Annotated in this window: 49 protein-coding genes and 1 pseudogene (1 of these 50 only partly in view); 19 read left to right on the plus strand and 31 right to left on the minus strand. The window is 32.7% G+C overall.

The features are described from left to right. Positions 1–170: 170 nt before the first annotated feature. Positions 171–281 (plus strand): annotated as a pseudogene (locus tag WFZ86_RS14010) (fasciclin domain-containing protein); the annotation flags it as partial. A 131-nt stretch (positions 282–412) separates the two neighbouring features. On the opposite strand, the gene WFZ86_RS14015 reads toward WFZ86_RS14010, so the two are convergent. The 3 genes from WFZ86_RS14015 to WFZ86_RS14025 form a co-directional block, all read right to left on the minus strand. Further along, positions 413–1,057, minus strand: coding sequence for a response regulator (locus tag WFZ86_RS14015; RefSeq protein ID WP_342692511.1), 645 nt, complete (start codon positions 1,055–1,057; stop codon positions 413–415). Continuing rightward, positions 1,041–1,709: a sensor histidine kinase gene (locus WFZ86_RS14020; protein ID WP_315175953.1), complete on the minus strand. Its 669-nt coding sequence runs from the start codon at positions 1,707–1,709 to the stop codon at positions 1,041–1,043. Before WFZ86_RS14020 ends, WFZ86_RS14015 begins: the two co-directional genes overlap by 17 nt. A 749-nt stretch (positions 1,710–2,458) precedes the next feature. After that, entirely contained in the window at positions 2,459–2,887 is a 429-nt protein-coding gene (locus WFZ86_RS14025; RefSeq protein ID WP_342692512.1) for a hypothetical protein, read from the minus strand. Between the two features lie 272 nt (positions 2,888–3,159). On the opposite strand from WFZ86_RS14025, the gene WFZ86_RS14030 reads away from it, so the two are divergent. The 13 genes from WFZ86_RS14030 to WFZ86_RS14090 all read left to right on the plus strand — a co-directional run bounded on the left by WFZ86_RS14030 (position 3,160) and on the right by WFZ86_RS14090 (position 14,290). Next, positions 3,160–4,038, plus strand: coding sequence for a hypothetical protein (locus WFZ86_RS14030; RefSeq protein ID WP_342692513.1), 879 nt, complete (start codon positions 3,160–3,162; stop codon positions 4,036–4,038). Between the two features lie 18 nt (positions 4,039–4,056). Further along, entirely contained in the window at positions 4,057–4,455 is a 399-nt protein-coding gene (locus WFZ86_RS14035; protein ID WP_342692514.1) for a hypothetical protein, read from the plus strand. A 29-nt stretch (positions 4,456–4,484) separates the two neighbouring features. Continuing rightward, complete coding sequence (locus WFZ86_RS14040; protein ID WP_342692515.1) at positions 4,485–5,195, plus strand: hypothetical protein; 711 nt, start codon at positions 4,485–4,487, stop codon at positions 5,193–5,195. Positions 5,196–5,264: 69 nt separating this feature from the next. After that, complete coding sequence (locus tag WFZ86_RS14045; RefSeq protein WP_342692516.1) at positions 5,265–5,786, plus strand: hypothetical protein; 522 nt, start codon at positions 5,265–5,267, stop codon at positions 5,784–5,786. Between the two features lie 6 nt (positions 5,787–5,792). Then, the gene (locus tag WFZ86_RS14050; RefSeq protein ID WP_342692517.1) at positions 5,793–6,287 is read left to right on the plus strand and encodes a hypothetical protein; all 495 of its coding nucleotides are present in this window, start codon (positions 5,793–5,795) and stop codon (positions 6,285–6,287) included. Between the two features lie 3 nt (positions 6,288–6,290). Then, a complete protein-coding gene (locus tag WFZ86_RS14055; protein ID WP_342692518.1) occupies positions 6,291–7,967 on the plus strand; it encodes a S8 family serine peptidase in 1,677 nt (558 codons plus the stop codon). Positions 7,968–7,978: 11 nt separating this feature from the next. Further along, on the plus strand, positions 7,979–9,799 hold the full coding sequence (locus WFZ86_RS14060; protein WP_342692519.1) for a DUF2272 domain-containing protein: 1,821 nt from the start codon (positions 7,979–7,981) through the stop codon (positions 9,797–9,799). 15 nt (positions 9,800–9,814) lie between these two features. After that, the gene (locus WFZ86_RS14065; protein WP_342692520.1) at positions 9,815–10,102 is read left to right on the plus strand and encodes a hypothetical protein; all 288 of its coding nucleotides are present in this window, start codon (positions 9,815–9,817) and stop codon (positions 10,100–10,102) included. Between the two features lie 404 nt (positions 10,103–10,506). Next, entirely contained in the window at positions 10,507–11,109 is a 603-nt protein-coding gene (locus WFZ86_RS14070) for a DUF2589 domain-containing protein (protein WP_342692521.1), read from the plus strand. Between the two features lie 61 nt (positions 11,110–11,170). Beyond that, positions 11,171–11,875, plus strand: a complete 705-nt coding sequence (locus WFZ86_RS14075; RefSeq protein WP_342692522.1) for a hypothetical protein — start codon at positions 11,171–11,173, stop codon at positions 11,873–11,875. 2 nt (positions 11,876–11,877) lie between these two features. After that, a complete protein-coding gene (locus tag WFZ86_RS14080) occupies positions 11,878–12,429 on the plus strand; it encodes a hypothetical protein (RefSeq protein ID WP_342692523.1) in 552 nt (183 codons plus the stop codon). Positions 12,430–12,750: 321 nt separating this feature from the next. Then, on the plus strand, positions 12,751–12,966 hold the full coding sequence (locus tag WFZ86_RS14085) for a hypothetical protein (RefSeq protein WP_342692524.1): 216 nt from the start codon (positions 12,751–12,753) through the stop codon (positions 12,964–12,966). Positions 12,967–13,087: 121 nt separating this feature from the next. Then, positions 13,088–14,290, plus strand: coding sequence for an IS256 family transposase (locus tag WFZ86_RS14090; RefSeq protein WP_342692525.1), 1,203 nt, complete (start codon positions 13,088–13,090; stop codon positions 14,288–14,290). 57 nt (positions 14,291–14,347) lie between these two features. Here the strand turns inward: WFZ86_RS14090 and WFZ86_RS14095 are convergent, their stop codons facing one another. From WFZ86_RS14095 to WFZ86_RS14215, 25 genes are all read right to left on the minus strand, one after another. Continuing rightward, positions 14,348–14,521 (minus strand): hypothetical protein, encoded by a 174-nt coding sequence (locus WFZ86_RS14095; protein ID WP_342692526.1) that lies wholly within the window; start codon positions 14,519–14,521, stop codon positions 14,348–14,350. 164 nt (positions 14,522–14,685) lie between these two features. Further along, on the minus strand, positions 14,686–18,399 hold the full coding sequence (locus tag WFZ86_RS14100) for an eCIS core domain-containing protein (RefSeq protein ID WP_342692527.1): 3,714 nt from the start codon (positions 18,397–18,399) through the stop codon (positions 14,686–14,688). A gap of 23 nt (positions 18,400–18,422) precedes the next feature. After that, the gene (locus WFZ86_RS14105; protein WP_342692528.1) at positions 18,423–19,748 is read right to left on the minus strand and encodes a hypothetical protein; all 1,326 of its coding nucleotides are present in this window, start codon (positions 19,746–19,748) and stop codon (positions 18,423–18,425) included. Further along, positions 19,748–20,572 carry a glycoside hydrolase family 25 protein gene (locus WFZ86_RS14110; protein WP_342692529.1) on the minus strand — a complete coding sequence of 275 codons (825 nt, stop codon included), beginning with the start codon at positions 20,570–20,572 and terminating at the stop codon, positions 19,748–19,750. The genes WFZ86_RS14105 and WFZ86_RS14110 overlap by 1 nt, the downstream gene beginning before the upstream one ends. Before the next feature lie 3 nt (positions 20,573–20,575). Next, positions 20,576–21,931 carry an ATP-binding protein gene (locus WFZ86_RS14115; RefSeq protein ID WP_342692530.1) on the minus strand — a complete coding sequence of 452 codons (1,356 nt, stop codon included), beginning with the start codon at positions 21,929–21,931 and terminating at the stop codon, positions 20,576–20,578. After that, the gene (locus tag WFZ86_RS14120; RefSeq protein ID WP_342692531.1) at positions 21,921–22,838 is read right to left on the minus strand and encodes a hypothetical protein; all 918 of its coding nucleotides are present in this window, start codon (positions 22,836–22,838) and stop codon (positions 21,921–21,923) included. The genes WFZ86_RS14115 and WFZ86_RS14120 overlap by 11 nt, the downstream gene beginning before the upstream one ends. A gap of 97 nt (positions 22,839–22,935) precedes the next feature. Then, positions 22,936–23,745 carry a hypothetical protein gene (locus tag WFZ86_RS14125; protein ID WP_110305371.1) on the minus strand — a complete coding sequence of 270 codons (810 nt, stop codon included), beginning with the start codon at positions 23,743–23,745 and terminating at the stop codon, positions 22,936–22,938. Positions 23,746–23,757: 12 nt separating this feature from the next. Further along, complete coding sequence (locus WFZ86_RS14130; RefSeq protein ID WP_342692532.1) at positions 23,758–25,758, minus strand: hypothetical protein; 2,001 nt, start codon at positions 25,756–25,758, stop codon at positions 23,758–23,760. A gap of 30 nt (positions 25,759–25,788) precedes the next feature. Further along, complete coding sequence (locus WFZ86_RS14135; RefSeq protein WP_342692533.1) at positions 25,789–29,634, minus strand: contractile injection system tape measure protein; 3,846 nt, start codon at positions 29,632–29,634, stop codon at positions 25,789–25,791. Between the two features lie 4 nt (positions 29,635–29,638). Further along, positions 29,639–32,371: a hypothetical protein gene (locus WFZ86_RS14140; protein WP_342692534.1), complete on the minus strand. Its 2,733-nt coding sequence runs from the start codon at positions 32,369–32,371 to the stop codon at positions 29,639–29,641. Further along, positions 32,358–36,242, minus strand: a complete 3,885-nt coding sequence (locus tag WFZ86_RS14145) for a hypothetical protein (RefSeq protein ID WP_342692535.1) — start codon at positions 36,240–36,242, stop codon at positions 32,358–32,360. Before WFZ86_RS14145 ends, WFZ86_RS14140 begins: the two co-directional genes overlap by 14 nt. Then, entirely contained in the window at positions 36,243–36,683 is a 441-nt protein-coding gene (locus WFZ86_RS14150) for a GPW/gp25 family protein (RefSeq protein WP_110305366.1), read from the minus strand. After that, on the minus strand, positions 36,676–36,978 hold the full coding sequence (locus WFZ86_RS14155) for a PAAR domain-containing protein (RefSeq protein WP_110305365.1): 303 nt from the start codon (positions 36,976–36,978) through the stop codon (positions 36,676–36,678). The genes WFZ86_RS14150 and WFZ86_RS14155 overlap by 8 nt, the downstream gene beginning before the upstream one ends. 39 nt (positions 36,979–37,017) lie before the next feature. Next, complete coding sequence (vgrG, locus tag WFZ86_RS14160) at positions 37,018–38,817, minus strand: type VI secretion system tip protein VgrG (RefSeq protein ID WP_342692536.1); 1,800 nt, start codon at positions 38,815–38,817, stop codon at positions 37,018–37,020. Then, positions 38,818–39,495 (minus strand): CIS tube protein, encoded by a 678-nt coding sequence (locus WFZ86_RS14165; protein ID WP_342692537.1) that lies wholly within the window; start codon positions 39,493–39,495, stop codon positions 38,818–38,820. It lies immediately after the preceding gene. An 11-nt stretch (positions 39,496–39,506) separates the two neighbouring features. After that, the gene (locus WFZ86_RS14170) at positions 39,507–39,677 is read right to left on the minus strand and encodes a DUF5908 family protein (RefSeq protein ID WP_165834858.1); all 171 of its coding nucleotides are present in this window, start codon (positions 39,675–39,677) and stop codon (positions 39,507–39,509) included. Positions 39,678–39,680: 3 nt separating this feature from the next. Continuing rightward, positions 39,681–40,145, minus strand: a complete 465-nt coding sequence (locus WFZ86_RS14175; RefSeq protein WP_110305363.1) for a phage tail protein — start codon at positions 40,143–40,145, stop codon at positions 39,681–39,683. Continuing rightward, positions 40,135–40,602, minus strand: coding sequence for a phage tail protein (locus tag WFZ86_RS14180; RefSeq protein WP_110305362.1), 468 nt, complete (start codon positions 40,600–40,602; stop codon positions 40,135–40,137). The genes WFZ86_RS14175 and WFZ86_RS14180 overlap by 11 nt, the downstream gene beginning before the upstream one ends. A 51-nt stretch (positions 40,603–40,653) precedes the next feature. After that, positions 40,654–42,231 (minus strand): phage tail sheath family protein, encoded by a 1,578-nt coding sequence (locus tag WFZ86_RS14185; RefSeq protein ID WP_165834856.1) that lies wholly within the window; start codon positions 42,229–42,231, stop codon positions 40,654–40,656. A 32-nt stretch (positions 42,232–42,263) separates the two neighbouring features. Next, the gene (locus tag WFZ86_RS14190; RefSeq protein ID WP_342692538.1) at positions 42,264–43,079 is read right to left on the minus strand and encodes a hypothetical protein; all 816 of its coding nucleotides are present in this window, start codon (positions 43,077–43,079) and stop codon (positions 42,264–42,266) included. A gap of 11 nt (positions 43,080–43,090) precedes the next feature. Next, on the minus strand, positions 43,091–43,651 hold the full coding sequence (locus WFZ86_RS14195; protein ID WP_342692539.1) for a Pvc16 family protein: 561 nt from the start codon (positions 43,649–43,651) through the stop codon (positions 43,091–43,093). 505 nt (positions 43,652–44,156) lie between these two features. Then, positions 44,157–45,026 (minus strand): helix-turn-helix transcriptional regulator, encoded by an 870-nt coding sequence (locus WFZ86_RS14200; protein ID WP_342692540.1) that lies wholly within the window; start codon positions 45,024–45,026, stop codon positions 44,157–44,159. A gap of 400 nt (positions 45,027–45,426) precedes the next feature. Next, positions 45,427–47,256 (minus strand): M56 family metallopeptidase, encoded by a 1,830-nt coding sequence (locus WFZ86_RS14205; RefSeq protein WP_342692541.1) that lies wholly within the window; start codon positions 47,254–47,256, stop codon positions 45,427–45,429. 5 nt (positions 47,257–47,261) lie between these two features. Next, positions 47,262–47,618, minus strand: a complete 357-nt coding sequence (locus WFZ86_RS14210; protein WP_024982158.1) for a BlaI/MecI/CopY family transcriptional regulator — start codon at positions 47,616–47,618, stop codon at positions 47,262–47,264. 134 nt (positions 47,619–47,752) lie between these two features. Continuing rightward, positions 47,753–48,970 (minus strand): MFS transporter, encoded by a 1,218-nt coding sequence (locus tag WFZ86_RS14215; RefSeq protein ID WP_315144071.1) that lies wholly within the window; start codon positions 48,968–48,970, stop codon positions 47,753–47,755. 93 nt (positions 48,971–49,063) lie between these two features. Between WFZ86_RS14215 and WFZ86_RS14220 the strand changes: the two genes are divergently transcribed. The 5 genes from WFZ86_RS14220 to WFZ86_RS14240 all read left to right on the plus strand — a co-directional run bounded on the left by WFZ86_RS14220 (position 49,064) and on the right by WFZ86_RS14240 (position 53,206). After that, positions 49,064–49,666: a DUF1684 domain-containing protein gene (locus WFZ86_RS14220; RefSeq protein ID WP_342692542.1), complete on the plus strand. Its 603-nt coding sequence runs from the start codon at positions 49,064–49,066 to the stop codon at positions 49,664–49,666. Then, entirely contained in the window at positions 49,667–50,323 is a 657-nt protein-coding gene (locus tag WFZ86_RS14225; protein WP_342692543.1) for a TatD family hydrolase, read from the plus strand. Positions 50,324–50,832: 509 nt separating this feature from the next. Next, on the plus strand, positions 50,833–51,546 hold the full coding sequence (locus tag WFZ86_RS14230; protein WP_342692544.1) for a tRNA threonylcarbamoyladenosine dehydratase: 714 nt from the start codon (positions 50,833–50,835) through the stop codon (positions 51,544–51,546). Positions 51,547–51,636: 90 nt separating this feature from the next. Then, entirely contained in the window at positions 51,637–52,296 is a 660-nt protein-coding gene (locus WFZ86_RS14235; protein ID WP_342692545.1) for an HAD family hydrolase, read from the plus strand. 64 nt (positions 52,297–52,360) lie between these two features. Next, positions 52,361–53,206 carry a DUF2911 domain-containing protein gene (locus tag WFZ86_RS14240; RefSeq protein WP_342692546.1) on the plus strand — a complete coding sequence of 282 codons (846 nt, stop codon included), beginning with the start codon at positions 52,361–52,363 and terminating at the stop codon, positions 53,204–53,206. Positions 53,207–53,291: 85 nt separating this feature from the next. On the opposite strand, the gene WFZ86_RS14245 is transcribed toward WFZ86_RS14240, so the two are convergent. The 3 genes from WFZ86_RS14245 to WFZ86_RS14255 all read right to left on the minus strand — a co-directional run. Beyond that, positions 53,292–53,693, minus strand: coding sequence for a putative quinol monooxygenase (locus WFZ86_RS14245; protein WP_342692547.1), 402 nt, complete (start codon positions 53,691–53,693; stop codon positions 53,292–53,294). 56 nt (positions 53,694–53,749) lie between these two features. Next, positions 53,750–55,477 (minus strand): sodium:solute symporter family protein, encoded by a 1,728-nt coding sequence (locus WFZ86_RS14250; protein WP_315144091.1) that lies wholly within the window; start codon positions 55,475–55,477, stop codon positions 53,750–53,752. A gap of 120 nt (positions 55,478–55,597) precedes the next feature. After that, a protein-coding gene (locus WFZ86_RS14255) for a PIG-L family deacetylase (RefSeq protein ID WP_342692548.1) crosses the window boundary here: on the minus strand, positions 55,598–57,671 show its 3' portion. The gene runs 458 nt beyond the window's last position; the window shows 2,074 of its 2,532 coding nt (coding positions 459–2,532); its start codon lies off the right edge, out of view — the gene reads right to left on this strand; its stop codon occupies positions 55,598–55,600.

Below are 57,671 nucleotides of genomic sequence, written 5' to 3' on the forward strand. Positions count from 1 at the left end.
ATTTTTCTTTTTTTTCAAAAAACGATTCTTTTAAAAGCCATGTTCCACTTTACTCCTTAAATGTCTATATAACTTAAAATATAGATATTATGAAAACTAGAAATTTTTTATTGATTGCATTTTTACAGTTGTGCTTTCAGTTACATCTTTTGCTCAAAAAGCGATAATGGTTGGGTTTATCGGATGAAAATAGAATTAAATCAAAAGTAACCATAGCTGATGTAAATCAGTCAAATGATGTTATACACGTTGTTGATACTGTAGTGTTGCCCAAACAATAATCTTTAGTTTTTTATAGTTAGTTGTTTTGTTTAGTTGTACTTTATTCAAATAAAGTGCAAAAAAATCCCAATTCGTTTTAAATGAATTGAGATTTTGTATTTAAACTTTTCGCTAAAATTTTTGATTTCTTCTATATGAAAACGATTTTATTTTTTATGGCATACAATACTAATCCAATTCTAGTTTTAATTTCTAATTTTTCAAATAGGGATTCTCTGTAGCCATCGATTGTTTTTGGGCTTAAGCACATTTCGTCGGCAATTTCCTTGTATGTTTTTTCGCTACAAGCAAGTTTAAGAAAAATAAGCTCTTTTTCTTTTAAGATGATTTTTTTGCTGTCGCTGTCAATTCGGTTAATCAAAATAGATGAAACTAACTCGGTAAAATAATAGCCTTTTTCGATTACAGCAATAATTGCTTCTTGAAAAATTTTAGGACTGGTATCTTTTAATAAGTATCCTTTGGCTCCATTGGTAATCATTTTTATTATGGTTTCATCGTCATTGTTTACTGAGAGCGCTATAACATTCAGTTTGGGTTGGTTTTCCTTTATCCATTTAATGGTGCTTAATCCATCTAAAATAGGCATATTGACATCCAAAAGAACCAAATCGACTATCGTGTCTGGGTTTTCTTGAAGATGGTTAATAAATTCTTTACCATTTTCGAAGCTGTTTACTACTTCAAAATCATTAAAACTATTTATTAAGAGTTTTAATGACTGGGAAAAGAGTAGATGATCATCTACAATAATTATTTTATTGGTAGTCTTCATGGTTTGGGATTAAAGGGTAAATTAATTTAATTGAGGTACCATTACAGCTAGAATTTATTGCTATTGACGCTCCAATAAGTTGAGCTCTTAGTTTCATGTTATGCAATCCAGATCCGGTAGATAACTCATTGGTATTATAGCCAATTCCGAAATCGGTTAAGGTTAATAGGAAATGATCTTTTGAGGTATGAATTGTGATTTCAAAGGTTTCACTATGCGAATGTTTCAAACTATTGTGAATGGCTTCTTGAAAAATTCGGTAAATAAACAATTCGTGTTCAAAATTTATTTGTGGTGAAATACCATCCCAATTCAAGATGCACTTGATTTTTTTTAATTTTTTAATTTTATCTAAATCTAATTGTATCGCTTCAATAAAATTACATTGTAAAGTATTTTCTTTATTAATTATTCTTGACAAAATTCTAATTTCATCTAATGCGTTGGCAATAATTTCTTTTAAATCATTAAGCTCTTTGGGTTTGACAATCTTTTTTTCATCATGTAGAAATAAGTTGAGTTGCATTATGGCAACCGACAAAATTTGGCCAATATTGTCATGGAGTTCTTTGCTGATTTCTGACAAGGTTTGATCTTTGATTTCTATCCTTGTTTTTACTAGTTCGGATTGAAAATAATGTTTGGACTTCATTTGTTCAATCAAAAAAGAATTTTTTTTCTTTGAAAAATAGAAGAACAAAGTCAGTAGTATTACAACTAATGTAAAGAAAACTATACTTAGTGAAATAATTAATAGTTGTATCTCTTTTCGCTCCATAAAAATCCGATGATAAAACAGCTGTTCATTAATAGATTCAATATAAACAGCACAAGACTAAATATTGATTCATCATTTTTTATTAAAAACCATTTTATAGCCAGCATAAAAGGTAGGAAAGGGACATGAAAAAGTAAAATTCCAAGAATGAACCAAAAGTAAATTGATTTCTTGAAATTGAGTATTTTTTCGGAGTTAAAGATTTCTACGAAATAACAACACGATAAGAGCAAAACAAAAACTACTCCAAGCGCAAAACTATTGGTAAACACCGTGTCGTTTTGATATTGAAAATAGTAAAGATTAAAAAAGTAGAATAAATAAAAGATGATTAAGAAGCTAATAGCTATTCTTTTGCATGCTGAATTTTGTATGAGTGCATGCAGTAATATGATGTAGGCACTAAAACTTGCGAGCATATAGAAATTAAAGACAGAAAAATTGATTAATCCTGTCCATGAAGTAAAATATTTGCCTACAAATTCTGTTAAAAACGAAAATATAATGATATACAATAAAGATTTAGCTTTATTATTGGGCAATTTATGATAGAAACGAAATCCTATTATACTTGATAATAAAGCTAAATAAATAATATAAAATCTTAAATCTTTAAACATTTATTAAATATAAGTGATTGGAGGAGGGTTACCAATTGAACCATAATTTAATGGAGCAATATTTAAGGAATCATCATTTGCAGTGGATTTTTCCATTTTGGCTATCTCAGTTGTTTTTTTAATTTTCTTTTTCCCAGTTGGAGCTAAAAATATAGTGGTCAGCCCTGCTTTTTCAGCATATGCTTTATCTTCAGGATATGCCCCAAAATGAAAGCGTATTCCATCAATTTCACCTTTTTGCTTTTTTGCTTCAGCTTTTATGTAAGCAATATAGTTCTCTAATTCCACAATAGAAAACCAAATCGCATTGGCATCTTCTTTTTTTATGGCTTCCTTGATCAAAGGATATCTGGTTTTATTATAATTTTCATTTAGCAATTTAGCAAATTCCTTTGTAATTAGTTGTCTTGGTTTTACTTGTTTTTGTTCCATAATGTTTTTTAATTAAGGTTAATTTTTTTTAAAAGGCAACGGGACAAAACTATTTTAATTAATCAGATATGACAAGGGGAAATACACCCTTTTTTATCAGTTATTTCTATTTTTTTTCATAGAGAAAAAACCGCTATCAAAAAGGGTTAAATCACTCTTTTACAAAATGATATAAAAATTCAATTTTACCAAATCAAATTAGTGCACAAATTGATAGGTGAAATCTGAAAAACCTAAAAAGAGTAAGAAACAATTATTTACAACTAGAAATTATGAGTTTATATCACGAAGTTTTTCAAGGGGAATCGTTTAGTGAACAAGATTACTTTGAAGCAGTTAGATATGTTTTAGGACCTGAATATTCAAATTTAGGCGAAAGCGAGTTAGAAAATGTCCTTTTATCAAGAGTAGATCAAATGTCAGAAAGCGAAGCTGAAGGATTTTGGTCAAGCTTAGGGAATGTGGCCAGTAGTATAGGTTCTGGAGTCTTGCGTGGTGTTTCTACCATTGCTCCAATGGCGGGTACTGCAATTGGAACTTATTTTGGAGCACCACAAATAGGAGGTGCGCTCGGAGGTTTGGTTAGTAATCTAGCAGGTTCTGGGGCTACTGCTTTGTCAAATTACAATCAACAAAATCAACAAAATCAGCAAAGACAACAACAGCCACAGCCACAAAGAAGATATTCACCACCACCACAGCGACAACATCAAAATCCGCCATCGCAATTTAGACAAACGGTTAATAATACTGGTCGTTATTTAGCGAATGCTGGAAGAGCTGCTTTGCCAGCAATCAATCAATACATTCAGGACAATCCAGTGCAATTGAATCCACAAGCGAGACAAGATATTGGTAGAATTCAAAATCTGTATGGTCAATTGGGTGGTATCATCAATAATCCACAATTTCAAGCAGGACAAGCGCAACAAAGTTTAGGAACAGCTAGTCCAAATGCACCAATTGAAAGCCACTCGTTTGCAGAATTGATTGAAAACGTGAATTATTTGACTGAAAACATTTTGTATGAATACTACAATGGTGGATTTATACCAAGTGAGGATTATTTTGTAAACGAATATGGTCAGTTAGTGGGTAGTAATGGACCAAGCAGAATCAATCGAGTACAAACATCGATTGCAAGTTTGTAAACATAAAAAAAAGATAGTATGGAAGCGTATATACAAATGTTGAAAGAGCAAAATCCAGAAATGGCAAAATATTTTGAGATGATGCAACCTATGATGGAAAAAAAAGAAACTATAGAAGAAACTCCTTTTATTGATTTAGAATTGGAAGAAAAAATTAAAAAAATGAAAAGGATAAATCAAAAGTTATTCGCCATTATAGAAGAATTAAAAGCGCAACTAAATTTTGAATTATCTCAAAACGACGACATCGCAAAAGCCATTGGTGCTTGCACTGAATGTTTTGGAGAAAATATAGATTGTACAGAATGTTTTGGTACTGGAAAACCAGGAAACAATGTGCCCGATTTTATTCTGTTCAACAAGTATGTACAACCAGCTATACTAAAATACAATAAACATTATTTCAATAAAAATTAAATACATATTAACAATTAAAAATTAAAGTTATGAGCTATTACGAAAGTTATTTAGACGAAGATTTATTAAATGAAGATTTATTAAACGAAGATTTGCTAGAAAGTTATGGGGAAAGTTTTGATGAAGCAAGACCAAACAGAAGACCATTGGCTAGAAGAATAAATCCATCAGTGAGTCCAGGCGTTAGACAACGTTCAAATTTCGGAAACAATTTGAGTGGAAATTCAGCAGATTATGCTACAAAAAGCGACTTAAAAAAATCATTAGATACCATTTCTAAAGAGGTAAACGAACTTAAAACTACCACTATTGCTACCAATAAAGCTTTAGTTTCATTAGATGCAAAACACACACAATTAGCAAAAATTGACCTTCAAAAGAACGACAATCAAACTAAAGTGTTGAAAAATATGCAGATGATGAATATGATGGGTTCATTATTAAATCAACCAAAATTGAAAGTTGAAAATCTGGAAATTATTCCAGCTGTAACAGCCGATACAGACTCCAATAGAATTGCTTCTCCAGCAAAAATTGGAATAGTTCCAGGTAAAAACCCAATTGAAGTTGATATGACTATGTCAATAATTATGTCAATGATGACTACAGCTGGAGATTCTGGTTCAGGAAAATCATCAGACAGCATGAATACTTTTTTACCAATGATGTTACTTATGAATAAAGACAATTCAAGCAACAATATCTTACCATTGGTACTTATGATGACTATGAACAAATAAAAAAATACTTGGGCAGTAAAATAATGCTGCCCAATTATTTCATTTTTTAACAATTAAAACATAGAAACTATGAATCCACTTAATCTAATAATGAGTTATTTTATAGCAAATAGCAGAGCTGAACATTATGGAATAAAAGACCCTCAAGAAATTCAAAAAACGGGACTTATTGCAGGAATGATATCCACAAATCCAATAATCAGTTATTTGCTAATTGAAAATAAAGCAAAAGAATTGGAAGTAATTCCTACTAGAAATCCTGCTACAACTGAAACAGGTCCTCAAGGCAATACATTGCCAGGAGGTTCAACAACTCCAACTAATACAACAGATCCTGTTTTGATAAAATTGGATGAGCTTGATAAAAAACTTGGGGAGAATCAAAAAGCGATTGGTGAGCTTACCAAAAAAGTCGAAACCATTGAGAAATCTTCACAGGAAAATAAAACCGCAATAGAAAGTATTAATGCCAAAATTGCTGAATTGCCAAAAGTTATAGAAAGACTATATGAACTAGAGAAAAAAGTAGAGGCAATTAGTAATGTAAAACCTGCAACTGTAACTGAGGTAAAACCCATAACTAAAAAATAAAGCACAATGGAAACTATAACCACAACTAAAGCTGATGATATATTAAAAGCACTAAATGAAATTAATAAAAAAATAGATCAATTTGAAGCAAATAATATCAAAAACATATCAAAACTTATAGATGATAAATTTCAAAAGAATTTTCTAAAAGCTGGAAGTGTTGAAACTCAAAAGCTTAGTGATGAACTAGATTTTGAGTTAAAAAATATTCAATTACAAAATGAAATCGAAAAGTTTAGAGAAAATAAAATTGATGTTCAAAAGTTACTTCTAAATAAAAATATCAAGAATCTATCTAAAATAGATCAAGAAATTTTAACTAAACTTGATAAAATATCTGGTGATGGTCGGCTTTTAGATAGATTTTTAAAATCTCAAGAAAAGGATAAAAACATCTCGTTTTATAATTTAGTATTAAATTCATTATTATCAAGTTCAATTTTTAATATTGAGCGTAAGCTGATAGAATTAGCTAAAATTCCAGAACCTGTAATACCATAAACAATGGATCCGCGACTAAAAATAATACTTTACGGAAACCAAGAAGAAGAACTTTCACTATTAATGCGGTTGTCAAATTCAAAACTGTATCCTAAAAACTGCAAAGTGATTTCGCAATTTGGAGATATAATAAGTTGTAGGATAAAAAGAAAATTTTTAAACCAAGTTTATGACAGTCCAGAAGTGAAAAGTTTAAAAGCACCTAGAGTTATTCCGTCAGACGATTTTATTTATGAAAAAGTCAGACGTTACAAATACAAATCAAAAATAGCAATCAACGAGAATCAAACATCAAAAGTGGTTTTTGGAATAGTCGATTTTGGGTTCGATTTCACCCATCCAGATTTTATAAATAATGGAAAAACAAGATTTGAAAAAATTTGGGTGCAGTCCGAAAAAAATGATGGTAACAAGTTTGGCTATGGTAAGTTTATTGACAAAAATCAATTAAATGATGCCTTAGACGATGATTTTCCATTCAAAAAAATAGGCTATCATCCCGGAAAATCTGATTTGTTTGGTACAGGATCACACGGAACGCATGTGTTAGGCATTGCTTGCGGAAACGGAAGTGTAGCCAACAAAAGTTTCGCACCAAATTGCTCCATAATTGCTGTTGATATGGGCTCAAATCTGGTTAATGGTTCAAATTTATCACTTGGAGATTCAGTAAAACTAATTGAAGGATTGGATTTTATTTTAACTGAAGCAGGTAACCGACCAGTTGTAATTAATATGAGTCTTGGTGGTCACGGAGATGCACACACTGGGCAAACTCTAGTAGAACAAGCTATAGATAATCTCTTAACTTCAAGAAATAGTACCGCAATAGTGCAAAGTACAGGCAATTACCATCAGGCAAAAGCACACACTTATGGCGATATAAAAAACAACAAAAGAATTAAAATTCCCTGGTTATTCAAAAAAAAAGACAGAACACCAAACGAAATGGAAATTTGGTATGAAGGAGATGATATTTTAAGTGTGGATATTTATGATGATAATAAGAAATTATTATTGTCTTCTACTTCATTTCAAGATGAAATAATAGTTAAAGACAATCAAGAAGTTGGCATTTGTTTGCACAGAAGTAATGAACCCAATACGCACAAAAACCAAATAAATATTTTGGTAAATGGGAAACTAAACTCAAAATATTGGACCATTGAACTCATTGGGAAAAAAGTAAGTAAAGGCAGATACCATTGTTATATTGAAAGAGACGATAGCGGGCAATCGATTTTTTTACCACAAATAGTAAATAAAACGCACACCACCAACTCTATTTGCAATTCTAAATATAGTATAGTAGTTGGTGCTTATGATCAAACAGATAATAACAAAACTATATTACCATTCAGTAGTTCTGGACCTACAGTCGATGGTAGAATGAAACCAGAAGTTTTGGCTCCAGGATCTAAAATAAAATCATCTTGTTCTTCATCAAGTAGGGAGATTCGAGCTTCTAACAAGTTATGTTCAAAAAGCGGAAGTAGTATGGCGGCTCCTTATGTAGCTTCATTAGTTATTAAAATTCTTGAAAAAGAACCAAATTTAAATATAAAACAAATTCGAGAAAAACTATTTAAGGCGTGTGATCCAGCAGTTTTTCCTAATAATAATTTGGAAATTTTTAGAGCAGGAAATGGTTATGTAAATCCAAATAAAATAATCAAATAAAACACATCGTTATGGAAAATTATATCACAAATTATAGAAGAAATAGACCCAGTAATAATTTATTTGAATCTTTAAATTATTTTAATCAAAACGAACAAGTAGTCGCAACAAGACCTACAAATATAAAGGATTGGTGTGCTATTAGAAATCAAATCGCTTATATTTTAGGACAAGCTGAATTAAATTGGATTGATCCTTATGATGTGAGAAATCCAGGCAGATCAATAGGAGAAGCAGAAACAAACCTTGATGGAAGCTTTAAAATGATTGATCAACTCCAAGAATATTGGAGAGGTGTAAGAGGCACAAGAGCAAATCCACCAAGTTATCAAAATGTAAATCCTAGAAACACTGCTTTGGCATCGGCTAGAGGTCAAAATGCTTGGAGTGCGGCTTTTGTTTCTTGGGCTATGAGAACTGCTGGAGTTGAAGAATCTGATGGGTTTGTATTTAGTATGCGGCATATTACTTATGTGGTTCAAGCTTTGAGTAACTCAAGAAAAAGCGATGCTTCAAAGCCAGTTTGGCTAGTTGATAACACAAATGCTGTAGAAGTGGGCGATATTCTATGCTTTAATAGAGTAAATGATAACGGCGTAATGAGCAATCATACCTTAAATGGATTGGCTAGACTTTATCTTGATGCAAACAATAATGTTCGTGATTTAGAAAGTGTAGGAGGTGTATCCCATTGTGATGTAGTGAAAGAAATAATAGTTGAAAATAATAGAAAATTTGCAGTAGTAGTTGGCGGAAATAAAAGAAGTAATGGTACTGTAGCTTCAGTTCGAATTCGTTTGAATAATAACAATACCATTTTAAATCCAGCTGCTGTAACAAATCCAGGTAGTTGTTTTGGAATTATTAAATTAGGGTCAAGTTGTGCTCCAAGAATAACAGAATCAATTACTGAAGGCGAAGACGAATCGCTCCATCAACCTTTTTTTACAAATGCTTTTCTTTTTAGAAGAAATGCAAACAACCCAAATACTTTAAATGTGATTTTTGAAGGCGATTCTTGGCTTGATTATCCAATTCCTCGTGTGCTTGATTTGTACGACACTATTTCGGATAGAAACCAAAGCTTGAATCTAAATAGTTTGCACTTGGCAAAATTTGGAGAAACTACTAGTGATATGTTTAATGATAAAGCAAACTTTGTTCAATACATCAGTAACTATAGAATCGATAGAATATATTTTAGTGGTGGAGGTAATGATGTTTTTCCACAACTTGGGACAATATTAAATCCTGGAATCACTAGCTTTAGTGCTAATTTTTTTACAGATCAATCTAAGCTAAACGATTTGAGAAACACAGCTTCTGGAGATGAATTGTTTAGAAAATGCATTTTATATAAAAGATATTTAAACACTCGGGTATTTGAAAATGCACTTTTCAATACAGCTAACCTGAACAGAATTTTCAATACAATTGCAACAAATTATTTAGGATTTGGAAGTATTGTCAATTCAAATTCAACGCCAAATACTATATTTTATATGCATACCTATGATTATCCGTTGTATAAATTAGGTGTAAGACCATCGTTAGTTAATGTAAGTTTGCCACTCGGACCTTGGATAAAACCAGTATTTGATCGTTTACAAATAAACGATGAAATTTTAAAATGCTATATTATAATCAGACTTCTTGATAAATTTCATTATTTATTAAACTGTATAAAAGCAATATTTATTCAAAGAAGATATCAATTTCAAACTCAAATTATCGATTTTCGAGGCTTGCTAAATGGCTCACAATATTGGAGAGACGAAATACATCCCAACTCAGCTGGAGCTTCAAGATTATCAACTAGAGTTAATTTTTAATCTTAAAACACTGTTATGAAATTTAGAAATACACAAAATGACCTAACGGTAACGGCAATATGTGGCACAACTTGCTGCCTATTGTCGTTTGATATGGATGTTAATAAAACAAAAGGATTACTTGGTTTTGCTATCGAAAGAGAAGACAAAACAGAGCGTGAAAAATATTTTCTAAAAGGATTTAAGTATTTTGAAGAAACAGGATCTAGAACAGATAACGGTCAATTATTTACCTCATTCGAGCAGCCAATACAATCTTTTTTATGGGAAGATTTTACTGTAAAAGAAAAACATATCAATTAAAATATATTTTGATTGACAAACAAGATAAAAACACCACACTTATAAATACAGATTTTTATAATGTTAACACCCAATTAATTATTAAGAACAATTGTTTAAAAAAATTATAAATTGATAATTAATTGTTTTGGTTTTCCTTGTTTTTGTTCCATCATGTTTTTTTGTTAAGGTTAATTTTAAAAAAAGGTAATTGGATAAAACTATTTTAAATCGTTGATATCACAAGGGGAAATATCCCCTTTTTTTTGGGGTAAATTCAAAACTAAAATAGGGTGTGTTTACTCTTTTGTACAAACTTGTTATGATTCAACTTTGTATCGAACCATTTGGTGCACAAAATGGAGAGGTGGAATCTGAAAAACCTTAATAAGAGAGTAAGAAATAAATTTTAAATAATAATAAATATGTCAAATTTAGTCGCAGAATTAAATAGTTTAGATTTTAGTGTTTACATCGGTGGACCATTACAAGCAGCTGTTCAAGCGCAAAATGCAGCCTCTATGGCACAAGTTAATTTTATACAATCGGTTGGTTTTGAAGATGGAGCTTCTGCTACTGATCCAAAAAAGTTACGTTATGTAGATTTCAACTACAAAAAATCGGTTCCTAATCCAAATTATGATCCAGATCCTTTAAAAGCAAATGTACCAGGAAATACAAAATTTGATGAAAAAGAAGTCGAGATTAAAGTTCCGTTCTTAACCATGTTATCTATTCCAAGTATTAGAATTGAAGAAATGACCATTGATTTTAATGCGAAGCTTACTTCTACAGAAACCAAAAGTGTTTCTAGTGAGTTTGCTGCAAGTGCTGAGCTTGGTATTAATTACAAGATTGTCAATTTCAAAGCTTCTGCTTCATACAAGAGAACTTCGGTTACTGGTTCCAATGTAGAGAAAACCTATAACCTTGGAGTTCACGTTCGCGCTGTAAATGATGAAATTCCAGCTGGATTAGATCGAATCTTAACTATGCTAGAAGACAGCATTACGAGTGTAAACGAGTAATAATATTAAAATAGATTGGCTGTCTTGTTGGGTAGCCAATCTATTTAAAAAAAAAATAACTATGATAAAATTGAATGATTACCTAGGAAGTATTGTGGCTAGTTTTACCAATGCTAAAATAATGTCTGACCTTCAAACTGTAAAATTAGCTGAAGAATATGCAAAACATGATTATTTGAAATATTTTTCAATTCCAAGAATGCGAATTGACGATGTTGAAATGACGATTCCCATTGCCTTAGATGAAATTGAAAACATCTCAAAACCTCCAGTAATTGGTTTTGATAGTATCAAGATTAATACTTTGGTTTATAGTTTTCTATTAGAAAAACTTGGAGTCTTAAAAATCACAAAAGAGCCTTCCAGATTGTTACAAACGGAAACAGCGAAACAAGTTGGTGTTTTAGAAAAACAAATTAAACTAACCAACAGTCACGATCCTGTTTCGGGTTTTTCAAAAGAAATCGTAGTGTATTATTTAAAGACAATTGAAAAATATGCTTTGATAAATAAAGAGGCATTAGCCAAAATAAACATTGATTTGATTATTAAAGATTTAATTACAGTTTTAACGCGAGAAATTACAATTACTAAAGAGGTGGAGGCTTTAGCCAATCTTAATATAGTTGTTGAAGCTAATAAATTAAGAGAACTTAAGTCTGAAAATTTAATCTTCATTAAATTGAAAATTTCTGAGAATGGTATGGAGTGGAGTAGATCCGAAAATGCTAATGGAGAAATTGAATCAAAATTATTACCGGAATAGCGATGAAAAAATCAACATTGAATCTAGTTAGTGTTCTAAAAAATAATTTGTTAGAATTCCCAAAAATAACTAGAAGTTTAGAAAATAAAGATCCGTTTTTTGTAGAGAAATTATCGGCATGGATTCAAAAGAATGAAGAAATATTTAGTACTTATACGATTAGTGAAGTTTCGGAATTATCGGGATTGTATAGCAAATTGTTGATCCCAAGGTTTTCTGATACTAAAAATATTTCTTTTAAGAAAGCGCAATTAAAAGCTGCTTCGGAGATATTGTACGATTTACAAAGCTTGGTATTGACCGTTTTGAAACCCTTTGAATTGAAAGTGGAAGAGTGTAGAGAACTGGTAAAGCAAATCTTATTGATCATTAGTCAGGCACAAGTGGTAAAGTACGATGCCAATCTACCATTTGAAAATTTTGTCGATACTATTTGGAAATTTACAATGTCGAATGAACAATTGAAGGCAGGAGCGATAAAGTTGAAAACGATGCTAATTATGTCCGATATTCAAATGCTTATTGCAGAGGAAATTAATCTTGAAGATTTTTGATGGTAAAAATTAATACTATCCTAAATGATGTGTAAGCTTGACAATAATAAGGGGAGAACTTTTAATTAAAGTTGAACCCTTTTTTCAAATATATCGGGTTGTTATTTTGGATTACTTGCTTAATTTTATGAATGATTAAGGCTTTTTAAAATTAAAAGACTAACTATACAAGATTTATGGTAGTTTTTGGTCTAAAGAAGCGAAGTAAAATTAAACAAATGATTCATTTAAAAAGTTTCATTTGGATTTGCTAAGAAATCTTTTAGCTCAACTCGACACTTATTTTTTAATCAACTAACTTTTGATAAAGACCTCGCTTATATGCTAGACAACTTATACATACAAAAATTCCACGCAGATAAGATTGAAAAATATGGTTCAGAAAGTGCCCAAAGTCTGGCTTGGTTTTCTGCGGACGACCAACTGAAACGTTTTGAAATATTAACGCAAATAGGAGATTTAAATGATAAATCAATTCTAGATATTGGCAGCGGAAATGGTGATTTGTGTTATTATTTTCTTACTGTTCCGTCCTGAAAAAAGGGTAGTGTCTCACTAACTGTGTAAGTTGAAAAGTTATTCTGAAAATTTGAGCTAATTCAAAAAGCTCAAAAATTTTCGGAAATAACTTTTTAACCTTTTATATATTTACATAGTTATGATTGACAAAGACGACTTATTAAACAACAAAGATTTCTACAAATCCTTCAAGAGTGCAGAAGATTTAACTACATTCTTTCAAACGATGCATAAGCGAGCAGTGGAACACATGCTCGAAGCTGAACTTGATGCTCATCTAGACAATGAGAAACATGATAAAACTACTACGGGAAATTATCGCAACGGACATGGAACTAAGAAAATAAAGACCTCTTTTGGTCAACATGAAATCAAGGTTCCTCGTGATCGAGATTCCACCTTTAATCCAATGCTTGTTCCCAAAAGAGAAAACATCGCTCAAGGAGTTGAGAACGTTATCATTTCTCTTTATGCCAAAGGAATGAGCGTTAGTGATATTGAAGAACAAATTAGAGAAGTATATGATTTTGAAGTGTCCTCTTCAACCATATCTCGAATTACCAGTGCTATTACCAATGAAGTTGTGACTTGGCAAAACAGACCTCTAGAAGATCTCTATTTAATTGTTTGGATGGATGGTATTGTTTTCAAGGTTAGTGAAAACTCAAAAGTGATCAACAAAACTATTTATCTAGCCGTAGGACTCAACCGAGACGGCAAAAAAGAAGTGCTTGGAATGTGGCTGGGCAAGAACGAAACTAGTAGTTTTTGGATGAGCGTTTTAACTGATTTAAAGGCTCGTGGTGTTGAAGATATACTCATAACTGCCACTGATAATTTAAATGGATTTACTCAAACAATCCGAAGTGTTTTTCCTGAATCTCAAACACAAATCTGCGTGGTTCATCAAATTAGAAACGCGTGTAAATATGTGGTTTGGAAAGATAGAAAACAATTTACTGCCGATATGAAACATATTTATAACGCTCCAACAAAACAAGCAGCAGAACTCGCTTTAAATGATTTTGCCGGTAAATGGCAAAGTAAATACTCTTATGCCATCAAATCCTGGCGAGATAATTGGGATGAACTGACCGTGTTTTTTGACTTTCCAATCGAGATTAGAAAAATAATCTATACTACAAATCTAATTGAGAATCTTAACGGGAAGATTAGAAAATACACCAAGAACAAAATGTCTTTCCCAACAGATGAAGCAGTCCTAAAATCGGTATATTTGGCTCTAAGAGAAGCAACAAAAAAATGGTCAATGCCTATTCGAAATTGGGGAGTGGTTTTAAACCAATTTACCCTTATATTTGAAAAAAGGCTCCGATTATAAAAACCGAAGCCTTGACTTTTCAACTTACACACTTTTTGAGATAGTGTCGAAAAAAGTTTACACTTTTTTCAGGACGGAACAGTTTTCTATTCCTGATTTTAAATTGTCAGGTAAGCCTGTATTGTTGGCTTTTTTTTGCAAAATTTTGGAAGGACGATTGTTTTGTAATGTTTTAGATTTAGACTGAGCTATTTTACCTTCAATGCTGTTTGCTACAGATTCTGATTGCATGTTTCTTGTTTTATATCTTGTAGATGTTCAATAGTTCTTTATTTTAATCATCTTTATTTTTAAGGACTTATGTACAATTTTTGACTGTTGCTAAAACAGAAACATTTCCATAATAGCTTTTAAATTGAGAATTACAGGTAATTTCTATTCATTTGGTTTTCATTTCATTCGAGATTCTTTTTTATAACCAGTTGCCAATGTACACCAACATGATTGGCATATATTGTCGGATGCGGCTCACCATTTCCTAGTTTCGGCAGTTGAACAACTTGCTCCATACCATCTACGGAGCTGCTGCTGACAATACTTTTTTTGGCTTCTGTTTTTTTTGAAGGAAAATCCTTTTGTGTTCTCTGAGCCTTTTCGACTAATTGACTCATTTTGGGTCCCAGCCCGGGTTCGTCTCCAAAAACTGCGGCAGCGATAAGAGTTTCCAGAGCTGTATCATCTATATGTTGCGCAATAACTGTTCTTAATTCTATTGTTCTCTTAGAATTATGATTTTTAACAGTTGACTCTATTTGTTTTTGCAGAATTGACCAGGCAGTATCCAGAGTATGAATCAGACAGTCACCACTTCCCGAGTTTTTAATGATGTGATAACCCTCCGGATCGACTTCACCTTCTAGTACGGCAAGGCAAATTCCAAGCTGACTGGCAAGAGTATGTCCTTCACCTTCTGTAAGATAAGCATTGCTTGAAGCGACATCTTCTAAGTAAGCTTCTTTGAATAACGGAAATGAGTCCGGATTAATTGCAAGATCATTTATATCGTCATAATACCACAAATCCGGACTTTCCTTTTGTCCTTCTTTATTTTTCTCTTTTACATGACTTATTTTTTTCGTTTTTTTGACTTTCTTTTTAGGTTCGTTTTCTGAATCACTTGATGAATCATCAGATCCATTGTTATGTTTTCGTTTGATTCCTGAAATGTTTTGTTCATCTTTTTTGTTTAAAATTCTTTTCCATGAATAGGAGTTAAGGTTTTCTTTGAAATATCTTCTTATTTGGTTAGAAATAGTACTTCTTGGGAATTTTTCCTGAAGACCTTGGAAGAATCCTTTTATTATTTCATGACCATTTTTCTTATCGGCTTTGTGGGCCCAGTGAATCAAGCCATGCGGATTCATATTTTGTCCTCCTTCTTGTTGTTTTATTCCTGATACTCTTGTAACCAGTAAAGTTGAATCTTCACAATTTTTCCATTTTAGATAAACGTTTTCCTGTTCTTCAGATGTAGAAGATGTTAAATCTACTACCCAGACTTTTTTACCGCTATTAGTTAATTTTGAAAGTTCACTTTTAAAACTGATTTCTTTTTCAGTAGGTTGTGTAATATTTGGGTTAAGATCAAGTATTATGATATCTTTTGGAGCATAATCATAATCTGAAATTTCAGAATCATACATCATTTTCAAAAGATCATGATCTTCATAATATACAGAACTGTCTTTTGGGATCATTCCTTTTACAGCTGATTTTTTTTTAGTAATTTCAGTAGTAAGGTTTTTTATTCTAATTTCAAGTTCTTTTATTTGGTTATCTATTAATTCCAATTCTTCATCGTCGCTTGAAGTTTGACTATTTGCCTTTTTGTTTTTTTGCTTCTTTTTTAGCTCTGTTTGTTTCTTTTTTAGCTCTGTTTGTTTCTTTTTTAGCTCTGTTTGTTTCTTTTTTAGCTCTGTTTGTTTCTTTTTTAGCTCTGTTTGTTTCTTTTTTAGCTCTTTTCGTTTCTCATTTAAACCTCCATCATCTTTTGTAAGTAATACTGACAATGCTGCCATTCCAGATGGGACTACAACCTTACCAGTATTAATTTTTATTTTTTTTATCTCATCTTCATCTTCATATTCACTTTCACTTACGGGATCGTCATCAAAATCAATTTTATTTTTTTTATCTTTTAAAGTCTTTAATATATGCGAAAAAATAGCGAGTCTCTCTTTTTGTAAATCATCTCCCAATTCATCTTTTTCTTCCATTTTTTTATCATAATTTTTATCTAAATTTGGGCTAGATAAAATTCCGTTAGTTATATTTTTTTCAAGTTCTTCTGTAGTATTTTGATCAAAAATATCTTTCGCCATTTGACTTAACGTAGTGTCTTCTTGTTCTCCAAAAAACATAATGTTATCATGGTTACGTTCTAGAACTCTTCCAACAATACTCATGCCTTTTGCTCCCTTTTCGACTTGAGTAAAAACAAGATGTTTGAGTAAGGTTTTCTTTTCATTATAGCTTTCTAGTAACTCGGATGCTTTAATTGTATTTTCTTTTCCTCCATCCCAATATTTATATAAATCGTCAGTTTCTTTGACTTTATCTTTAAATTCAAACTTAGTTTTATCATCCATCAAATCATGTAACTCTTTATCAATTACTCCTAAAGCCTCTACAATAATTTTCGTGATATTTTTATTAATTCCAGGACTGAGTCTGATACTTAAATTGTCTCCTAGGTCAGCAAGTGTTGGGGTTTTAAATCCAAAACTACTTTTTTCTACCAATCGAGGTAAAGTTCCACCACTTTTTTGATTATAAAGACTTATCAATCTGGCAGAGAGAAGTTTTGTCATCCCTTTTGCTTGATCAGATCTAATGTTTTTTCCTTTGAAGCTTTCTCTTTCCTGATTGTCAATTATAAATTTCCTTAATAAAGGAAAATGAATAATAAGAGGCGGATAATTCCCATCATGAATTAATTCAATATTTTCATAAGTGCTTTTAAATTGTTTCTTTATAGCTCCTGATATTTCTCTTTGAGTAGTAATATATTGATCAATATTTTCTATTTCTTCGTCCATGTTATCCGAGAATTCTTCTTCAATTTCTACGTCCTTGTTGTCCGATAATTCTTCTTCAATTTCTTTAATTACACCTTCCAAAATTTCTAGATTGATTCCTTTAAAAAGATCAGGCAGAAGACCCAGTTTATTTTCTTCGGATCCAAATTTGTCACCAATGAGCTGAATTAGTTTGTTCTTATCACTTCTTATATAGCGAGGGTTTATACCCTCTCCAATAGCATTAAATATGCCCTGCTTTAAGACCCTTCTTAATTTTTTAGATTCATTAGATTCAGGATTATACTTGGCTTTAATTTCATTTTGATTATCATCAAAATCACTAGATTCATCATCGGAACTTGAAAATTTTTCACTGTCTTCAGAATCGTCCATTTTTTCAGAGTCATAAATATTATATCGCTCATCATCTGGAGATATTCCATATTGTTTAAATTGATTAGAGTTTTGATCGTACATATCATAAGTTCCATCTGTATTTTTTTTGGCTCTATATACTTTTAAATTCGAATCCAAAACAAGCTTTCCATCTCCGTCAGGGCCAATTTTGCCCTGAATTACATTGTTTACAGAAAATGTTTTAATTAATGAATTTTGGCCTTGTGCATTTGTCTTTTGAGTTATGTTTTTAGAATAAGATTCTTGTAAAGCCTTTTCTCCCATAATATCTGCTTCCTTCTCCAAGCCTTTATCATCATTCACGTTGACTTTGCCTTTCATTTGCATAGTAGGTTTTACTCTGCCTTGCTTTTGTTGTACCACATGCCAAGCCTCATGAGGTAAATGTTTTTCTTGTCCAGAGGCAATATGTATTTGGCTTCCTTGAGCGTAAGCATGAGCGTTTAACTGAGCTGGCTTGTCGGAATTATAATGCACTTTTACATCATCCATAGAATGACCAGATAGGTTTTCTATTCCTGATTTTAAATTGTCAGGTAAACCAGTGTTGTTTGCTTTTTTTTGGATAATGGTGGATGGGCGATTGTCTTGTAATGCTATACCTTTATTTTGAATGGCGTTTTCATTCAAATGATTGGTTGGTGAATTGGTTTTTTTTATAATTGATTCCATAATTTACTTGTAGAATATTGTTGTTATAAATGTCTGCTGTTCCAAATTTCCATTATCTCTTCCTCTCCCATTCCAGTTTCAAGTGATACAATTTCTGAAGAACCAGTTTGTTCCATCCGCGCAATGATGTATTGACGTTGTTCTTCTTCCTGGTCGTTTTGCATGGCCGCATAAGCATCCATCTGCCTTTCTTGCTCTTGAATATGTGCTATTGCTTGGTCAATTTGATGTTGAATATTTTGTGAAGCTTCAACCAATCGTTGCAATACTAAAGGTGTTTCAGCATCGTTCCCTAAATAATGTGGTACACTTTCAAATGCTCTTATTAATGGTGTTCTATAGTCGATTTCTAAATTAAGGGCTTCTACGGTAGCACTAAACTGGGCAATGTATTGGCTTACTCTTTCTCGTTCTGTGATGTAATCTCGACCATAGGTGCGATGCCTGTTAAAGCATGCCGTTCGTATCCCTGCAAAATAGCGAAAACCTCTGTTATTGGCATTTTGAAAAGTCATTCGCCTTTGATCGTTAGCAAACTCATCATCAAGCCTTGCTTTAGCATCATTCATGAGTGTACCATGATTTGCTGCAACATTCGGCACACTGTACTTTACGGGAAGATTAGCATGAACCATAGCTGCCAAATACGCCTGACAACTACGTTCTGTAAGTACTCGTTGTTGTCGTGCAGGTTCCGCATTTCCTGGGGCACATGGTTTTCGTTCAGTATAAATTTCGACAATTCTTGTTTGTCCTTCCGCATCGGGTGCTCGTGTTAAAACTTCGGCTCCATAAGTAGCTGAAATTTCAGCAATAAGTTTTTCTTCGCTGTGTCGTACTCCAAATTGACTATAAGCAAACTTAGTAACCACTTGTCCATCGGCTAGAATGATTCGTGCGCGAGCCAAATTATCGTTGCCAAAACTATTAAATCCTCTTGCTTCAGATTCCGCTCGATGTTGGTAGCTTTCCTCGTCAAGCGCTCCACCTAAATTTTCTTCTAGATACCGTTGAATAACACCTCCCAATGCAACTGTATTCGAGTTATTTTTTGCCAATTGTAATGGCTTTGTTTGGCTTTGTTGTACACTATCTAAAAGGTCTTGGTTTATTGACTCTAGGTTATTGGTTTGCGCTGTGTTGTTGGCTCTTTTTTTTAAAATTGTATTGTGGCGATTGTCTGTGAGTACTTTTTTTTGTTGCATGGAAACTGGACGATTATCTACAAAAAGTCTACCTTGTTCGCCAGCATGTAATGCTGCTACATGCAAAGCTTGAGGTCTTCTTGTTTTTATCGTATTTTTTTGTTCCACATTCATCGCACTTTTTGTCTTTAGGGCTTTTCTCACTATTTTTTCACAATCGTACTTCTTATAAATTTTCTCAATTCCAGTCGGTTGCCATTAAAAATATCATAATCAAAATTGGCTTCCTGGTAGGAGTAGCTATCGGAACGCTGCCATATCATCCATTTATTATCCCATGCTGAAGGAATATTACTGGTCGTAAGATCCTTTGTATAGGCTGCTATCCATAATGGGTACTTTGCAAAATCGGAAGTGTTTAAATATTTGTCTCCCGTTGATTTATTAGTATAGATCATAGGAATGCGACCTGTTATTTTTTCAACTTCTTTTAGAAAGAGCAGTATATTGTTTTGAGCAGTTTTTAAATCACCACAATTGGTATCCATACTACTGTTTTCTATATCCATAACTGGAGGTAAATGACCACTATTTAGAAATTGGTTATCCATAACAACTTTTGCAAAATGTTGGGCTTGCGCTATGGGATCATATTCGCAGAGATAAAAATGATAGGCTCCTCTTACCACATGTTTTTCTTTTAGGATATTGCAGTTTGCTTCATATGTTGGGTCGATATAACTGGTTCCTTCTGTGGCTTTGCAAATGACAAAATAAAGGGAATCTTTCTTTTTATTTAATGCAGTTATAAGATCGCCTTGATAGTGTGAAATATCTAATCCGTAAGTAACAGAATCTTTTGATAATAAATTTTTAACTAAACTCAATGGTTTATTATTTAAACTGTCTTTTGAAGGTTCAGCAATTGCTGTGTTTAATTCTGTCTTTAAGAAAGGTTTTATTTTTTCATTATAAGCCCAATCCACTAAAAACCATATTGCTAAAGCTAATGTTATATTTTTTAGCATCGTTTATTTTTTTAGAATTAGGGTTTTATTTTCTTTGCTAAACTCCCGTTTTATTCCTTTTAATAACTCGTTTTTAGTTACAACGGAATCATTTCTGCCTATTGCAGCCAAGGCACAGTATCGCAATACATTAATAATAGCTCCACCTGCCAGCTCATAATCTTCGGCGATTTGATATAAATCAATTTCTTCTGATAAAGTACAAATGCCTGAGAATGCATTTTGCCACAATTGATAACGTTCTTCTGTAGATGGCATATTAAAATGGATTATAGCCTGAAATCGTCTGGTAAATGCTTCATCCATATTGGCTCTTAAATTAGAAGCCAGAATAACAACCCCAGGAAAATCTTCAATGAGTTGCAATAAATGAGCAGTTTGCTGGTTGGCATGTCGGTCATTGGATGAATTAGCGGCAGTTCGTTTACCAAATAAAGCATCGGCCTCATCAAAAAACAAAATCCACTCTTTATCACGAGCTATATCAAATACTTTGGATAAATTTTTCTCGGTTTCTCCAATGTATTTGGAAACAATCATGGATAAATCGATACGATAGACTTCTTTGTTTGTTGCTTTTCCTAAAAGGGTAGCGGTTAATGATTTTCCTGTTCCTGGTGGACCGTAAAACAAGGCGCGATAACCAGGCTTTATTTTGCTGGACAAGCCCCATTCGTTGAGTAAGGTTTCGCCATGTTCTAGCCAAGTGAGGATTTCATTAACTTGTTCCATAACGATAGTATCCAGTACGACGTCTTCCCAGTTCAAAGAGCTGGTTATTTTTTGTGCCGGGAAAGAAGCACTTTGTGCGACACTTATTTTTTCATTGGTTATAAAATAATGAAACCAATTGTGATGCAGACTAAGAATGCCATTTAATTTTGGAATGAAAGCATCTGTTTCGGCTAATTGCAGTACATCTTCTTTGATGAGTTTGTTTTCTTTGCTTACAATTTTATGGACTTCATTTAGTAATTCTTTATGTGTAGCAGTAATTAAGAATGCCAATGTTTGTCCTGTTGGTATAAAGCCGCTATGTCCTTTATCTATTATACCTCCAAATTCGGTGAAACCTCGATCATACATAGCATTTTTTCCAAAGAAAATATCTAGGATTTCAGGTCTAAGATGTGGTGCTAAGCATAGTGCAATTCCTAAACGTTCATAGATGTTTATGTTCCAATTGTTTACAAAGGAAGCGAAAGGACCATTTTCTGTAGATAAATCAGGTATAGGAATATCGTGCCAATCGTTTTCATGACCTTCTTGCATCAAATAACTACTAATGACTTGTTGTATTACTTTTTCAAGCCAATCAAGTTCTTCATGCAATATTGTTATGTTCGTTTTAGATCCCATAGTTCACAAAAAGTTTTTCAATATCATCTAATGAAGCATCGGCCCATTTAAAATAGAGCAATGCTGTATTAGGATTGAGTTGATTGCCAGATAATAGATCCAGAATACTTATTTGAGCATTATTTAATAGAGCAACATCGTGTTCTTGATTTGTATCCAGATTGTATTTATAAAAATCTTTTCCCCATAAATTCAATAAGGTACGTTGGTAAATAAGTTTGTCTATAAATTCTGAAAGACTTTCATTTTGTTCTGCTAATTTCTTAGCTTTAAAAAAACTAGGTTTTCTTTCGGATTGCCTATAATAATATTCAATATCCTTTGACTGAATTGTTTTTGAATCGGAATGTCCAAAAATATCTACCAGACCAAAGTTTTCTGTTTCCATAGCAATTTCTAATTCTCCATCTTTTGCTCCGGAAATAGCTAATGTCCAATCAGAAGTACTCGCTGTTTCAGTAATCAAATAGAGTTCTCTGAAAGAAAAATAAGTTTGGGTCAGTTTTATTATTAACTCATTCTGTAGTTCAGTCCAATTTTTAATTTTGACTGCCTCAGGATTATTACATTTAAAAATAAAACTCCCGCCAGCTGCAAAAGCTAAAATTTGTTTACTAAATTCAAAAATACCATCAAATGCGCTATTGCCTGTTGCTCTCCCTGAATAAGGTTTTGAAACGCCATCGCTAAATTGCCAGGAATCGCTATTTAATTTGATGTTATGCTCAAAAACTACATTTTTCATTTCTACAATATTGGAACTAAAAATATTTCCTAAAACAATCATTTCGCCATTGATGATATGGAAAAAGTCTCCTGGATACAGCGTTTTGTTTAAAGGCTTTGAAGGAATATAATTAGTTTTAGTATAGAATGCACTATAAAATTTTTTGTAAATACGATTCATGGTTTTCTTTTTTAGGGAAAGTTATGGTTTTTAGTCACAGTTTTTAAAATAGTAATAAAAACTGTGATTAAAAACCAAATGATTTGTATTGTCTGTCTTAACTAGCAAGAGCAGCAGCATTTGCAGCTGCTAAACCAGCTTGTAAAGATTTTAAATTGATCTGAGCTTTATTTAACTCAGCTGTTTTTAAATTTAACTGATTTAAGGTTTCATTATAGGCATTTTGCATTTTATTAAACTCAGCAACAGAAGATTGATACGCATTATTTAATAACGTTTTTAATGAAGCATTAGGACTATTGGTTTTGTTGTCTGATGTTAATTTGTCATATAATCTGCGAGATTGTACATTTTCTAAAGCTGCTGTATTTAGCACATCCTTGTTAGTTGACTGTGCTGTAAATGTTGCATTTAGAGCTACTAAAGTAAGTGCCACAGCATTGTTGGCATTCGTACCCGCTTTAGTTATCAATGCAATTAATTGATCTGAAATTAGCGGGTTTTGCGCTTTTTTCCGAGTAATTAATCCTGCTAATTTGTTAATCATTTCAGCGGTGTAAATCAGTTTATTAATTACTATAGTCGTATTTTGAGCAACTTCTTTAGTTTTATCATTGGCATGTACAATTTCATTTAAAGCTACTTTTGAGCTGTCTTTTAAATTTAATGCATTTTTTATTACACCATCCATTAAAACAACATTGTTTTTTGCTTGCGTTTTGTTTGCATCTGCTTGTGTTAAAAAGCCTTGGTATGTATTTAATTTGTTTGTTAAAGAAGTGACTATTGCTTGCAATTGAGATACTTCGTCTGTGGCATTTAAAACCTGAATAGTTAAAGAGTCGAGAGTTCTTTTTTTACTTTCGGTAACACCATATTTTGTTTGATTCATTACTAATGTTGACATAGTTGTTTTTTTTTAATTGTTATTTTCTGTTGGTTTTGTAGCGTAGTAGAATGTATTGGTATTCTTAAAATCGGAAATTGAGTTTGAAAATTGCACTGTTATCTTTTTTGGACCAGAAGCCATTGATAATATTACAGGAATGTATTCATTTCCTTCGATGAGTGGGTTGCCAAAATTATCCGTGGTGTTTTCAAGTATTGGAAGAGTTACCGATTTTTTATTTGTTTTGGGGTCAATTGTGATTTGATCAGCAGTGGGAACCATATAATTTCCATCTGTAACATTTTCTGCAATCAGTTGGTTAAAAAAGAAACCAGGTTTTGGTGTTGTTTTTTGGCCGTTTTGACTTTCAGAAATTGGATTAATACTTCTTAGATCTATAGAAGTTAACGCCTCAATTCTTGTTTTTAAATCATTAATTTGTGTGTCAAGAACATTATCTGTATCGTTTTTCGATGTTCCTTTGGCTTCTGCAATCTCTGAAGTATCATTCTGGTTTAATGCTGTTTGCTTTTCGGTAAGATCGTTCAGTTCGTTAGTTAAACTTTCTAGTAAGTTTTGATTATTGAACTGTTTTATTTCATCTTCTTCGTCTTTAATCTTATTGATTTCATTGTTAATTTCAATTACAATTTGCTTTTCTACCGATAGTAAATCTTCGGTTTTAAACATTTGATTGATTACAGTTGAATTGTTAAGCAGAAACATACATCGGTAATCTACTTTTACTGTATTAGGTTCCATTAAATTAAATTGTAATACTTGGGTTGTATAATTTGCTGTATTATCTTTTTGAGGCAAGAAAGAAACGGATATCGAATCAGTTTTAGGACTATTTAATGGAGTAGTCAAAACAAAAGAAGAGGATGCGGCCGTTAAATAATCTTCAAAATTATTTAATGATTTTTTATAATCGATTGTAAATTGTGCCAAAACAAACACAACATAGTTCTCTCCTAATGACAAAGGATCATTATTAATATCTTTGATATCATTTATTGAAATAGTCTCTGAAATAGTTTCAAAATTAGTATCATATATTGGATAAGCTATTTCAGGAGTATTAATCAATCCTTCTGCAGTAGCGATTGAAAAAATTGATTTTTCACTTTCTTTTACTACGAAAATGTAATAATTTTCTACAGGATTAACATTGTACGGATAAGTAATTATGCCATTTACTAAAATTTCTATATTGTTATTATAAAAAGGATTTAGATAAGTATCAAATTGAACAGTAAAATCTGAATTGGTTTTCTTTGTAATTTGTAAGTTTAAATTCAATTCGTTTATACTTAGTAAATAGTTTTCTTTAGCGGCATCATATTCTACATTGGCATCTATTAATTCTCCTTCTGCTTTTTTCTGGGCAGTAGCTGCATCGGTAAAGGCTGTGTTTTCAGTAACCTGTAATGTAGTGGTGGCTCCTAATTGATTATTTAAAACAGTTACTAAATCTGTAATGGATGTTCCCGTGATTGTTGCCATATCTGAAACAGTACTAGCTGTTACTTCTGCAGTCCGATAAGATGCATCCATGGCCAATTGAGATGCTACTTCAGCATTGTATGCCGTATCATTCATTAGTTTGTTTACAGCAACTGCTTGGTCATAAATTTGGCTTCCATAATCTGCAGCATTCAAAATACTCACGATACTGCCCATATCACTGGCTAAACTGACTATAGCATTTGTTGCAATTTGAACATTAGCTGCTGCAACCGCAGTATTTGAAACAGATTGTAAATTAAACTGATTTTCCTGGTTGGCAGTAGCTACTACATTGGTGCTAAGGTTGTTATTTTCTACAGCTTCATCTTTAATTGTTTCCTGATCAGCATATTTTTGTTCTGTTTTTTTTAATTTTTCCTGAGCTGTTATTTTTGCATCTTCGGCATAATAAAGCGTGAACATACCCGCATTTAATTGGGCTTGCGTGGTGCTTAATTTTAGTTCTTGTGCTTGCAAGGATGTTGCGACACTTGCGTTTAGATTTTCATTGTAGGAACTCATAATTTTTAGTTTTAATGTTAATATTATTTATTAGTATGGCCATATTACATGTAATGGTTTTTTCATCCATGGGTATTTAATGATTGAAAATGAAAAGGGTGATTTGTGTATCAATAGATCATAGACTCTTTTTTCGACAGTTAATTCCCAGCGTTCTTCTTTTTCTATAAGTAATCCATCTCTTACCAGCCAGTTTCCTCTAAAACCTAATATAGAGGTATCTCCAACCTTTGGCCAATGTGAAATAGCAGCTTTAATAAGACCATTGATTAATTCTGATTGTTCTTCAGTAATGCTAATTCTATCCTTTACAGGCGTTGTTATTGGTAATCCACATAAGACTTTATTGAGTGGTAATAAAGATTCTTCTGTTTTTGTCAATCCTGTGATAACGTATTGTATGTAATGAACAGCATTTAATTGAGAGGTACTGTTTTTAAATTTTTTTTCATTTAATAAACCCAATCGGTCCATCAGTATTTCGATATAATTGTTTAATATAACGATACCAGCGTTTTTAACGGGAATAGCAGTAGCTGTTTCCTGATTTGAAAGTGTTTTTGATACTAGCTCTTTTGGAAATTTTGTATCTATATTTTTAGTTGTAGTTTTAGAATTTGATTTTATTAATTGATTTAAACTAATTTGTAAAGCAGGAGCAAAGCGGTATTTTATCTTATCTAATTCAAGTAGTATTTCTTTTGTTGAAATATTCTTTTTTTGACTGAGTTCCCATAGTAATTCTTGCCAAATATTTTCAACAGAAAGAATGGTCCAGTTGTTTTCTGTCCATGCAAGAATTATTTTTTTTAATAGAATAGTTTGAATTTCTTTACCAGATATGACTTTTATGGACGATTGTCCAAAAGCAGTATGCATACGCTCGACTGTATGTAGTTGATGATTGTTTTTGATATTACTCTTAATAACAGCCATTGTTTTTCTAAAATCCATCCAGTCGTATAACTGTTGTTTGTGCAATTGAGGAATTTTATTTTGTTTATAAACAACAATAAAGGGGATAGGGTTATATTCTAATACTTCATGAAATAAATCGAGAGCAGAATTGTTTTTAGTGTTGTTGTACCAAAGGGGTATTTTCTTTTCCGTAATTAATACAACATACAATGCTTCAATTAAACCTTGTTCTTCGCATAATTGTATGTCTTTATTTCTAAAGATTGTGACACTACTGGTTAGATTTGAAAACGAGTTGTTGTATTGTATTAAAATGTCTTTTAGGATTGGACTAATTGTTATCTTATTGGAAATAATAGTATTCATAATTTCATTAGAAGTTATCATTTCCTGCTTTATCATTTGGTTGATCCAATATTCGATAAATGGTTTCCCTATAACTTGTATCGTCTTGTTTTGTTGAATAATTTCCCAGGTTATTTTCCAAAAAGAGTTTTCGATGTTCGCTTTGTTATTCGAATTCATAAAAAACATTATAAATTCATAAAAAGATTTAAGGGTTTCTATTGCTTCTTTGAGTAATGTCGAACTATCATTTGTAATCCATAAACTAAAAATGCTCCAGTCTAAACTAGTTTGTAGTATTTTAATTCGTTTCTCAGTTATGGTATAATTTGAAAGTATTTTTCGTACTTCTGATGGATTGATTTCAAGAGCCATTTGTAGCAAGTCTTTCAGTAGGAATTCCTGATTGTTTGCGACAAATTTTAAAGTTTCGTTTTGAATGCTTTTTGTCAGCCATTCATATAAATTTTCAGTGGTTACCATTTGTCCGTTCAGTAGCATACTTTCTGTACGAACTAAGTTTGGTTTTTCTGAAGTGGCTATTGGTTGCTTTACAATTTTTTTTTCAGGAATTGGTTGTGTTTTGCTTTGAAATAATTTTAATCTTATTTTTTCTAAGTTATTTTCAGAAGTACTGATGTTTTGTATTTTTTCGTGTTTAAAAAGCAGTGTTACAAAAACATCAAAATTGTTTTTTTGAGAAGGAGTTATCAATTTTAGAAGTTTTGCTAAAACGGCTTCTAAGAACTGAATTGAAGTGTACTCAGTATGCAATAGAATGAGTTTTACACTTATCAGATACAGATTGTCTAAAAGGAGTGAACTAAAATTTCCAGACGCTGAATTTTGATTGATTTCTTTTATTATTCTTTCCAGTGTCTGTACTAAAAGTAATTTTGGGTGATTCCCTTTTTTAACAAATAAAGAAAGCTGTTTTTTATCTAAGATATAAGGAAACAATACTGTTATAGTCTCTTTGTTATTGTGTTGTATTATCGTTTCAAAGCATTGCGTTGGGTTAAGTCTAAGCTGTTCAATTATTAATTTTTGAATCTCTAAAGAACGACTTGTGGCAGCTGAGTTAGATCGTATTTTTTGTGCTAATTCTGTTATTAAGTCATTAAAATTTGTAACACGAGTAGCTGTGTGTTTTTCTGAGACTTCATCAATTAAAATAGCGGTTAAATTGGTATATATTTCTAAAGTAGCAATTGTTTTTGAAGACGAAGGAACGCTTACATTGGTCATTCTATTGACAATGCTCTCTTTTAATTCATTGTTTTTTTTACTTAACTCATTAAGGATAAAATTTAGAAATGTTTTATTATCAAATGGGGTATTCTTATATTTTATTAGGAATTGAATTCCAATTTGCCATAAGAAATCAATTGCTATTTTCTCATTCATTTCTTTGTAAAGCTTTTCTATGAAATAAATACTGTCAATCAGCATTTGAGATGCTACAGGAAGAATGGCATGAAAAATATTTTCAAGAGCTTCGTTACTTAAATCTTGGACTACATCCGTCCAAAAATAAGTATCCTTACTTAAGGATGAAAAAAGGCTACTAAATTTGGTTTTATTTTCTTTTGAAAGCACAAGGATCAATTCATTAAATTCACTTTTCGAAATACTTTCTTTGAGAAGGGAAGCTGAATTAAAGAGAGTTTTTAATCGTATCCAATAATCTGTTTCGTCTATTGTGGCTATTTCTGTTTTAGCTTTAATAAGTTCATTTTCTTTGGTTAAAAGATTGAGGATTAATATAAAATCGGCTTTTGTACTCGAAGTAACATAAATATGTTGTATGGCCAATTCAATCATATTTAGCAATTCAGAATAAGACACATTATAATGATTTGACATTTGCTGAATACTACTTTTCATAAAAGCAACTTTATTGAAAATAGTTCCTCGATCTGTAAATAAATAATTGAGTATCCAAAACCAAAGATTTTTTTTAAAGTCATTTTCATTAGCAGGGACAAGTGTTTCTTGCTGTTGAATTTTGGTTAATTCTTCAGAAAATTTAATAATCTGATTGTGATTACTGGTTTCTAAACCCTCAATTATTTTTAGAATAATAGATTCCTGTAATTGCCATGCTATTCTTTTTCTAACATTTTCATCTGTTTTTCCTACTTCATTAAGCATTTTTATCAATGCTTCTTTGTTGGAAATAAATAGAACTTCCATCATTTTATTTAAAGAACTATCGTTTTTATAGTTCCAGGGCATAGCACCAGTTAAAAAATAATGACCAAGCATATCTATTTGTGAGGTTTTCGTATTTGAAATTTCAATGCGATCAGTTCTTTTTTCGGCATTTAGAATCATTGTAAAGAGTTGTTCGCTTAATTGATTGCATAGTTTTAAAGACAAATCTTCTTCTAAAATATCATAATCAATATGACCTAAATCCAAGGTTAATGATGGGATACTCCAGGTTTGACTTTCAGGACACATCTTATCAAAAAGAGCTGTTATCTCATTTGGCATTTTTGTCTTGCTCCAAACACTGATGCGTTGCTGCAATTCATGGGCGTTTTCTTTCTTGTCAAAAGAATTTTCCCATTTAAGTTTTGATATGATATGATTTCCCCGACTTGTCATAAAATTACATTTTAGGTATATTATTTATAATGTTAAACAATGCAGTAGCGGTGTCGGTAGTTTTTTTATAGGCTGAATTGTTATATATTAAATTGTTGTACCAATCAGTATAGGCCGGAATGAAGCTGTTTAAAGTTTCTTGATTTACAAAACGATAGCTGTAGGAAACTTCAATTGGCAAGGTGTTTTCCAAAAATGTATCCAATCGATTCTTAAAATAATCGGTGTTGAAATAAGGGATGTAATCAGGAAAAAGTAAAGTTATAGTTTCTATGCATTCTGAGTTTTCAGGGCTATTTTCGAAATTCATTCCAAAAAAATAATCAGATGCAATAGTAGCAGTCTGTTTCCAGTTTATACTTGTTGTTTGCGTTGTTGAAAGAAGTTCATAAGTAATAGTATCTATAGTAAGAACAATTTCACCAGAGTCTGAATTAGTGTCTATGGTAATTGCATTAGCGTTTTCTAGTAAAGTGTACAAAGCTATGGTCTCAGCATAGCATAGGGAATCCTTCAATTTATAATAAGGTCCCTTTTCAATAGATGGTGTGATTACTATGGTATGATCAAATGGATATAATAAGCAATTTTCAATGCAAACCAATCCTTTGCGTTCTTTTAAAAACCATAAACATTGCTGAATTTGTTCTAACTGATTCTTACAATCCTGACATTTTTCAGTTTGCTGTAGCGTGTTTTCACAAAGAGCGCATTTTTTTTCTTCTAAATTATTTAATAGGTTTTCCAGGTAATTAATATAAGGTGTTTTCAAACTCAATAAAATGTTGAGTTGTAATTCTAGCGCCGCATAATTAATAAAATCTTGTTTTCTTATTTTTTCAATTTGATCGACTTTATTGGTATTAAATATGAAATCATTTTCAAACTTTTCATTTTTTGGAATAGTGCTATCTTTTTCAGATTCTAAATAAAAACGAACAGAAGCAACATCTATTAATAATTGCTCTATATTTAAAGGTAATGCTAGTTTTATTTCTTCAATTTTTTTTGCCCCCAGATAATTATATCCTTTAAATCTATTATAAGAAAGCAATCCTAAATTTTGAAGGTACAAACTTTTGATAATGATTTTATCTTTAGCACTATTTCCTGTATAGACAGAGCCTTCAATCACTGTATTTATCAATAATGGAGATTCTCCATGTCTTGCTAGTAGATGATCTAACATTTCATTTCTCCTGTTCAGATTGATAGTTTCGTCTTCAATAAGATTTTGTAAGCCTCTTATGTAAGAATTGTATGGATCATCTTTGAATTTGTTCCAGCTTATTTCTTCCGCGACACTTTTAGCCCTGGCTTCTAGACTGAAATTGAAAGTATCATTATTTTTAAGCAATGGTTTTATATTGGGAATAGTATATAAAGACTGATAAAAATAAGTAGGGGAGAAACTCAAATAAGGTGCAGGATATGCAAGATGCTCTTTTTCATATGGTGTTTTAGAAACATAAAAGTTTTTTAATTCAGAAGGTGTACCGGTTATACCGTTTTTGAATGAGAATAGTTGAGGTACATTGGCTAATTGTGAAAACTGATTCGCTAATACTTGATCAAACAGAGTAAGGTAACCTTTTAATTGACGAGATTGTGCTATTTGAAAATCACTTGCGTTAGAATTAATCGCGTTTTCACCTACTGCATATATCTCTGGAAAGGTATTTTGTATCGAATAATAGGAATTAATATCTCGGAATTTTCCCTTAGGGAGTTTAGATCCTTTATTTATCAAATTGGCAAATGAAGTATCAGTTTTTGATAGCGATTCGTATGAAGTAGTTAAACTATTATTTTTGACATTAGTATAAATAATTTCTAATGAACCCAAATCGAAAGAGAGTAATTCATTAGTCGCTGAAGTTACAAAATCACCGCTCTTTACACCATTAATTTGAAGATCTTGAATATTGATTACTCCCTCAACCGACCCAATAATAGTAATGAGATTCTGACTAGTTATGTAATCTTTCTTTTTGCCTAAATTAGCATCACTTATCCATCCATTTCTCAACTCTGGACCATTATAGATGGCATCGGTGCTTTTGCCATCAAGTAGAAATTGATCATCATTTTCACGAATTACTTTTGGAAAAATGTAATTGTTTATTTGGCTTTCTATTAATGAAAGTATTTTTGAAAGTGCAACGTCATTACTAATTTCTAGCTTTCCGTTTAAAATGTAAGTTGTTTTTTTTAATGGTAAAGGTATTAGAAATAATTCCCCTATATTTCTACGTTTATTTAATCTATAGAAAACGGTATTGCAGATAGTTGTAATAGAAGTTGGATTATCTACTTTAGGATCGATTGATAAATAAAGCATGTAAACACCTTTTATATAAGATAGCGTACTTTGTATTGGTACTAGCACTACATTATCAACTTCGCTCACTTCATCTACAATATATTTGATATAGTCTTTTGCCGTGAGTGGAGAAGTCGTTAATATTTCTTCGGGTAAATAAAACTGATCCTTTAAAATCAGTTTATCATCTGAATTGGTTAGGATATCTTGTATTGGAAAATCATTGCAATAGCCTAATTCCGTTAATGCATAACATAGTTGATCCAGTATAGTAACACCTGGATCACTTGGATTTAGGTTGGTCCATTCGTTTCCGCTTACTTTTTGAATATGAGCAAGTCCTTCCTCTTTCAAAGAGTTGAAATCCTGAGTAATCGGAAGCGGTTGATCTATTATGTAATTAATCTCTTTCATTAATAATATGATTTATATTGGAACCGATTATTAATTCTGTATTTTGATCCAATTGTATTTCGCTAAGGTCTGTTTGTACAATAAAATCTCCAGTTTTAGAAAGTTGACTGGTGTTGAAACTTAATGTATTACTTACATTACTAACCCCTTCTATAGTTTTAATAAATTGAATTACATCATTAGCCTTTAGATTTTCTCCGATTGTAATTTGTGGACTCTTTGTAGCAATCCAAGGCGATAAAAATAATTTTAATGCGGTATTTACTGTTTTTTGCACACCTTCAAATTCATAGTCAGAATTAATTGTTATTGAGGTGTTTATGGTAACGGTTAAGAATGAAAAGTTAACAACGGTAACTGTTGTAAATGCTGAGGTTCTCTCGCTAAGGTAATGTTGTATTTTTTCTTCCTCACAAATGCTAATCATTGGAGCAAAAGCATTATAGTCATTGATATTAATGACTTTTTTTATCACATACACACTAATTGTTTTATTGCCATAAATTGCTTTGGAATAATAAATGTCGTTGAACTCTTGTTGGATAGTACTATAATAATCCATTAGATTTACAACTCTATCTTTTGTTTTTAATCTGTTGCTGACTCTTTTATTTTTACTATTGTTATTTTCCATTGCTTTTCCACCAAATGATGCAAAAGGCTGTACAATATTGGCAATTTCTGGGATGGCATTTTGAGATTTACTAATGCTGTCACTATCGATTTTTGGTTCGCTTGTATTTACTAAATATTCACTTCCAGAACGAGTTAATAATACACCATTTGTTTTTAAAAAAGTAATTTCTGGATAATTAGCAATCTCACTTTTGGTAGCTAAACAAATCCAATAGTTTTTGCTATTCATTAAATGGGTCTTATTACTTATATCTTTAGGGAAATTAAAAGCAAGAATGCCTGAACAGCTCAAGTTATTTGTACTGTCTGAAAGTAACGGCAAGAGTTGCCAACCAGAAGAACTCAAATAATAATAGTCGGGCTTTGTATCCGTTGGTATATTGCCTTCTTTTCTGCCCAATTCTACATAGAAATTGATAACATTTGGAGCAATAATTTCTTCTAATTCAATATATAAAAAACCTTTGTAATTATGCAAATCAGGGATTACAGGAATTCCTGTTGCTATTTGGGAACTGTTTATATTGTTATCGCCAACGTTGTAATTGAAAACAGGAACTGTGGTTGCCGAATCATAAGTTAAGTAATTAATAAATGGAGCATACGTATAGCATTGCAGGGGAAAATCATTTGTTTGAGTTAAGTCATATTTTTGTAGAGCACAATAATTAGCCGTTATTGTTTTTAGTTTTGGTGAAAAAGGGAGCTTGGGTTGAGCTGCTATTTTTTTTGAATCAGTAAATGTTTTTGAAATTTGAAGCGCATTTTGTAAAGCTGTATTGGCTACAATTTCCGGATATATTTCAAAGCCAAAACCATAAGGATTTGGACCTGACAATGCCATTTTTAAGAACCCGGAATCACTTTTTTCTGTAAAAAATAATTCTGAATTTTGAATATTTGGATCAATAGCAATAGTAGTTGTTTCTGTTTCAGAAGTAGTAAGGACTTCTGTTGTTTGAGATATGTTTGGGTCAGATGAAACTTGAGTTGTACAGGCATTTGATGCAGAATAGCTAAAGAAACTTTTAGTAGTTAGTTCGCATTTTTTTGCTTCACTGTCCGTACTGAATAATAAATTAGCCGTACTATCTGCTTGTGGCACACAATATTCGTTTACGCAATAAGGAACAGGTTTAATATTATCCTCTTGGTCAACAGATATTCCTTGGTTCATCATGTTGAAATTTTTCCAGGTTGAATTATTCAGTATTTCAAAATCAACTGTAAAACAGGTATTATTAAAAGGGGTTGTAGCATTTGGATCTACGATGCCCAAAATATCTTTTAGCAATTGTACTATTTCTTTCAATAGTTCAATGATAGTATTTAACAGCTTTTTTATAATTCCGATGGTAATTTTTGCAACTTCTTTTATTATTTTTTCTATTTTTTTAATGATTCCATTCGATTTTGAAGTGTTTGGAACCAATTGGTTTTGAGTTAAAGGAATGCTGGAAAGATAAGTATTGTATTCTTGGTAATAGGTTTGAAAACTTTTAGGCAAAGTATCCCAGGTTAAATCAATTGCAAGCGATTGCAAGGGCTTACTAAATATTTCGTTGCTGCCAATTATAAAACTACTATTAATCGTTGGAGTTGGTCCAAACAATTCAAAAGGCTTTTTAGGATCTAAAGCACCAAAATCATTGTACAATTGAAGAGAATTATTATTTTGAACGGTTACTTTAAATTCAATTGCATTGATAATGGGTATTGAAACATTATTTGTATAACTATCGAATACAATTTTTAATAAAGGCCATTTTGAATCATAACCGTCAGGATTTTTTGTAAATGTTTCAATGGCTGGTTGTGTAGTATCTAACGTGATGTTTAAAGTTAGTGATGAATTAATACTATTACTCTCTTGAATAGAAACGGGTACGTTAAGCCAATTTTCTTTGGTACTTAGATAAAAGTTATCTGTATTCAAAAATTGAAAAGCGGTTGCTTCATTAAAAGTGATCGTTACTTGAATTATTCTATTACCTTCTTTTGCATATAGTAATGGAGAAGCAAAAGCAATGCCTAGAGAAACATTCGTGGCATCAGGAGATTGGTTATTACCAAAAATAGACCAACCTTCTATTTTTCCAGTTTCGTCCTTTTGTAATTGAGAGGGAGTAACTATATTTTGTAAATAAAGTTTAGACGAAGTGTTTTCTATAGTTGTTACCGCTAATGTTTTTGCACATACTATTGTGGCAGGATTTAAAGACACATTCTCATTTGAAGAAAAAATAATAGGATTTTTATTAGCATCAAGGCCAGCATCAAATGAACTCTCTTTTGGTAAAAGGAAAGCACTGTTTTTTTTACTTAAATTCAGGGCTATAAATACGCTATCAGGGAGTGCATTTTTTATATACTGTTTTAGAATGTCAGTGTAATAAAAATCCAAATGTTTTTGAGAAATTTCATTTAACTGTTGGCGATGATGCATCAACAATTGAATAAAAGTGCGTATCAAAATAGTATCAGGAAAAGGACTTCTGGTTTCTTTTAATTTTTCAAAAGAAGCTTTGGCATGCTGTGTAATTGTAGTAATGAAAGTAAATAGTTGATTACCAGTATTTTTTAAGGCATGAATAAAGTCAAGAACTTTGTTTTTAACAAAAGTGTCCTCTAAATCAAGTATTTCCCAATATGGTTTTTTGTCTTTATTTAGTTGCCAAATTGTTGCATCTGCATTTTGAAAAACAGATAAGTCAACACTTTCTACTTTTGTTATAATTTTATTCAAAATTAATTGGCAGCGAAGTGATAATAAAGCCCAAAATTGAGCACTATAAATGTGTTCTACCTGGTAAAATAGATATTTTTTGAGACTAAATTCCTGATTGGTTTTTAATAAAAATTGTATCCAATGTTCTAGTTTTAGAAACAATTGAAATATTTGTTCAAACAATGAATGAATTAATTCGCTTATTTTGGTATTGTTTTCATCTTTAAGTAATGATTCTATATGCAAGCAGCAGTTTAGGAAAAGAGAGTGCTGTTTTGTGACATTTGTCTTTGCAATAGAAGCCACAATAATGATAGGGTCTTTTAGTAAAAAAGGAGTCCAGTTTCCGTTTATTTGATTGTTGGCATCATAAAAATTAATAAGTGAAGCAAAATCTGCTATAAAACTTAGCCAGTCGCTCTCGGTTCTCCCATCAATTAAATTTGATGATGGAACCAATGCCGCTTCGACCGAGGTTAAAATAGTATTTTGATTCAATGTATTCATTTATCTGCTCCCTAAATTGGTTCCTTCTTTTATGTAAAAAGGAAAAACATAATTGTGTCTTGTATTGGTTTGATTGAAAACATATACAATTCGTATTTCGATTAATCCGGATAAAATAGAAGCAAAAGCAACTGTAATATCGAGTATGCTTATTCTGGGTTCGTTATGTAATAGGGAAAAACGAACTACATCTGCAATTTCTCCCTTTAATGTCTCATCCATTTTTCTAAAAAAAAACTGTTGAAGTCCTGATCCAAATCTTGAATTTAAATTACGTTCTCCAGTATTTGTTAGAAGAATAATTCTAATTGACTCGTTCACATTTTGTTCATAGCCAGAGAGATTCAACTGGTGATTTCCTGCTGAAAAAGTAACAGGAAAGGACCATCCAGAACCTAAAAAATGATTCTCTTCTTTAGTTATAAAATTGCTATTATCCACCTATTATTACATTTAAAGCTCCTAATACAATGCTTCCTCCATGTGCAGTTGAGTCCCCCATTCTTGCAGCAGGCATGCCACCAATCATTACAGTTGATGAACCTTTTATAATAGAATCCGGAGGCCCTACACACACAAGCGTATCACCAACTCTTGCTGCGGGTAATTTGCAAATTAAAACAGTAGGCTCTCCGGGGCCAATTATTGGGCCTCCTACATGTGGAATAGGAGATGGAAATGCAGGTGTTTGCATTGGACATTGATGAAAATCGGTTATTCTTGCTGCTGGTGGCATATCTTTTTTATTTGGATTGTAAAATTTTAAAGTCAACTTCTAATTTATCATTACCATAGCCCCTTTTAGGACTAATTGTGCACCACCTTGTACTTCGGCGTTTAAATTTCCTTTTGCTGAATACTGGCTTTGTGCTGTTTCTTTTATATTTAATCCACTTATGGCAACATCACCTCCAGACGAAGCGATACTAACACCTTGATTTCCTTTGATATTGACATTTTGAGTAGCTTCAATGTTTATGTCTTTTGCACTTTTAATGGTAATCCCGCTACTAGACATCACTACACTATTATCGTTTTGATCTTTAATCGTAATTTGTTTGTCTTTATCGCTAACAATTATGGTGTTTTTATTGGGAGTGCTCAGCGTCCAGACTACATTTTCATCATCAAATTCAATCGCAATTTTAGATTTTGAGACAATGGCTTTAATACTATTCTTCTCATTAGGAGTTAAGCCTTCGTAAGGTTTTAAATTAGAACTACTGTAAACACTTCCTAAAATAATTGGGTAACGAGGATCTTCGTTTAAAAAACCAATGATGACTTCATCACCTACTTCGGGTAAAAAGAAAACACCGGCACCATTTGTAGAATAAAAATTAGATAGGCGGGCCCAAATACCTTCTCCATTAGTGTCAAATAACGGAACAGTTACTAATATTCGGTATTGTGAATCGGGATCGCTGTCTATTTTTTTTACAGTTCCATTAAAAATGCCTCTTGCGCCAGGCAATAAACCAGAGGCAGAAGGAGCCATAACATCGGGTTCTTCTGTAAACCAAAGTGGAGAAAGACCAATGCTTATTTCGGTTATCCAGTTTCCTTCGGATAAATCATGAGTAACACTAGAAATAAAATGATCTCCATTAAAGCGATCACCAAGTCCGGTTAAAGTGATATAATTGCCAGGATTGACTAAATTAGTACCCTGAAATTTTGCTTCTCCTTGAATTTTAGAATACTCACTTTTTATGAGTTGTGCTTTTGCCCAATTTGTCAAATCGGCATTTTCAAGTGGGGCAGTGGTCTGTATTTGATATTCCGATAAACCCACCACTTCAGAAAGTTTTTTGGACGAGATATTGCCAGGTCCTGCTACATTATTAGTGGATTGCATTGATGCAATAGCCTGATTTTTATAATCCCAGCTGCTCGCTTTTACAGTGTCTAATTGTGTAATAGCATTCATTGTAGCATTAAATTGCATCAAACCATTTCCGTAGGATACATTTAAAACAGGACTGGTATTTGCATCAGGAGGAGCTACAGTAACAGTTCCGTTAAGGGTGGTAATTAGCATTCCATTGCTTTCGGCGCGAGCCATAATATAATCCCAATCGCTCACATAGTATTGTACTTGTTCAGGCCAGCTGGTAGTAGTTGCTGTGACTTTTGCCGTTAAACCCGAATAAGTTCCAATGATTGAAGATATGATATCGCTATCTTTCTGTTTACTAAAGGTTAGACTTTTTCTGCCTACAATCATTTTTATTGCTTCATCTCTGCATTCTACTTCTAGTGCTGAGCCTACAATCTCATCAATACGAATGGACTGGCTTGTGATGATTCCCTGAAAAACAATTTCATTTTTAGAGTCATAACCACATTCAATGCTTATTTTCTCACCTGGAACAAAAGTTGAGGACGAACTGGCATCAAACGTTCCGGTACTGGCTTCTCCATCAAGGATGGTTATTTTTGCAATTGCAATTCTATTTACAGCTTTATTTATATGTACAGACAGCACATTCAATTCACTAGGAATTGATGTACCATTAATTTTTATAGTAAATGTTGCGGTGTTTCCAGACGCAATTTCTGTTTGAGTTGCCATTTATACGGGTTGAATTATTGGGGGAAATATTAATTTTTGTCCTCCTTTTAGGTTTCTAAATTTATTTAGCTCATTATATTGTGCTACTTGTATATAATAGGAATCATCATTCCAGGTTTGTTCACATAGCTGCAGGAGTGTATTTCCCTCTACTACACTTATCAAGTGGGTAATATCGGGTGATTTTTTAGCATCTAATTCCTCTACACTTTGTGGTGAAATATACTCTGAAAAGCCTAATGATAACTTGGCTCTTAAGGGACTACCGTCGGGTTTAAACAAGGTATATGAGGTGTCCATAGACTTTAAAACACCTTTAAAAACAAGACTTTTGCCCCACTGTACTTTTACAAAATTAGGTCGGTGAATTTTACCATTATAAGTGTAAATGATGCTTTCTAAAGAACTAATTTCCTGATTCATATCTACTCGTTTAGAGTCTACGATTCCGGTACAATCTATTACGATATCAAAGTTTAATTTTTCTACCGGAGTGCTTTTGTATTTTTGAGAAGGAGCGCTGGTATTGGGTGCTTGTTGTTCATTATATTCAATACCTCTCTGCCATTTTATTGTCTCTGGATTAATCATAACAGTATAGGGTTGACCTGGGAAAGCCTGTTGAAAATTTTCGTCTGTATATCCTGTTATTTTCATTAATTCTAAACTCGCCCCCATAGTGTTTGTATTTATCTTTTATAGCTGTTTTTTTTTGTTCGTTCTGCAATCATTCTTTTGCATTCTTCAAGTAATTGTTTTTTTAATAATTGAATTTCTGCTTCTTTAGCATTGCTGTCTTTGAAATTATCTCTTGATGATATTTCAGTTTTTATAATTAATTCTCTGATTTCTATTGGCATATGCTAAGCAAATAAATCGGCAATTGAGGTGTCGGGTGTTATGACAAAATAGGTATAGGCTAATTCGATAGATTCTATTACAAGTTCGTTTTCTTGTGACTTTAAATCGGAAACAGAATATTTTACGGGATATGCATTGTAAAATGTCCACATTACCGAAATGGAGCCATCAGGATTAAACAAACTTACCGAAACATCGTGTGTAGTTATGGCATTAGCCAGACCTTCGTCTAAGGTACTTGCACACCAGTCAATTAATTTAGAACCTTCCGGTATGAGTGCTCTTTTGAGTACTAGGTTTTGACTAGTGGTAATAGTAGGGAGACGATATTTAAATCGATTCTCCCCACCGCATACTACCTCTTCCATACTCAACTCTTTTGAGATGCCTGATACTTCTTTGAACGCAGCATCTTCACCCTTAAAAGAGAGTTCGAAGTAAAAACCTACTGGATAATTATTTGCCATTAGTAATTACCAATTGTTCGTGTGCAATTTCTATTGTATCTACCGCTACTTCATTACCATCAGATTTTAAATCGGTACTTGTAATTTTGGTAGGCCAGGCATTGTTTAATTGCCATTGCATAGTTGTTCCACCTTTTTCATCCAATAAACGAATAATAACAGTTCGTCTTTTGATAGTGTTCATCGTTATTTGTGCATGCCAATCCCAAAAGCTATTGTCGTTAACAAAAACGCCTCGTTTCATAGTAACGTTTCCGTACTTTGTAATGCCTGGCATTTTTTCTGTTGAAAAAAGCGGGCTATTACTTTTTCGATATTCAATGATTTGATTTTCTACATCCATTCCGGATACTTCCTGGAATGCTACTTTTGTTAATTCAGTTCCTAAATCTACTTCAAATCGGAACTTTGGCATGGGCCATGTTGCGCCTTCTACGCTTCCGTCATCTGCTGCCATAATATTTTATTTTTTAGATTGATTAAAATTTTTATTTATGTGTTTATTTGTCTAGCTAGAAGTAGCCATTTGTTGTTGAAAAGTTAGTACTATAAATTCAGCTGGTCGAACTATAGCTACTTTGATAGTTACTTTCATAAATCCATTTAAAATATCTTCTGAAGTCATAGTAGTACCTAACCCACAAGCAACAGAAAAAGCGTCTGAAGCTGATGCACCTTGGAGTCCACCTTCTTTCCAAATAGATGTTAAAAAGCTTCCAATCATTGCTTTTACTGCTTCCCAGGTGTTTTTATCATTTGGTTCAAAAACATAAGCATTAGCCGCTAGTTTACAGGATTGCTCTAAAAAGGTCATTGTTCTCCTAACCGGAAGATATCTCCAGTCCTGACTATTTCCATCTAAAGTTCTGGCTCCCCAAATTAAAATTCCCAGACCATTGAAAAAGCGAATGGCATTAATTGATTTTCCAGAAACAGCATCTACATTTAGACTACCTTGTTGTGTTTCCGATAAACGAATAGGTAGAGATGAGACTCCCACTATAGAAGTGTTTGCTGGAGCTTGCCAAACTCCTTCTTGATTATCTGTTGTAGCAATAACTCCAGCCATTCCACCGCTTGGAGGTAAAATATTAGCATCAAACAAGATATGCTTAATCATAAGGCTATAGGTTTTGCTGGCATTTATTAAAGCATTGTTATTTTGCGTCACACTAAGCCCGGAAGATGGATTGTTGATGTTGGTCATAATGCTTGCCACACTTGGGTTTGGATTATCTGCAGGATTCAATAATGCTTCAAGCTGTTTTGTATCACCACCAAATAAATTAGTATAGTCTATATCCTGATTTTGCATTATTGTTGTTCCTATAAAAGGATAATAAGCTGCTCCGTAATTTAAACCTTGTGAACCTGTATTGTTTCTAAACGTCTCAATATCGTTTGGATACATGATAGGGTCTGGATTGCGTCCTCCTATAATGTCGAAAATAGCAACAGCTGTTTGCGTTTGGGTGCATTGCAATAACATTTGTTGCATCAAGGTACCATTGTTATCTACAGAAAGTAGTGTTGCTTCTGGACAGATATACATGGTAGGTTCTTGTTCATTTAAGAGTAAGGATAAACCATTTTGTAAATCAGCTAATTGTACATTTGGATTTATAATTTGGTCTCCAGGATTCATTGGGTTTTTTGAAGGGGCACCATAAGGACCTACAGATACAATGTAGGCATCACCACCACCGTTTTCATAAAACAATTTGATACTATTGTACAAATAATAGATAGTATTTGGGTCTGGAACAATAGAGTAATATGCATTGTCTATAAGCATATAATCACCTTTTGTTGGCTGACTTTTTTGTTTTACCATATAATATTCTGGAGCATATTGTTTGGCAGGACTTGCAGGAGGAGCAGGATCCGGAAAACAATAAATAGCCTGAAATTCGGCAAAAGAAGTGATCTTTTGCGCCACATTTGTGTATGATTTTCCTTCATACGATGCTGTGGGAGTATAGCCAATAAAGGCGGGTACTGCGGTTGCAACAGGGACTACTGAATTAGGAAAAGCATTTAATTCATTGATGTAGACACCTGGTGATTTAATGTTAGACTCAATCATGGTTTTTCATATTTATTTTATTAATTAATTAATTATATATACACATACATGGAGGATGTAACTATTTTTTCTTTGTTTTCTTCCTCAATACCAATGTTCTTTGGGCTAGGGTTTGGTAAACCTTTAAAGATTGTTTTTCCTTTTTGATTACTAATAGTTGATCTATCTACCAAATCAAATTGGTATTTTGCTATTTCACTCATTTTCATTAAGTTTTTACCAGATGAAAAGAGTAGTGCTCTATTGCCATTTTGGAGTGTCACAGTTATTGCTTGCTCAAAATCAACAGGAATTTTACTCACTATTTCAGGATTATTAAGCGGAATTTCACTTTTATTGATAATGTAATATCTCCATTGTGTAGCTCTAGATTCATATTTAATGGTATAATTACATTCATTATTTGTACTTAGCAGCGCTATTATATCTTTAAAATAAATTTTTACAGAACCAATGATAGCCGAATTTGTACTAGGAATGCTCGCTGCGGTTAAAACTAATTTTTGATTTTCATAGACCGTATTAGAACTTGAGTAAATAAATTGATTTGCCCAATTTGTTGGTAATTCAGTAAATAGTGTAAAATTGGAATCCGATGAGGTTAGATCAAATTCAAAACAGTCCCTTTTGCTATTAGCTTGTATATAATTTAAATAATCTGAAATGTTTTGATAAAGATTACTATAAAATTCAAAAGTATTTCCATTCCAATTTATTTTAAATCCATATCGATTAATGGTTTTTGCTGTAGCCTTGTTGGGTTGAATTGCAATACAACTGCAAATACCTTTTTCAAAATATTCATGAAAAACCTGTATTGAAAAAATGATTTTGTATTGGCTATTCATACGGTTTAGTATTAATTATTTTCGGTTTTATTGATAGCAGGAGTAAAGCTTTCGTTTTCATAAGATTGAATGGTTATCAAACGTGCTTTATACACTATCGAGGGTTGGTATTTAGCTCCCATTGCTGTCCACAAACTGTGCATTTGATTGTAATTTAACTTTTCAATTTCAAATTCGAGTTTGTTTAAATTCTTTGGTATATTCGAAAAAGCTGTCGCATCCAACACAACATGAGATTGAAAAAATTGAATAACTGCATTCAAAAATTTCAGTGATTCATTGTAATCGTCAAAATTGGATGTTATTAATAAATCTAAATTAAATCGTTGCGAAGGATTTAATTCACCATAATTTCCATTGGGTAATTTTTGATTTCGGACATAAAAAGGTTGTAATGTTTCTTGTTCTATATTGATTAAGGTTACGACTATTTTGTTTTCATTCTTTGTAGGTATTGAACCATTAGAATCTATAATATTGTTTAGAATCACTTTGCTTTCATCCAATTGAAACTTATTCCTGATATATTGATCAAGAACATTAACAGTAAATTGAAGAGATTGCATTAACATAGAGTCTTTTTTATCTTTATTAAATCAAAAAAAAAATTGGTATTGGCTTAATTATTAATAAAGTAAATGTAAACTTGTTCTTTCTATTTGTGAAAAATATAGCATATACGTTTTGTGTACACGTTATAAAAAAGAATAGATTTTTGTAGACAAAATGTAGACAGTTTTTGTTAATGCAAATGGGGGCATAACATTTATTTCATTTTTTATTTTGTTTAAAAAATGAAATATAACCAACACTATTAAAATAGGTTCTTAGGTGCTATTTTTTTTCGGAGATTAAATAAAATCAGGTAATAAAAGCTTTCTTTCAACTTTAATGATTATTAAACCTAGATTCAGTATTAGAAAAAAGTATTATCTCATTAGATTTGCGATTTTTTTTGAAGTTCACTTACTTTAAGAGTGTAATCTCTTTTTTTAGGAAAAAAATGTAGTGAATTTTAGATATACTCTGGATTTTTTCTAAGCTTAATTCAGGATCTATGGTAGTTTTTTTGATAATCTAGGATACTGTTCTTAAATAGGAGATGATGTCTTCATCTTTTTTAAGAGACAATTTTTTCTTTAGACGATATTTATGAGTTCTTACGCTATTTTGATTGATTCCAAGGAGATTGGTAATGTCATTATTGCTCATATTCATTTTTATGTAACAACAATATTTTAGATCCTTTGAACTCAGAGAAGGATGTTTTTGGGCTAATTTTATTAAAAAATTTGGATTTGCTTGTTCAAAGTAAATTTTAAAATCATCCCATATTTTAGTGTCATTTGCAACCGTTTTTATTGAATTTACAATAGAGATTAATTCTTTTCGAGTGGAATCATTGACATTAGGATAAAGAAATGAAATACGGTTTTTTACTTTTTGTAGTACTTCTACTTTTTGATCAAGTTCCATAACATAATGGCTTAATTTTCTAGTATGATTTATGGTGTTGTTTTGTAACGCTGTTTCTGTAAATGTACTCCCTGTGTTACTTTTCACTTCATTTTTTTTTATTTTAAAGAGGGATTTTATTCTGTATTTCAAAAAATTAGCATTATTTATAAGTTTGTATGGATACGAGAAAATAACGCAGTTTTCGGACCAACAGTTGGATTCACATTCGTAGTTTTGAGTTAGACACAAAATAGGGATTTCTATTTTATTTGTATTAAATAGACTATCTTTTATTATGTGTTGATTTCTTCTAAAGCATAAAATTATTAAGTCAGGATTTAATGATTTTACAGTGTTAAATAAATCAATAGCTTTTAAAACGGAAACAGTAGAAAGAGTAAAATCAGAGATGGAAGATATAGTTTGTAATACTTGAGTTAAGATCATAGTATCATCACATCCAATCAAAATTGATTTATTTTCATTCATTTCTTAGAATAGTATTTAATCTTAAATGGTTTGTGCACATTTTCTTCTTTAATTTCTTATCACATCTTATCTTCTTCTTTTATAATTTAAATAAAATAAAAAATGTAAAATGTTTTAACGTAAATTTAGTTTTTAGGTCTATTACTTCTGATTAAAATGTCATTAAAGAGGGTTTTTATGTCATGAGATTAGTTGGTAAATTTTGTGGAATACTTTACTGATCTGGTATATGTGTAATAAACAATGATATTCTATAGCAATTAGATTATAAAATACTTAAGATGTTTTTTCTTTTGTGTTGCTTTTGATTTTTTCGATTTCGATTAATGCAAAAAAAATGAGCCCGATATTTTCGAGCTCATTAATCTAGGACAACCGAATTCTTTAATAGTTTGTTGAGTTATATTTTTTGCTTTTTTAGAGCCTCTACTTTCGCCTTTTCTATTTCTTTTTTTGCTTTTAGAATCTCTTGTTTAGCTTTTTCAATTTCTACTTTTGCTTTTTGCATTTCAATTTTTGATAGCTCTATTTCCTTTCTAGCACGTTCCATATCGGCTTGCATATTTTCTCTTTCACTAAAAGAACGTTCTATATCAGCTTGAGCTCTTTTGATTATTTTGTTCACATTTACCTCAGTTCTTCCATCTTTAGTTGTAATTGCGATTACGCCGTTTTTACCATCGTCTCCATATTTTTCAATAGAGATGTCTCCTTTATAAACATCCATTCTTTCGATTGAATTAGGGTCTAATTTCGAATTTAATTCTTCCATAGTGACATCCACTTTTTTTCCATTGATGTAAACTATTGGTTTTTCACCATTTTTACTTCTGGTTACAATTACCTTTTTTTGGATTTGAACTTTTGGCGCATCTGGCGCATCCGGCGCATCTGGTGCGTCTAGGACATCTTCTACATCAGGAATACTTGGTACATTAGGTGGAGATAAATCATCTTCGTCACCACTAAAAGAAAAAGCAAAGTTAGATTCTTCGTCATCAGATGAATTTAGTACTATTCTTTTATTGATTTTAGCATTTGGTTTGTTTTTGCCTGTGTATAGTCCAATACTAGTTTTTCCATTTTTGTCTGTGCTTTTTGAAAAAGTAATAGGGTCAATTGGTTTGTCTCCACTAAATTGACTTGTTCCTTTTTTTCCTTGATTGTCATCAAATTGTACTTTGATTCCTGTAATTTCTTGATTAGCATTACGCTTAACTTTAGAAACTTTTAGGTTAATGCCGTGCAGGTCTTTTAGTAATTGTGCTTCTTGCTTTAATTTGGCATCAGTAGTGTTTTTATCAATAACCAATATGATATCTTCAGTTGTTGATTTGGATGTTGTGGTGTTTGTTATTGTTTTCTCCTGTGCCAAAACCTTGATTTGGAAAATAAGTACAAAGGCGATTAATGCTGGAAGTATCAGTAAATACTTCCACGAATTCCATTTTTTTGATTGATTTTTGTTTAACATAACGATTCGTTTTTTGATTAATGATTGATAAAAATGATTGGTAAGGGCAACACAATTTTCGTGTGTTGTTATTTTTACAAGTGCCATTTGATAGGCCTTTTTGTCGTTAAGTCGTTTAGTAGCCTCGCTATCAGCAATGAACTCAAGGTTTTGTAGTATGGCTCTTTGGTACAGCCAAATAAAAGGATTGAACCAAAATACGATACTAAAAAAGCGAATAATCAAAACATCTATGGTGTGATGCTGTTCGCTATGTACTTTTTCGTGTTCTAAGATACTTTGTAATTCTGATGGCGAATACAAAGAAGAATTGAAAACAATCGTGTTGAAATACGAAAAAGGCGCTATTTTTTCTGGAACATCAATCAATTTGAAGTCGGCTTGTTGTTGTGCTTTTGTTTTATATAACACGCGATTCAAACTCCAATAATCCATTCCGAATTTGATAAAAAACAAAGCAGAACCTACTAAATAAATTACAATGGCGGTCAAATACCAATTTATTTCAAAGGTTTCCTCAGGCGCAACTTCCTTCAGTGGCAGTTCAGAAATAGGAAAAGTGAGTGGAGTAGGGGTTACCCAAACGATTTTGGTAATGTAAAATAACGGAAGCACCACAGCTGTTCCTAATCCAGCGAGTAAGAAAAAGCGATTGGCTGTAAAGAAAGTTTCTTTTCGTAACAAGAAATAGTAAGCCAAATAAAATAAGGCAATCAAACCGCTTGCTTTTAGTAAGTAGATATAGATGGTTTCCATAACGCTTATTTTTGTTCAATCATCGCTAATATTTCTCGTAACTCTTCAGCAGATATTTTTTCTTCTTTCGCAAATTGCGATACCATATTCTTGTAGGAACTGCCAAAAAATGTTTCTATGGCATTCGACATAAATTTCTTGCGATAGTCTTCAATCTTAACGACAGGGAAATATTGATGCGTATTTCCAAAAGCGTTGTGCGATACATATCCTTTCTCTTCTAGATTTCTGACAATGGTAGAAAGGGTGTTGTAGTGGGGTTGTTCTTCTGTGATTTCTGCTTGAATTTCTTTTACAAAAGCTTTTTTTAGCTTCCATAAAATGTGCATAATTTCTTCTTCCTTGTTGGTTAATTTTTGCATCTTGATTAGGTTTGATGTATTGACAAAACAAACCTACAACTATTTTTGTAGTTGACAAACTAAAAATATAGTTATTTAACTAAATTTTAAGTTAGTTGAAATTTTACTATCTCAAAATGCAGTAAAATAGGGAGTTATTGGTTTTCTTTTTTAACCAATCGCATCACCCAAACACAACCAAAAATGGATACCGCACCCAAGAAAGCCATAAAAACCCAATTGTTTTGGTAGCCAAATCGACTGATAATATCCATTCCAGTTTTGGAACTAACGATATGAGCCAAACTAAAACTCATCGTAAAAAGTGCCATATAACGCCCTTCGTGTCCCTTGGGAGCTCGGCTCAAAGCAAAAGAATTCGAAAAAGGAAAAATGAACATTTCTCCAAAAGTGATAAACAGTAAACTAATCACTAAAAAGCCCACCCAAAAATTGAACAACAATGCTAGGAAACTAATTGACATACAAACGCAACCCCAAAGAATGATTTTGAGTTTGTTCACGTTTTTTCGTTGTGACGCACTTACAATAGGCATTTCGAGGAAAAAGATAATCAATCCATTCAACGACAATAGCAATCCACTTTGAAATTCAGTTAAGCCAAACTGTTCTTTATGGTACAAAGGCAAAGTTGTAAATAGTTGAAAAAATAATACCGCCGTAATGAAACAAACAAACAAGAAAATCCAAAAAACCGTGTCTTTAAACACAGATATTCTTGTAGCATTGATTTCTTTCAGTTTTTCTTTGTCGATAGTGCTTTTCTTTTCCTTTACCAAAAGGGCAAAAATTAAAATAGAAACAATACAAGAAGTTCCATCTACCCAAAACAAACCTTGATAGCCCATCCCCATAATGATTAAACCGCCCAGCGCTGGCCCAGCTGCAAAACCGAGATTTACGGCCAATCGCACTAATGTCAAGGCTCTAGTTCTATTTTCTGGTTTAGCATAAGTACCTAATGAAACAAACATCGCGGGTCGAAACATATCGGCTATGGACATAATAAAAAACATACTGAAGCACAATCCCCAAAAGGAAGTGACATATTGAACGAAGAAAAACAACACTCCAGTAGTGAATAAACTGAAAATCATTATTTTGTAAAAACCAATTTTGTCGGATAGTTTACCACCTAACCAAGAACCGAGCATAGAGCCTAAACCAAAACATACCATTATCCAACCGACTTGCCCAAACGAGAAACCAAGGTCTTCTTTCAAGTATTTGGACAAAAAAGGCAACACCATCGTTCCAGCTCGATTGATAAAAGTCATTAAAGTAAGTATCCAAATTTCTCTCGAAAAGCCTCGGTAATTGTCAAAATAGCGTTGAATGGCAGTGGTCAGCATCTTTTTTTTCGTTTTGCCAAAGGTAGTAACTTTGTTTGGAAGCACTTTGCTGACTGCTAACTTTAAGTTATTTTTGCCAAAAACGACTCAAAGATGAAAAAAGCACTGCTTGTATTGATGATTATTTGCTCAAATTGGACTTTCGGACAAGCTCAAAAAGGTAGCGAAGCCGTAGAAAAATTTCAAAAAGAACTCAATGCAGAATATGCTTCGGCTGAAAAAAGTCCTTTGCTCAAAGAAGATTTAGCCGTTTTCAAAAGCTTGGATTTTTTTCCTTACAATCCCAACTTGCAAATTGAAGCTCGTTTTGTTCGTACACCTAATGAGAAGGTGTTCGAAATGAAAACCTCTACGACAAGAAAACCCTTGTATATTAAATTTGGAGAAGCCCATTTCAAAGTCGACGGAAAGGATTTAGTGCTCAATATTTATCAAAACATCGAACTTTCTAAAAAGAAAGAATATGTAGACTACTTGTTTTTACCTTTTTCTGACCTGACTTGCGGTAAAGAAAGTTACATCGGCGGACGCTACATCGATTTGAAAATCCCAACAACTGAAACCATTTTTATTGATTTCAATACGGCTTACAATCCATATTGTGCCTATAATCACAAATATTCTTGTCCCATAGTGCCGCTTGAAAATGATTTGCCAGTAGCCATAAATGCGGGAGTAAAAAAGTTTCACGACTAAATGAAGTATTTCAATTTACATACGCACAAAGCCACCCAAAATCCCAACCGAATCGAGTTGGTCAATCAGTATCCTAATGAGTTCGAGAACTCTTTTCCCTATTATTCCATAGGCATTCATCCTTGGTATATTTCTGAGGAGCGGGTAGCAAACGATTTAGAAATCATCGAGCAACAACTCCAAGACCCCAATTGTTTGGCCTTGGGCGAGTGCGGTTTAGACAAACGAATTGCTATTCCGTTAGAGGTGCAACAAGCCGTTTTTGAGCAACAATTGCATCTGGCGCAAAAGTACAACAAACCCGTGGTGATTCATTGTGTGGCGGCTTACCAAGAAGTAATTGCTTGTAGTAAAAAGCTAAAAATCAGCGTTCCGCTACTCATTCACGGATTCTCAAAGAACGAAACCGTTGCACAATCGTTACTCAACAACGGATTTTATCTGTCTTTTGGGAAGTATTTGATTCAAAATCCAGCCTTGGCAATCGTTTTTCAAAACGTTCCAAACCATCAGTTCTTTCTAGAAACCGATACCATCGAAAACGGAATCGAAGAAGTCTACGCATTGGCCGCCCAATACAAAAACACAACCGTTGAAACCATACAGCAACAAATCAACGCAAACATAAAGCGAGTTTTTGGACTACAGCTCGATTGATTTTAGAGTAAAATGAATTTTTAGGAGCAGAAAAAATAGGCATTTTAGCCAGCAAAGTCCCGTTATCCGCTATATCTTTGCTTTTTTAAAGAAAAAAAGCAAAGGATGCCGCTCCTACCGGGGCTAGAAGGGAAGATTGGATTTTTAAATAAAGAAAAATGATAGACAATTAAATAGTTGAATTTCAAATGTTTTTATTTCCTGCAAGGTTTTCAAAACCTTGTAGGTATGTTTCTTGGATTCAAATACCTACAAGGTCAGAAAAAAGACCTTGCAGGAGAATAGCATTTTATACTTCTTGCAAGGTTTTCACAACATTGTAGGTATATTTCTTGGATTCAAATACCTACAAGGTCAGAAAAGACCTTGCAGGAGAATAGCATTTTTTACTTCCTGCAAGGTTTTCAAAACCTTGTAGGTATGTTTCATAAATTTAGATAAATACTAGGTCATAAAAAGACTTTGTAGGAAAACGATAAATAAACAAAGAATAACTTTAAACAAAGAATATGGCAGAGTGGACAGAAAGAGCCGAGCTTTTATTTAAAGCCGAAGGATTACAAAAATTACAAAATGCCAATGTACTAGTTGTAGGACTAGGAGGAGTAGGCTCGTTTGCCGCGGAGTTTTTGGCAAGAGCAGGCGTAGGGAATATGACAATTGTCGATGGAGACGTGGTAGACATTACCAATATCAATCGTCAATTACCAGCCTTACATTCCACTGTAGGGCAACCCAAAGTTACAGTGGTTGGCGACCGATTGATGGACATCAATCCTGCACTTAACCTTACCCGAGTACAAGAATTTTTATCTCCAGAACGCGCTTTAGCAATAGTGACTAAGGACTATGATTATGTATTGGACTGCATTGATAGCGTAACTCCAAAATTGAATTTAATTTTATCTGCAAAAAGAAACAGAGTCAAAATCATCAGTAGTATGGGAGCAGGAGGGAAAATGTTGGCTTCAAAAGTAAAAGTCACAGACATTTCCAAAACAATGAATTGTTACTTTTCAAAAACCATAAGACGTCGCCTAAAAGAATTAAAAATCAACAAATTGAAAGTAGTTTTTTCTTCCGAAATTCAAGACCCAAATAGCTTACGAATGACTGATGGTTCTAATTTCAAGAAATCTTTTTACGGAACTAACAGTTATATGCCCGGTCTTTTTGGTTTGCACGCAGCCGAGACTGTCATTCGTCATTTACTGAAGAATTAGTCCTTAGTATCTAATGATTAGTAATTAGTTCAATACAAACAAAGCGACTCAGAAACTTAGCTTCTTAGCTACTTAGCAACATAAAAAAATATGATACAAACTGTTATTTTTGATATGGATGGGGTAATTGTAGACACAGAACCTGTTCATCGTTATGCCTATTATCAATTATTTGACGAATTAAATATTACTGTTCCCGAGGAAATGTATACTTCTTTTACTGGTTTTTCCACCCGTAATACCTTTCAGCATTTGAAAAGTAATTTTGATTTATCACAAGATGTGGAGGACTTGATTCAGGAAAAACGCAACCGTTTTAATGATGCTTTTGATACCAAAGAAGATTTGACGTTATTAGATGGCGTAGAAAATTTGATTAAAGATTTGCATCAAAACGGAATGCAGTTAATCGTAGCTTCATCAGCTTCAAAAGTCACGATAGATAGGGTGTTTACTCGTTTCAATTTACATCAATATTTCTCTCATATTGTGAGCGGAGAAGACTTTCCACAATCCAAACCGCATCCAGCTATTTTTGAGCACGCGGCTAGTTTATCTACTGCTCCCAAGGAAAATTGTATTGTAATTGAAGACAGTACCAATGGAGTGAAAGCAGCCAATGCCGCTGGAATTTTCTGTGTTGGGTATCAGAGTTTTCATTCCAAAGACCAAAATTTAGCAACCGCTGATTTCATCATTCAAGATTTTAATGAATTGAACGCTGAAACTGTTTCAAAATTTGGTTTTTAAAATTAAATTGTGAAAATATTTGAATCTTATTTGTAAATTTGAGCCACTAACTTAATTAAGACAGATGAAAAAAATTATTATTGCTTTAGCGATTTTTATTGCTAATTTCACGATTGAAGCACAAGTAAAAACACCAGCACCAAGTCCAAAAGCTACTATTATGCAAACGGTTGGTTTAACGGATGTAGAAGTGGTGTATTCAAGACCTGCAGCGAAAGGAAGACCAGTTTTTGGAAACTTAGTTCCTTTTGGAAAATTATGGAGAACTGGGGCAAATGCCAATACTATCATTTCATTTTCAGATGATGTAGTGATTGATGGTAAAACCTTGAAAAAAGGGAAATATGCTTTGTACACTATTCCAAAAATCGAAAGTTGGGAGATTATTTTCTACACGACTACTGATAACTGGGGATTGCCAGAAGAATTCAAAGAAGCTAATGTAGCTTTGAGAACTACTGTAAAAGAAGAAGCTTTACCAAAAGCAGTAGAATCTTTCACTATCGGAATCAATAATCTAGATTTGAATTCAGGACATTTGGATATGGCTTGGGAAAATTCTTCAGTATCAATGAAATTTGAAGTGCCAACTCAAAAAATTGCTACAGCAAGTATTGAAAAAGTATTAGCTGGTCCAACGGCGAATGATTATTTTTCAGCTTCTCAATATTTATTCCAAGCTAATGGAGATATTGCAAAATCAAGAATGTATGTTGACAAAGCTTTAGAATTAAGCACTGAAAAACCATTTTGGTTCTTGCGTTTGAAATCATTGATTCAAGCCAAACAAGGAGACAAAGCTGGTGCTATCGAAACAGCAAAACAATCTCTTGCAGCAGCTGAAGCCGCTAAAAACCAAGATTATGTAAAAATGAACAAAGACAGTATTGCAGAGTGGAGTAAAAAATAACTCGCAATTGTTATCTTATAAAAAAGTCCCGTTCTTATGATAAGAACGGGACTTTTTTTTTGCTTTAAGGGTTGTCTTTAAAAACTCATTTTTTATCTTTTACTGCTGCTGCAATAAGGTCAACATCTACAAGTTCTAAAGATTGTACCATATCTTTTACAGTAGTTTTATATTTTTTAAAGTGAACTGTTTCAATGTGAGATTTATAAGCAATTGTATCAGCATAGATTTCTAATATGGTAATGCTTGTTGGTGTTTTTTTATCAGCAACCGCGTAGTAAGTAAGTACACCAGGTTCAAGTAAAATAGCAGCATTCATTTGCTCTTTTAAAGCTTTGTTATAGGCATTAAGATGGGTTGGATTCACTTTTATTTTTGCAAGCCGAACCATTTGCTTTTTTTCTTGTGCTCTAGTATTTTGAGCCATAGCCAAAAACAGTACGACTAAGCTTATTCCCAATAGTTTCCTTTTTTTGATAGCTCTCATCTGCATAGAATTTGTTTTATAAAAAGTATAGCTTCCAATGACTTTTTATCATTTAGCTATTCGCTCTCAACCGCTATTTCCTTTTTTGGTACTAGCATTTGAATCACAATAGATAGAACAATAGTTAGTAACGCACCAATAAAATTCAACCACAAATACCCTAATTTTTCTTCACCACTCGGATAGATGAAAATAGCAAAATAGTAAATGATAAATATGGTAATTTGACTGATTACTGCACTATAAAACACGGCTTGTGATTGTACTTTTTTGATATAAAAACCAACCAAGAATATCCCTAAAACAGTACCGTAAAATATAGAACCAATGATGTTAACCAACTGTATTAAGTTCTCGAATAAGGTACCAATGCACGCAAATAGAATAGCAATTACTCCCCACATCAAAGTGAAAAATTTAGTAGCATTCAAATAATGAGTCTCTGATTTTTCGGTCTTCAGATTGCGTTTGTAAATATCAATTGCGGTGGTTGAAGCTAAAGCACTCAATCCAGAAGCAGTTGAAGACATAGCCGCCGAAAGAATAACCGCTAATAACAAACCAATTAAACCTTTGGGAAGATAGTTGAGCACAAAATGGAAAAAGACATAATCTTTATCATTCGTTTCGCTATCGGGGTCGGCTTTGGTGATAATGTCTTTGGCGCGGTCGCGTAAGTCTTTTTCTTTGTTTGATAAAGCTACCAATTCCTTTCTCAAAGTGGGATTGTCATAATCCTGATTCAATTGGTCGATGTACAATAAATTGATAACTTTTTTGTCTTCTGACAAAGCATTAAGTTTGTTTTCTAAGGCTTGATATTCCTTTTTGTATTTCGAATTTTCAATCACCGTTTTGTTATTCGGATTGAAGTTAAGCGGGACAGGATTGAATTGAAAAAAGACAAAAACCATAACACCAGTCAATAAGATAAAGAATTGCATCGGTACTTTGAGCAGTCCGTTCATAATCAATCCCATCTGACTTTCTCTAACTGATTTTCCAGACAAATAACGTCCTACTTGCGATTGGTCCGTTCCAAAATAAGCTAAAGCCAAGAAAAAGCCTCCAGTAATTCCACTCCAAAACGTATATTTTTGTTCTGGGTCAAAAGAGAAATCTACAATATTCATTTTGTCATTGGCTCCTGCAATATGCAAGGCACTAGAAAAAGTCATATCGTTGGGTAAATAATGTAAAATCAGGAAAAAAGTACTGAACATTCCCAACATAATGACAAACATCTGTTGTTTCTGTGTCACGTTTACGGCTTTGGTTCCTCCAGAAAAAGTATAAATAATCACCGAAATCCCAATGAAAATGTTCATATAGGTCAAATTCCAACCCAATATAGCCGATAGAATAATAGCAGGTGCATAGATAGTTAATCCTGTACCTAATCCGCGTTGCACTAAGAACAAAACAGCTGCTAAGGAACGTGTTTTTAAATCAAACCTTTTTTCTAAATACTCGTAGGCTGTATAGACTTTGTATTTGTGATAAATAGGAATGAAGGTCGCGCATATTAATACCATTGCGATGGGTAATCCAAAATAGAATTGTACGAAACCCATACCATCGTGATACGCTTGCCCAGGAGTGGATAAAAATGTGATTGCACTGGCTTGAGTTGCCATCACAGAAAGACCAACTACGTGCCAAGGCGTTTCGTTATTACCCAAAATGAAATCTTCAACGTTTTTACTTCCTTTGGTTTTCCATACACCATAAATGACAATGAATAAAAGGGTGGTCAATAAAATAATCCAATCAAATATTTGCATAAGCTAGGCGTATAATTTCATAATGAGACAAAAAATCAATATGTAGACGATATTGGCTACCAATACATAGGTGTAGTCCTTTTTCCAAATTTTTTCTTTCTTGGGTTCCATAGTACGGGGTTAGTTGTTAATTTTTGGAGCAGGCATTTTGGTTTCTGATTTTACAGAAATGGTATTGGCCATCAATTTAAAAGCACCAAGAACGCCTTCAGGTAGTTCTCTAAAAAAGCTTAATCCAGTGTAAATATAGTTGCCTTTTCCGTAAGGTGCTACTAACAAAGCTCCATTTTTTGCAGTTTCGCCTTTGTCATTAGAGGATAAGATAGGAGTGAAGGCAGCATCAAACGTATTAGGATAATATAATCCTTGTTCTTGTTTCCAGCCTTTGAAATCATTGGCTGTAATCTTATTAGGATAATTCAAAATCGGATGATTAGGAGCCAAGAAACGAACTTCAGCGTCTTCTTCCGTTACTCGGTCACGAGAAACTTTTAACGGATAAGGCGCAAGGTTGGTGGTCACTAAATCATCGGTCGTGTTGTACTGAACAATCATTGTTTTTCCTTCTTTTACAAATTCAAACAAAAGCGCTTGTTTATTGGCTAAAGCCTGAACAGTATTGTAAGCTCTAACTCCAGTCATTACCACATCAAACGTAGCCAAACGCTCAGGGGTGATTTCTTCGGGCTTCAAAATGGTTACTCGATAGCCCATTTGCTCTAAGCTTGCAGGAATTTCATCACCGGCGCCCATAATGTAGGCGATTTTTTCATTATTGGTTTTCAAATCTACACGCAAGAACTTAGCCTCGGCATTTTTCAGAATTTGCTGCTTGGTAATATGATTAAAATCAATATTGATTTGGCTTTTGTTCAATTGTTTGTCTCCAATAACCACTACACTTTTGGCCACAATCTCTTGATTATTTTTAGGTGGAGTTATAGTAAAATAGACGGTTTTTTCGCTTCCTTTTTTATCCAAATTTACTTCGATAAAAGCGGGATTTATTTTCCAATCTTTTCCTAAATCCAACTGAACAATTCCTTTTACCGCATCTTTGCCAGCTTTGACTTTCACGCCAACGGTTTTGCTTTTTTCATTGGTAAACAACAAAACTTTTTCAGTAAAGGTTGATGTGGCTTCAGGAACGATATCCAAGAAATTGTACATTTCTCCTTTTACATCATCATTGTATTTGTAAACTACTGTACGTTCAAAGGGAATCTCAATACCTTCAATGCTTACTGTAAACACGACTTTGGCATCTCTTTCTTTTTCGGGTAGTCCAATTTCAGTTGGGTTGCTAACGGTGTACATTCCCACAGTAGCTTCTTCAGCCAACCAATACGGTTGCGTGTACGCTATAGTTTCTGGTAATTGTAAATCAAGGGCAAAGTTGAGTAGTTTGTTAGGTTGTAGAGTTGCATTCTGTACCGTTGTGCTTTGGTTAGGCAATGTGGTCACACTTTTTAAAACCATTGGTACAGCAGAACGATTGATGGCTTCTATCTTTAATTTTAAACTACTTCCAGGCGTCGTTTCTTGGGTTGGGGCAACGGCTTCTAAGTATAATCCAGCGCAGGCTGCAATTATTTTTTTGGTTTCGGCTGCTTTTTGTTTTGACCAATGATTTTCGTCTAACTGCAACATCATTTGGTAGGCTTTGACTAGTTTTGGAATGCTAGCCGCAGGGTTGTTATGATTAAATTCTTTGCTAATCAAATTTAGAAGTTCTCCAATGGCTTTTCCTCCTTTAACACGATTCCAGCTCGTATCAATTCCGTCAAAAAGAGAACCATTAGTTGGGACTCTTTCACCATTTAAAAACTCTAAATATTCCGTTTCTTCACCACGAGTTCCTGTACTTCCAAATCCTTGTGATTGATGGGAACTTCTGCTCAAAGCGGCAATTTCTTGGTTGGATTTCCCGATGTTTGAGTAATAAACCCCAGTTTGCATCGCAATTAGATTGGTTTTGTCTGCGGCATTAAATTTTTCTTGTGAGCCATAAAACCACCAAGAGGTATTAAAGAATTGGCGTTTGGCTTGCCAAGGTTGAACATATTTAAGTTGCTCAGGATAAACTGAAGGATTGTTGGTTAAATTAAAACTTTCCACACTCAACATTGCTGATGCGGTGTGATGTCCGTGAGTCGTTCCTGGAGAACGATGGTCAAAACGGTTAATGATTACA

Source organism: Flavobacterium polysaccharolyticum (genome assembly GCF_038739875.1).
GTDB classification, from domain to species: Bacteria; Bacteroidota; Bacteroidia; order Flavobacteriales; family Flavobacteriaceae; genus Flavobacterium; species Flavobacterium polysaccharolyticum.

What these genes read in the sequence shown, in the direction of transcription:
- WFZ86_RS14015 (WP_342692511.1), bottom strand. Translation starts at nt 1,057, where the DNA reads ATGAAGACTACCAATAAAATAATTATTGTAGATGATCATCTACTCTTT.
- WFZ86_RS14020 (WP_315175953.1), bottom strand. Translation starts at nt 1,709, where the DNA reads ATGAAGTCCAAACATTATTTTCAATCCGAACTAGTAAAAACAAGGATA.
- WFZ86_RS14025 (WP_342692512.1), bottom strand. Translation starts at nt 2,887, where the DNA reads ATGGAACAAAAACAAGTAAAACCAAGACAACTAATTACAAAGGAATTT.
- WFZ86_RS14030 (WP_342692513.1), top strand. Translation starts at nt 3,160, where the DNA reads ATGAGTTTATATCACGAAGTTTTTCAAGGGGAATCGTTTAGTGAACAA.
- WFZ86_RS14035 (WP_342692514.1), top strand. Translation starts at nt 4,057, where the DNA reads ATGGAAGCGTATATACAAATGTTGAAAGAGCAAAATCCAGAAATGGCA.
- WFZ86_RS14040 (WP_342692515.1), top strand. Translation starts at nt 4,485, where the DNA reads ATGAGCTATTACGAAAGTTATTTAGACGAAGATTTATTAAATGAAGAT.
- WFZ86_RS14045 (WP_342692516.1), top strand. Translation starts at nt 5,265, where the DNA reads ATGAATCCACTTAATCTAATAATGAGTTATTTTATAGCAAATAGCAGA.
- WFZ86_RS14050 (WP_342692517.1), top strand. Translation starts at nt 5,793, where the DNA reads ATGGAAACTATAACCACAACTAAAGCTGATGATATATTAAAAGCACTA.
- WFZ86_RS14055 (WP_342692518.1), top strand. Translation starts at nt 6,291, where the DNA reads ATGGATCCGCGACTAAAAATAATACTTTACGGAAACCAAGAAGAAGAA.
- WFZ86_RS14060 (WP_342692519.1), top strand. Translation starts at nt 7,979, where the DNA reads ATGGAAAATTATATCACAAATTATAGAAGAAATAGACCCAGTAATAAT.
- WFZ86_RS14065 (WP_342692520.1), top strand. Translation starts at nt 9,815, where the DNA reads ATGAAATTTAGAAATACACAAAATGACCTAACGGTAACGGCAATATGT.
- WFZ86_RS14070 (WP_342692521.1), top strand. Translation starts at nt 10,507, where the DNA reads ATGTCAAATTTAGTCGCAGAATTAAATAGTTTAGATTTTAGTGTTTAC.
- WFZ86_RS14075 (WP_342692522.1), top strand. Translation starts at nt 11,171, where the DNA reads ATGATAAAATTGAATGATTACCTAGGAAGTATTGTGGCTAGTTTTACC.
- WFZ86_RS14080 (WP_342692523.1), top strand. Translation starts at nt 11,878, where the DNA reads ATGAAAAAATCAACATTGAATCTAGTTAGTGTTCTAAAAAATAATTTG.
- WFZ86_RS14085 (WP_342692524.1), top strand. Translation starts at nt 12,751, where the DNA reads ATGCTAGACAACTTATACATACAAAAATTCCACGCAGATAAGATTGAA.
- WFZ86_RS14090 (WP_342692525.1), top strand. Translation starts at nt 13,088, where the DNA reads ATGATTGACAAAGACGACTTATTAAACAACAAAGATTTCTACAAATCC.
- WFZ86_RS14095 (WP_342692526.1), bottom strand. Translation starts at nt 14,521, where the DNA reads ATGCAATCAGAATCTGTAGCAAACAGCATTGAAGGTAAAATAGCTCAG.
- WFZ86_RS14100 (WP_342692527.1), bottom strand. Translation starts at nt 18,399, where the DNA reads ATGGAATCAATTATAAAAAAAACCAATTCACCAACCAATCATTTGAAT.
- WFZ86_RS14110 (WP_342692529.1), bottom strand. Translation starts at nt 20,572, where the DNA reads ATGCTAAAAAATATAACATTAGCTTTAGCAATATGGTTTTTAGTGGAT.
- WFZ86_RS14115 (WP_342692530.1), bottom strand. Translation starts at nt 21,931, where the DNA reads ATGGGATCTAAAACGAACATAACAATATTGCATGAAGAACTTGATTGG.
- WFZ86_RS14120 (WP_342692531.1), bottom strand. Translation starts at nt 22,838, where the DNA reads ATGAATCGTATTTACAAAAAATTTTATAGTGCATTCTATACTAAAACT.
- WFZ86_RS14125 (WP_110305371.1), bottom strand. Translation starts at nt 23,745, where the DNA reads ATGTCAACATTAGTAATGAATCAAACAAAATATGGTGTTACCGAAAGT.
- WFZ86_RS14130 (WP_342692532.1), bottom strand. Translation starts at nt 25,758, where the DNA reads ATGAGTTCCTACAATGAAAATCTAAACGCAAGTGTCGCAACATCCTTG.
- WFZ86_RS14135 (WP_342692533.1), bottom strand. Translation starts at nt 29,634, where the DNA reads ATGACAAGTCGGGGAAATCATATCATATCAAAACTTAAATGGGAAAAT.
- WFZ86_RS14140 (WP_342692534.1), bottom strand. Translation starts at nt 32,371, where the DNA reads ATGAAAGAGATTAATTACATAATAGATCAACCGCTTCCGATTACTCAG.
- WFZ86_RS14145 (WP_342692535.1), bottom strand. Translation starts at nt 36,242, where the DNA reads ATGAATACATTGAATCAAAATACTATTTTAACCTCGGTCGAAGCGGCA.
- WFZ86_RS14155 (WP_110305365.1), bottom strand. Translation starts at nt 36,978, where the DNA reads ATGCCACCAGCAGCAAGAATAACCGATTTTCATCAATGTCCAATGCAA.
- vgrG (WP_342692536.1), bottom strand. Translation starts at nt 38,817, where the DNA reads ATGGCAACTCAAACAGAAATTGCGTCTGGAAACACCGCAACATTTACT.
- WFZ86_RS14165 (WP_342692537.1), bottom strand. Translation starts at nt 39,495, where the DNA reads ATGGGGGCGAGTTTAGAATTAATGAAAATAACAGGATATACAGACGAA.
- WFZ86_RS14170 (WP_165834858.1), bottom strand. Translation starts at nt 39,677, where the DNA reads ATGCCAATAGAAATCAGAGAATTAATTATAAAAACTGAAATATCATCA.
- WFZ86_RS14175 (WP_110305363.1), bottom strand. Translation starts at nt 40,145, where the DNA reads ATGGCAAATAATTATCCAGTAGGTTTTTACTTCGAACTCTCTTTTAAG.
- WFZ86_RS14180 (WP_110305362.1), bottom strand. Translation starts at nt 40,602, where the DNA reads ATGGCAGCAGATGACGGAAGCGTAGAAGGCGCAACATGGCCCATGCCA.
- WFZ86_RS14185 (WP_165834856.1), bottom strand. Translation starts at nt 42,231, where the DNA reads ATGATTGAGTCTAACATTAAATCACCAGGTGTCTACATCAATGAATTA.
- WFZ86_RS14190 (WP_342692538.1), bottom strand. Translation starts at nt 43,079, where the DNA reads ATGAATAGCCAATACAAAATCATTTTTTCAATACAGGTTTTTCATGAA.
- WFZ86_RS14195 (WP_342692539.1), bottom strand. Translation starts at nt 43,651, where the DNA reads ATGTTAATGCAATCTCTTCAATTTACTGTTAATGTTCTTGATCAATAT.
- WFZ86_RS14200 (WP_342692540.1), bottom strand. Translation starts at nt 45,026, where the DNA reads ATGAATGAAAATAAATCAATTTTGATTGGATGTGATGATACTATGATC.
- WFZ86_RS14205 (WP_342692541.1), bottom strand. Translation starts at nt 47,256, where the DNA reads ATGGAAACCATCTATATCTACTTACTAAAAGCAAGCGGTTTGATTGCC.
- WFZ86_RS14210 (WP_024982158.1), bottom strand. Translation starts at nt 47,618, where the DNA reads ATGCAAAAATTAACCAACAAGGAAGAAGAAATTATGCACATTTTATGG.
- WFZ86_RS14215 (WP_315144071.1), bottom strand. Translation starts at nt 48,970, where the DNA reads ATGCTGACCACTGCCATTCAACGCTATTTTGACAATTACCGAGGCTTT.
- WFZ86_RS14220 (WP_342692542.1), top strand. Translation starts at nt 49,064, where the DNA reads ATGAAAAAAGCACTGCTTGTATTGATGATTATTTGCTCAAATTGGACT.
- WFZ86_RS14225 (WP_342692543.1), top strand. Translation starts at nt 49,667, where the DNA reads ATGAAGTATTTCAATTTACATACGCACAAAGCCACCCAAAATCCCAAC.
- WFZ86_RS14230 (WP_342692544.1), top strand. Translation starts at nt 50,833, where the DNA reads ATGGCAGAGTGGACAGAAAGAGCCGAGCTTTTATTTAAAGCCGAAGGA.
- WFZ86_RS14235 (WP_342692545.1), top strand. Translation starts at nt 51,637, where the DNA reads ATGATACAAACTGTTATTTTTGATATGGATGGGGTAATTGTAGACACA.
- WFZ86_RS14240 (WP_342692546.1), top strand. Translation starts at nt 52,361, where the DNA reads ATGAAAAAAATTATTATTGCTTTAGCGATTTTTATTGCTAATTTCACG.
- WFZ86_RS14245 (WP_342692547.1), bottom strand. Translation starts at nt 53,693, where the DNA reads ATGAGAGCTATCAAAAAAAGGAAACTATTGGGAATAAGCTTAGTCGTA.
- WFZ86_RS14250 (WP_315144091.1), bottom strand. Translation starts at nt 55,477, where the DNA reads ATGCAAATATTTGATTGGATTATTTTATTGACCACCCTTTTATTCATT.